We start from the raw sequence: 56590 nt of genomic DNA, 5'->3' as shown, positions 1-56590 counted from the left end.
GCTCCGCGCTGATAGCCAACGCGAAATCCGGATCGACGCCAAGCAGGCTGAGAGTAGCTTATGATTTTTGCAGTGCAACAAAAAATGTGCGGGCGCTTGCTACGCCGCACCAAAATTGTTGCGATGCAGCAAAAGCTGTACTAGCATCCCCGATGGGTGGGCCCAACAGCGGTCGAGTTACATGCTGCATGTCTTGTACCTTGTGCATGACGTATCCGACCCGGCGGTGCGCCGGAGAATACAGATGCTCAAGGCAGGCGGCGCCAGGGTTACCCTGGCGGGCTTCCGCCGCACCACCAGCCCGGTCGCCGAGATCGAAGGCATCGAGCCTGTCGACCTTGGCGCGACGCGCGACGGCCGATTCGCGCAGCGCATCGGCGCTGTCGCCAAGGCAGCCATATCGATCGGCGCGAAGCTGGGCGCCGTGCCCAAGCCTGATCTCATCATCGCGCGCAACCTCGAAATGCTGGCGCTGGCCCGCCGCGCCAACGGCGCGCTCGGGGCGAGCGTGCCGATCGTCTATGAATGCCTCGATATCCATCGCCTGGTGCTGCGCGACGACTTCGTCGGCAGGACGCTGCGTGGCGCCGAACGCCATCTCGCGCGCGACGTGAAGCTTCTGGTGACGAGCTCGCCGGCCTTCATCGCCAATTACTTCGAGCCTTTCGGGCAGATCGTCGCACCTGTCGAGCTGATAGAGAACAAATATTTCGAGGCAGCATCCGTTGTCGCCGCGCATTCTGTCGAGGACGACAGCCCGTTGCCGCCGCCCTGGCGTATCGGCTGGTTCGGCGCGCTGCGCTGCCGCCGCTCGCTGGAGCTGCTGGCCGATTTCACCCGCCGGCAGGCGGGCCGTTTCGAAGTCGTGCTCAGGGGCCGTCCGGCGCTGTCCGAATTTCCGGACTTTCACGGTTTCGTCGAGGCCGAGCCGTGGCTTTCCTTCCGCGGCCCCTACCGCAATCCGGAGGACATGGCAGCCATCTACGGTGAGGTGCATTTCTCCTGGGCGATCGATTTTTTCGAGGCAGGCCAGAATTCCGAATGGCTGCTTCCCAACCGCCTCTACGAGGGCTGCCGCTTCGGCGCCGTGCCGATCTCCATGGCGGACACCGAAACCGGCAGGTTCCTGAAGCAGCGGGATATCGGCGTGCTCCTGCCCGAAGCGACGCCCGAAAGCCTCGAGGCGATGCTGAGCCGGATGGATCAAGATGAATATCGCGGCCTGAGGTCGCGCGTGTCGGCGCGCAATCCGAAGACCTGGAGCTACGACCGCAGCGACTGCGCGGCCTTCGTCGACAAGCTGCGCGGCCTCGCCGCCATGCCTTCGGCTTTTGCGACACAGGCGGCCGCGTGATGGCGCAACAGGGCGAACAAAAACCGATGGCGCAGTCCGCCTCATCGATCCTGATCGTCATTCCCTGCCTCAACGAGGCCGCCCATATCGGCGGCCTGCTCGACCAATTGCGGCCCGCGGCGGCCCGGCTCGGCGGCCGCATCGTCGTCGCCGACGGCGGCAGCACCGACGGCACGCAAGCCATCGTCGAAAAAATCGTGGCGAAGGATCCCCGGGTTATCCTGCTCGCCAATCCGAAGCGCCTCCAGAGCGCCGCCATCAATCTCGCGGTGGCGGCCCTTGGCGAAGGCGTCGACTACCTCATCCGCATCGACGCGCATGGCGGCTATCCGGACGACTACTGCGACCGGCTGGTGGAGGAAGCCCTCGCCACCGGCGCTGATTCGGTCGTCGTTTCGATGCTGACCGCCGGCACCGGGGCCGTGCAGAAGGCGGTCGCGGCGGCGCAGAATTCCAAGCTCGGCACCGGCGGCTCGAAGCACCGGCACATGTCCGAAGGCGAATGGGTCGACCACGGCCACCACGCGCTGATGCGCATCGCCGCCTTCAGGCATGTCGGCGGTTACGACGAGAGCTTCAGCCACAATGAGGACGCCGAGTTCGACTACCGCCTGCGTCAGGCCGGCTACCGCATCTGGATGAGCGGCAGGACGCAGATGGTCTACTATCCGCGCTCGACGCTGAAGAGCCTCTATTTCCAGTATCTCGGCTATGGCCGCGGTCGCGCCAGGAACGTGCTGAAGCACCGCATGGTGCCGAAGGTTCGGCAGATGATTCCGCTGCTGGTTGCGCCCGTGGTGCTGCTCGCCCTGTTTTCCTTCGTCCACTGGCTGGCGGCGCTGCCGTTCCTCTTATGGGCGGCGGTGTGCCTCGGTTACGGCCTGGTGACGGCGATACGCCAGCGCAACGCAGGCATAGCGCTCGCCGGCGTCTCGGCGATGGTCATGCATTTCGGCTGGTCGGCCGGTTTCTGGCAGCAGCTTCTGGCGTCTCGATTGCAGCGCAAGGTGGCGTGATGACCGGGCGCTCGATCGACATCTGCATCTGCACTTTCCGTCGGCCGGAGCTGGCCGACACGCTGCGCTCCGTCGCCGCGCTGGAGAAGCCGGCGGGAGCCGAGATTGGCATCGTCGTTGCCGACAATGACGATGAGCCCGGCGCGCAGAAGCTGGTGAGAGCATTGGCCGAGGAATTGAAGCTGCCGGTCCGCTATCGTCACGCGCCGGCGCGCAACATCTCGATTGCCCGCAACGCCTGTCTCGACGCCAGCGTGTCGGACTTCGTTGCCTTCATCGATGACGACGAGACGGCGTCGCCCCGCTGGCTGGTCGAATTGATGGCGGCGGCCGATGCCACGGGCGCTGCGGCGGTGCTCGGTCCGGTGCGGGCGCATTACCGCCCCGACGCGCCGGACTGGATGCAGAAGGGCGACTTCCATTCCACCTTGCCGGTCTGGGTGCGCGGCGAGATCCGCACCGGCTACACCTGCAACGTGTTGCTCAAAATGGCCGACGCGAGCCTTCGCGGCCGACGCTTCAGCCTAGCGCGCGGCCAGACCGGCGGCGAGGACACCGAGTTCTTCGATGCCATGGTCAAGGCCGGCGGCCGCATCGCCTTTGCTCCGCAAGCCTTCGTCGACGAGGTCGTGCCGCGTGCCAGGGCCGCGTTCGACTGGCTGCGCCGCCGCCGCTTCCGCTTCGGCCAGACGCATGGCCACCTGATAGGACACAGCGCCGGCGGGTTGCGTCGCGCCGGTCAGGTCGGGCTCGCTTCGGCCAAGGCTGCCTACTGCTTCGGCATGGCTATTTTGACCGCCATCAGCCCGGTGCAGCGGAACCGCAGCGTGCTGCGCGGCATTATGCACGTTGGTGTCGTCAGCGGTTTGATCGGCGTCCGTGAAATCCGCCAATACGGCCTCACGTCGCCAGAACAAGGGAACAAGCGTGCAGCCTGACGTCAGCTTCGTCATCGCCGCCTACAACGCCGAGGCGACTCTCGACCGCGCCATCGCCGGGGCGATCGCGCAACTCGGCGTGACCGTCGAGGTCATCGTCGTCGACGACCAGTCGAGCGACGGCACGCTGGATGTGGCGCGTGCTTATCCGCAAGATGTCGTCAAGGTGGTGGCGCTGCCCGCCAATCGCGGTCCGGGCGGCGCCCGCAATGCCGGCCTCGACCTGGCGCGCGGCCGCTGGGTGGCGGTGCTCGATTCCGACGATGCGGTCCTTCCCGGCCGCCTGGCCACGATGATCTCCCGCGCCGAAGCGGCGGGCGCCCAGATTGCGGTCGACAATGTGCAGATCGTGCGCGAGGACGGCACGCCCGACGACACCATGTTCCCGGCCGGCTATCTCGAAGGCTTGCGCGAAATATCGCTGGCCGACTACATCGCCGGCAATCTGGTCTTCGAATCGCGCTTCAATTTCGGCTATCTCAAGCCGATCTTCCAGCGCCGGTTCCTCGACGACAACAAGCTGCGCTACGACGAGAAGCTGCGCATTGGTGAGGACTACATTCTGCTCGCAAGCGCGCTGGCAAGCGGCGGCCGTTGCGTGGTCGAGCCGACCGTCGGTTATGCCTACCACATCCGCACCGGCTCGATCTCGCGCGTGCTCGAACTGCATCACGTCGAGGCGATGACGCGCGCCGATGCCGTGTTCGCGGCGGCATATCCCATGGACAGCGACGCAAAGGCGGCTTTCGCCAGGCGTGGCCGCAGCCTGCGCAAGGCGGCGTCGTTCCTGTCCCTGGTTCGGCACATCAAGGCACGCGCCCCGCTCAAGGCGATCGGCGCGGCGCTCAGGGATCCGGCGGCGATCGGGCATATGTCGATGCCGATCGCCGTCCGGCTCAGAAGGCTTGCGGCGCAAGTTCGCCGTGGGGGCGGGGAGATGAAGCATGCGGGCGATTTGATAGCCGGCGACAGGTAGAAATCTTTTCTCTCAGAAGGAAGAGCAGATGCAGAAAGTCAGGAAGGCAGTCATCCCGGTGGCGGGGCTCGGAACGCGGTTCCTGCCGGCGACCAAGTCGATGCCGAAGGAGATGCTGCCCGTCGTCGACAAGCCTGTCGTGCAATATGCCGTCGACGAGGCGTTCGAAGCCGGCATCGAGCACATCGTCTTCGTCACCGGCCGCAACAAGGCGGTCATCGAGGACTATTTCGACCTGCATCCTGAACTGATCGGCACGCTGGAGCAGACCGGCAAGAAAGCGCAGCTCGAAGCGCTGGAAAGCCTGCTGCCGGAGGCCGGCGCCACCTCCTTCATCCGTCAGCAGTCGCCGCAGGGCCTCGGCCACGCCGTATGGTGCGCGCGCGAGGTGATCGGCAATGAGCCTTTCGCGCTGCTGCTTCCCGACATGGTGTCCTTCGGCGCGCGCGGCTGCCTCGCCGAGACGGTCGATCTCTATCAGCGGACCGGCGGCAATGTGATCGCCGTCGAGCGCTGCGACCCGGCCGAAACCAGCAAATACGGCATTGTCGGCCGCGGCGCCGACGTGGCATCCGGCTTCGAAGTGACGGCGATGGTCGAAAAACCCGCGCCGGCCAATGCGCCGTCGAATTTCTACATCAATGGTCGCTACGTTCTGCAGCCGGAGATCTTTGCCCTGCTCGGCAATCAGCAGCGCGGCGCCGGCAATGAAATCCAGCTCACCGACGCCATGGTCCGGCTGGCCCAAAGCCAGTCTTTCTACGCCCGGCCTTTCGACGGCCGCATGTTCGACTGCGGCTCCAAGGAGGGCTTCATCGAGGCCACCATCGCCTTCGCCCTGGCGCGCGACGACATGAAGGGCCCTGTCTTCGAGATGCTGCAGCAATTTGTCCGGTCGCATGAGCGCCGGGAAGTGGCCGCATAATGCCCATTTTTCGGGTGCATATGCGGTTTCGCGATGGCGCGACAGCCACACCAGCGCCCGGGCCTTTCGGCCCAGCGCATCCTGGCAGCAACGTTGCGCGGTCTTTTCTGGTCACGACGCCGATCTACCAAGGCCGATAGCGCCTGCAACCTGGAATTGGACCGAAGATGAACTATGCCACCTTCCCCCTCGACAAGAGGATGCCGTTGCCCAGCACCGATCCGGAAAAGGGTGAAGACTTCATCGATATCGAGCGTCTGCTTGGCATGGCCGCCCGACAGGCCAAGGTGGTGGCGGTCTGCGCCATTATCGGTCTGTGCCTGGGCGTCATCTATCTGCAGACTACGCCCAAGCAGTATACGGCGGTCGCCAGCGTTTTGATTGATGAAGGGCTGAACAAGGTCGTCGACGACATCTCGGCTGCGAGCGCCACGGTGCAAACGGACGCGACGATTCTCAGCCAGATAGAGGTTCTCAACTCGGCGCGGCTGGCGTCTGTGGTGGTCGACAAGCTGAAGCTCGATCAAAACCCGGACTTCATGAGCCCGCCGCAGTCGGCTTTGGCCAAGGGTGTGGGGTTCCTGCGCAGTATTGTCGGCTATTTCCGCGGCAGCTCGGCAAACGAGCTCCCCGGCATCGAGAATGTCGACGCCGCGACGCGCGAAGCCATGATCAAGACCGCGACCCACGACTACGCGGTTCTCATGCTGCAGACCGGGTTGATGGCGGATCGCGTCGGCCGTGCCAATGTGATCAGCATCGGTTATCAGTCGACAGATCCGGCACTCGCCACGGCCATCACCAAGGCCTATGCCGACGCCTATCTGGCCGACCAGCTCAACGCCAGCTTCGACGCCACCGAGCGCGCGGCCTTGTGGCTGCAGGGCCGGCTCACGGAGTTGCGTGAAAGCTCTCAGCGGGCAGCCTTGGCCGTCGAGAAGTTCAGGGCCGAACATGGATTGTCTGCCAACAGCGACGGCCAGCTCCTGAGCGACAAGCAGCTCGCCGATCTCAACGCACAGCTCATCGTCGCTCAGGCGGATACCGCCAGAGCCAGCGCCCGCTATCAGCAATACAAGGCGATCGTCGAAAGCGGTTCCGAAAGCGCCTTCAACGATTCGGCCATCGGCGCCGACCAGCCGAGCAGCTCGGTCATCATCGCGCTCAAGACCCGCTATCTGGCCATTGCCAAGCGCCTGCAGGACGTCGAGACGAATTTCGGCAAGGATCACCCGCAAGCGGTCGCGCTGGCCAAGGAAAAGGCCGATGTCTCGGCGCAGATCTTCGGCCAGTTGAAACAGCTCACCGAAAGCTACCGCAACGATTTCGAGGTGGCGCAGGCGCGCGAAACGGCTTTGCGCGACAAGATTTCCACCGCCGCCGGCAAGAGCTCGATCGACAACCAGTCGCAGGTCAAGCTCAAGGAACTCGACCAGCAGGCACAGGCGCTCACCACGCTCTATCAGACCTTCCTCAGCCGCTATGAGGAAGCTTCGCAGCAGCAATCCTTCCCCGTCGGCAAGGTCCGCATCATTTCCGACGCGACGATGCCGCTCGCGGCTTCCAGCCCGCGCACCTTGCGCGTGCTGGCGCTCTCGCTGGTACTCGGCCTGATGCTTGGCGCCGGCTTCGGCGGCCTCAATGAGTTCAACGAGCGTTTCTTCAGGACGGGCGAGGACGTTCGCGACCGCGTCGGCCTGAAATTCCTCGGCTATCTGCCGACGATCGGCGGCGGCAAGGCCAAGGATACCAAAGCCGACGACCTGCCGGCCGACGGCAAGGTGGCCAGCCTCTCTGCGGCTGAGAGACGGGCGCGCATGCGCGTCAGCATCGACGCCCCGGCTTCGATGTTCGCCGAGACGCTGCGTAACGCCAAGATCGCCTTCGACGTGGTGATGGAAGACCGCAGCAGCCGGGTCATCGGCGTCATTTCGGTGCTGCCTGGAGAAGGCAAGTCGACGGTGGCCGCGAACCTAGCCGGCCTGCTCGCGGCCAACGGTGCCAAGACCTTGCTCATCGACGGCGACCTGCGCAATCCAGGCCTGAGCCGCAGCCTCGGCATGGAGGCCGAGCAGGGCCTGATGGAAGCGGTGGTCAACGGCCAGAGCTGGCAGTCCGTCGGCAAGGTCGATCGCCAGACCAAGCTGGCGATCATTCCCGCCGTGCTGCGCGGCCAGTTTTCGCACACCAGCGAGCTTCTGGGCTCGGCCGGCATGCGGCGCTTCATCGAAAACGCCAAGGAGACGTTCGAATACATCATCGTCGACCTGCCGCCGCTCGGGCCCGTCGTCGACGCCAAGGCCTTCGCGCCGCTGGTCGACGGCTTCGTGCTGGTCACCGAATGGGGCCGCACGCCCCGCAACATGGTGCGCTCGATGCTGGAATCCGAGCCCTATATCGCCAATAAGGTGATCGGCGCGGTGCTCAACAAGGTCGATCTGAAGAAGCTGGCGAAATACGGCTCGCTCGGCGGCTCGGAAAGGTTCTTCGACCGCTATTCGAGCTACTATCTGGAAAAATCGGAGCAGCGTCCCAAGCAGGCCGCCTGAGGCGTGTTCCGTTCGGAAAGACAGAGATCGGGGGCGGTTCAGCCTAGGAGCGTGAACCGTCCTAATCCCTCGAAGACAGCAGCCGGCCGTGTTTGCCGACGATCCTGAGCGCCGTCAGTCGTCCCGTTTGAAAGGCGCCGGTGTCGATGTCGAGCCGGCGTCCGTCGAGTGACGGAACATCCACGATCGTGTGTCCGTGCACCACCCAGCGGTCGAGACGGTGCGCCGCCTGGAAGAACTCCTCGCGGATGTTGAGCAGATCGCCCTCGTCCTGCGCCTCGAGCGCCACGCCGGGACGGATGCCGGCATGCACGAAGACGAAATGCTCGGAGCAGACCATCGCCGGCAGCGTGCGCAGGAAGTCGACATGGCTGGCTGGAATGGCCTCGCGTATGCGCGCATCCGCCTGCTCGCTCGAACCGTAGAGGCTCATCAGCCGGTCAGGGTCAACGCCGTAGGAGAACAGGGTTTCGCGGCCGCCATAGCCGAGCCAGGTTTCGCGCGAGAGATGACCATCCAGATAGAGGAGCAGCGCGACTTCATGATTTCCCACGAGGCAGATGCGCTGGAAGCCCTTCGGCGGCGGCGCCATCAGATGGTCGATCACGCGCCGCGAATGCGGCCCGCGGTCGATATAGTCGCCCAGCATGATGATGATCTTGCGCCCGCTGAAGCGCTGCGCATCGACTTGGATCTTTTGCTCCAGCGCACGCAATTCGTCGTGGCAGCCATGCACGTCGCCGATTGCGTAGACGACCATGTCGCGCATGTCCATGACGAGGCGCTCGCGTGGCGCGGGTCGAGGGCGTCTCGATCGTTGGAAAAGATTCACGGATTGAGGCTCGGCTACTTGCACTGATCTGCGCCTCGATATCATGCCGAATGCAAACAATTCCACACCGGCGCGCGATCGGCAGTCGCGTCGTCAGGCGGGGTTCAACCGATAGCGAAACAGCGTGTGGTCCAAGAGCAGCCGGATGCGCGGCTCGGCCTCGGTCGCGATCAGCCAGCTTACCGCGATCATGGCCGCGTCGACGACATCCTGGATGAGATAGAGTGGATAGGTCATCAGCCCGATCCGCCGCCAGCCGGGCCAGGAAAGGTCGAGGCGCAGCGACAATGCCATCAGCGCGACAGCCGCCAGATAGTGACAGAACATCACCATGACGGCAGCCGGGAATCGCAGTATGTCGACACCGCCGAATGTCGTCTTGTGCTGGGCCATGCCGTGCCTCCGGTATGGCCCCCCTACGCAAACTTTAAAGTTTATTGCTGCGCTGCACAATAAGCGATTGCAGTGCGGTACAAATTGGTAAATTGATCCTTAACGCGGTCGTCTGCCGGCGACTACACCCCGATGCCGCGTCCTTTCAGCGCCGCCGTGATCTCGTCCAGGATCGCCGGATCGTCGATCGTCGCCGGCATGGTCCATTCCTCCTTGTCGGCGATCTTCTGCATCGTGCCGCGCAGGATCTTGCCGGAGCGGGTCTTGGGCAGCCGCTTGATCGTCACCACGGTCTTGAAGGCCGCAACCGGGCCGATCCGCTCGCGCACCAGCCCGACAACCTCACTTTCGATCGTGCCGCTATCGCGCGACACGCCGGCATTGAGCACGACGAAGCCGAGCGGCACCTGGCCCTTCATGGCATCGGCAATGCCGATGACCGCGCATTCGGCGACATCGGGATGAGCCGCCAGCACCTCTTCCATGGCGCCGGTCGAGAGCCGGTGGCCGGCGACGTTGATAATGTCATCGGTGCGGGCCATCACATAGAGGTAGCCGTCCTCGTCCATCATGCCGGCGTCAGCCGTCTTGTAGTAGCCGGGGAACTCTTCGAGGTAAGCCTGGCGGAAACGGGCGTCGGCGTTCCACAGCGTCGGCAGGCAGCCGGCGGGCAGCGGCAGCTTGACCACGACATTGCCGAGCGTGCCGCGCGCCACCTCGTGGCCGGCATCGTCGAGGATGCGAATGTCGTAGCCTGGCATCGGCACGCCGGGCGAGCCGTATTTCACCGGTAACAGCCCGAGCCCCGCCGGATTGGTCGTCATCGGCGAGCCGGTCTCGGTCTGCCACCAATGGTCGATGACGGGACGGTCGAGCTTCTGCTCCGCCCATTTAATCGTTTCGGGGTCGGCGCGCTCGCCGGCAAGGAACAGCGTGCGGAACTTCGACAGGTCGTATTTCGGCACGAACTCGCCCTTGGGATCCTGCCCCTTGATGGCGCGGAACGCGGTCGGCGCGGTGAACAGCGCCACCACGCCGTGCTGCGAGATCACCCGCCAGTAGGTGCCGGCATCCGGCGTGCCGATCGGCTTTCCCTCGAACAGCACGCTCGTGCAGCCATGCAGAAGCGGTCCGTAGACGATATAGGAATGGCCGACCACCCAGCCGACATCGGAAGCCGCCCAGAACACCTCGCCCGGCTTGACGCCGAACTCGTTGTCCATGGTCCATTTCAGCGCGACCATGTGGCCGCCATTGTCGCGCACGATGCCTTTCGGCTGCCCGGTCGTCCCGGAGGTGTAGATGATATAGAGCGGGTCGGTGGCTAAAACCGGCACGCAATCGACATTGGCGCCGGCGGCGCGTTCGCGCGCAACCGCATCGGCATAGTCGAAGTCGTAATTGTCCTTCATCTCGCAGCGCAGCTGCTCGCGCTGCAGGATGAGGCAGGCGTCCGGCTTGTGCTTCGACATCTCGATCGCCTTGTCGAGCAGCGGCTTGTAGGCGACGACGCGGCCTGGCTCCAGGCCGCAGGAGGCGGTGATGATCAGCTTCGGCTTGGCGTCGTCGATGCGGGTGGCGAGCTCGTGCGAGGCGAAGCCGCCGAACACCACCGAGTGCACGGCGCCTAGCCTCGCGCAGGCAAGCATGGCGATAGCGGCTTCCGCCACCATCGGCATGTAGATGATGACGCGGTCGCCCTTGCCGATGCCGCGATGCCTCAGCACCGACGCCAACGCGACCACCTCGCGCTTTAGCTCCGCATAGGTGAATTTCCGCACCGTGCCGGTGATCGCGCTGTCGTGGATCAGCGCCAGCTGGTCGGCGCGGCCGCCCGCCACATGGCGGTCGATTGCGTTATGGCAGGTGTTGCAGGTGGCGCCGGTGAACCAGCGTCCATAGACGCCGGCTTCCGGATCGAAGACCTTTTCGGCCGGCCTATACCAGTCGATCGCCTTCGCCGCCTCGGCCCAGAACCCTATGGGGTCGCTTTTCCAGCCCTCATAGACTTCGTGATAGCGTGAGGCCATCCGCCTTCCTCCCAAGAAACGTTCTGCCGCCCTGCCATAGACTAAGCCGCGCGTGGCGGCCATGTCTTCCTGCATTTTGGTCGACATCGCCGGCAAACGTCTCTGTTCGGCGCCTTCGGTGGAGGCGTCGCCGTCACGGTCCGAGATATCAGCCGGCTTAAAGCGGCAGCGCCGCCAGCATCAGCCCGACGCCGCCGGCGATCAGGATGGCCGCCGCAAGCGCCTTCCGATGGCGCTCGAACGCCGTCGGAGCCCGTTCCCAATTGTAACGCATACAGATCACTCCCCAAAGCCCGGCGGACTCATAGCTTACTTAGGCGAAGCAAGGCAAGACTTCGCTAATATTCCCCCCGCGCCGGGCAGGCCTGCGGCGCCGGTCGTCCCCCCTTCGCCATCCAGGGCGATGGACAGCCTCGCTACGCCGCGCTAATTGCTCTTTCAGCGAAGGGAGCGGGCGCATGGCTGAAATCGGCTCTGGAACGGTGCTGCGCATGGCGGACGATGCGTCCGTGCAGCATGTCGGCGATGGCGCGGTCGTGCTTTTGGCGCGCAGCGGCCAGCTTTACACCTGCAACGACACGACCGAGGCTTTTCTCGACAAGGTGAACGGCGCGCGCAAGCTCGACCAGATCGTCGATCTGCTGTCGGAGGAATTCGAGGTCGACAAGGCAACGCTCGATCAGGATATGGCCGAATTGGCCGCCGAGCTGGTGGCTGAAGGCATCCTCGCTGACCCGGACGCGTGATGGCCGACGGACCGGTCCTGCGCGCCCTGTTCCGCGTCCATTTGTGGCTCAGCGCCCGGCTGATGCCGGTGCTGGTCGGCCGGCGCGATTTCGAAAGCGTGTTGAAACTGGCGCCGCTGCAGTCGCCCGCACCCTATCGGGACTTGCCCTGGACCTACATCGTCCATCGCGTCAAGCGGACGGTGCGACGCCCCTGGCTGATGCGCGACCGCAGATGCCTTCGCGAAGGTCTGCTCGGCTTCCGCTTTCTGCGCATGGCCGGTCTTAAACCAGAGCTGCGTTTCGGCGTCGACGCCAGGTCGATGCACGAGCCTCGCCTGTCGGCGCATTGCTGGGTCTGCCTCGACGGCAAGCCGGTGGTCAGCGACAGCCAGCCCGGCATGGTGGAGATCTACCGCCACCCCGCCAGCATGAAGGCGCCAGCCGCTTGAGCGAGCAGACTTTCCGCTATGATCTCAACGGCCAGGTCATAGGCATCACCGCCGCGCGTGCCGATCTGTGGCCGAGCTTCGACCTGATGCTCGGCGACCTGCGTGTGAACGAGCCTGTCCAGCCCGGTTTTCGCGTCAACATTGTCGAAACGCTTGAGTTGCACGAGAACCCCGAAGGAAAGCTGGCTTTCGACGGCGACGTGCCGCTGGACGGCCATTGCCGCATGATCGATGCCGGAAGCGTCTTCCATCTCGTCTTTCCGGGCCAGCAGGCGCTATCGATCCACGACGGCGAGGGCCGGGCCGAAATCCGTCTTCATCCCGACAGCAAGATCAAGTGGACTTTGCTGATGATGGTGCTGGATGCAGCACTCGATGCGGACGGCCAGCATATGCTCCACACCGCCGGTCTCACCTTGCCTGAAAAGGACGGCCTCGTTCTCATCCATGCACCAAGCGGTACGGGCAAGTCGACGACGTCGCTGGCGCTTGCTTCGCGGGGCTTCGGCCTCTGCTCGGACGACGTGATGATCCTCAACGCAAGCCCGCAGGGCATCACGGCCTGGGGCATGCCGCGCAAGGTGAAGGTCCACCGCAACACGGCGGCGATGCTGCCCTTCGTCTCGCCTTGCCTGGGCGAGAAGTGGGACGCCGAGGGCGAGCAATCCGTTTCGCTGGACCGCCTCGGCGAAATCATCCGAGTCGAGGATGTGCGCGCCAGGCCCGTCACAGCGCTCCTGCACCTTGCACGCTCGGCAGACGCCGAGACCCGGCTGCTGCCGATGGCCAGGACAGACGCCATGGTGGCTTTGGCAACCGACAATGTAAGGACCGGCATGACCGGCCTGCTGTCGCTGCAGAAAAGGCGCATGGCGACGATCGCGACGCTGGTGAAGGCGGTGCCGACCTTCACGCTGGAAGTCGGGGCAAGGCCGGCCGAGGCGGCGGAGTTGATCCAGGCTGCGCTGCCAAGTTGACGCGTGCTCAGTCCTTCGCGCCGAAACGCCGGATATCGAAGGATGGCTGCTCTCGATCGCGGTGGCGGGGTTTTGACTGCCAACGCAAGAACAGCCGGGACAGTTTGTTGTAGACCAGATGCACGACGCGCGCGTCGGCGCAGTCGAATTCCACAAGTCCCCGTCGGCATTTCGCGGCTTCGCCGCTGGGTGGTCCCAGGCGGCGGATCGGCTGAGCGAGCCGGACCGGTCTGCCATTGATCAGGACACTGACCGGAACACTCGACCCGACGATCCGGCATAGCCGCGCGACATGCTCGCTTGAAAATTGTTTGCCGACGATAAACGGGCCGCGCTCGATGCGCGCCCAGACATAGGCCCCATCCGGCTGGGGCATTCCGGCAAGCCTGCCCCTGCAAAACTCAGGCGCAACATCCGTCGCGAGCACAGCCATTGCGTTGGCCAGGGTCTGGTTCACCGTTGCGGCCGAACGCCAATCCTCTGCTGCAAAGCTAACCTGGGCCAGGATATCGCCCGCATCGAAGCCGGATGTCATCTTGTGCAAGGTCACGCCGCCATGGGCTTCGTGCATCTGGTCGATAATTAGCCGGTGCATTGGATGCGGGCCGCGATAGTGCGGCAGAAGCGCGGGATGCAGGTTGAGGCCGCCCTTCGGAAACAGCTCCAGCACGGTTTGCGGGATCAGTTTGCTGTATCCGAAACAGATCAAAAGATCGGCGCGGGCCGCGCTGAGCCGCGGCCCAAGCGCATCCCAGTCATGGGGCGGGCTGAATTCGATCAATGGGGGCATGGCGTGGCCGAGATGAGACCTCAACGCAAAACGTCGCCGCAGGCGACGGCGCAGGGCACTGAAGCTGAAGCGCTTGCCGGCAAGTGGGCCCGGCACGACCACGGCAGCAACGCGATGGCCGTTATCTGCCCAGCGCGCAAGCATGGGCGCAGTGACGGACGAAATCTCGGTGATGAATACGGCCGAGAGCGGGTTCTCCATACCGAGCTCAGACTGGATACGGTCGCGGCCGCGCCAGCCGCTGCACCCAGCGGAAGGCATCGCGACTGAGGCGCGAGCGCAGTTTCTCGCGGGAATTGACCCGAAGCAGCATGTTGCCGGTGATCAGCCATTTCGCCAACCGTATCGAGAGGTCCGGCTTGATGCGGTCGGCAAGCTCGATCGCGCGCGGCGCGCCGAACAGGCGTCCGGTGACGTTGAGGACCGTGGCCAGCTCGAGCTCGATGCCGGTCATGCGGGCGGCATCGAGCAGCCGCGCTTCCTCTTGAGGCGATTTCAGCGCCCGCACGCCTTGCAGCACGTCGACGCAGAGCTGCAGGCGGTGGAACTTGTGGCCGCCGGCGGCATGCACGATGGCGATGGTGAGCAGCGCGGCCGGCGTGTCGGTTTCGCCGCCGTCGATCGCCTGCAACTCGCGGAAGCCAAACGACAGGCGTCTGCGCATGCCGGTGTCGTGCACCAGATTGCCATGCAATTCGATCAGCAGGCTGGAGTTCTCTTTCTCCAGCCATTTGAATTCCTGCAGTTCATGCGATTTGGCCTCGTCGCTGCCGAGCTCGAAGCCGCATTCGCCGATGGTCTTGTTGGCCGCCTCGATGCTGGCGGGGTCGACGAGAATGTCGATGTCGGTGAAGGGACGGTCTGCAACCTGACTATAGAGCTTGCGCGCGAACACCGGCCCCTTGACGATCCGGGCCGGCACGCCCTTTGCCGCCAGCGCTTTCATGATGCGGTCGCCATGGTATTGCAGCAGCATCGATTGGCCGGTCGCCATCGTCGCCTCGTCGCGCAACTCCGACAGTCTCCGCTGCAGGGTTGCGTCCTGCGGCAGTCGGGCGTCACCGATCTCCCTGAGTTTGCGCAGCATGATCGGCAGCACGCCGTGAAACTCCGCATTGGCGAGCAGCGCCAGCAGGGTTGCTGCCGCAAGGCCATCGCCAATGGCGGCCGATGCCTCTGGGTCGGCGAAGGTCAGCAGCAGTTTTTCATCGGCAGGCGCAAGAGAAGGCAGCATCAACCCGGACGGCGTTCGAATGATAGCAACAAGCCCATGCTTGCAGAAAAGCACACTGGAAACCAGTGCGCGGCGGCAAAGCCGGCTTGTGAGTTTGACTTTCCGCGCGGATCGTCCATTCTGTGGATTGATCCGGAGGGTGTTGGAAATGACGAAGAAGAAATATGAGGCGCCTTTGCTGCGCAAGGCTGGAAAACTCTCCAGCGTGGTGGCCGTGGCGTCAAAGACGCTTTGAGGCGTCGGGCTTCGGTTTTGGCTGAAGCCGGCTACATCCCCCAGCGCAGCGCTGCTGTGAGTACCGGCGCGTCCCAAAGTGCTGACGTTTCGTCGTCCAGCATGGTTAGCGTGATCGAGCATCCCGCCATGTCGAGCGACGTCACATAGGACCCGACGAGCGAGCGGACCACCGTCACGCCCTGCCTCTCGAACACCCTGCGGGCGCTGTTGTACATCAGATAGAGCTCCATGGAGGGCGTGCCGCCGAAGCCGTTGACGAACAGCAGCGCCGGCCCTTTGGCGCGATCGCCGAAGTCGCCGGCAAGCGCGGCGCAAACCTCCTCGGCGATGGCGTCGGCGCTCTTCAGCTTGTCTCGCCGCCGGCCGGGCTCGCCATGGATGCCGACGCCGAATTCCATCTCGCCGTCGCCGATCTCGAAGGTCGGCTTGCCAGCGGCTGGCACCGTGCCGCTGGTCAGCGCCACGCCCATTGAGCGCGTCGCGGCGTTGACGCGGTCGCCCAGCGCCTTGAGGTCGGGCAGCGGCATGCCTTGCTCGGCGGCGGCGCCGACGATCTTTTCCACCACCAGCGTGCCGGCCACCCCGCGCCGTCCGGTCGTGTAGGACGAGTTCTCGACCGCGACGTCGTCATTGGTCACCACCTGCAGCACGCCGTCCGCCATCTCGGCCGCCATGTCGAAATTCATCACATCGCCTTCGTAGTTCTTGACGATGAACAGGCAGCCGGCGCCGGTATCGACAGCCTCGACGGCGGCCAGCATCTGGTCCGGCGTGGGCGAGGTGAAGACCTGGCCGGGGCAGGCGGCGTCCAGCATGCCGTGGCCGACGAAGCCGCCATGCAGCGGCTCGTGGCCGGAGCCGCCGCCCGAGATCAGCGCGACCTTGCCGGGTTTCAACGCCCTGCGGCGGATGAATTTGCGGTCGTCGCCAAGCACGAGGATGTCGGCATGAGCCGTCGCAAAGCCATCGAGGCTTTCGGCCAGGACCGTGTCCACCGAATTGATAAATTTTTTCATGGCAGTCCTCCCGACTGTCTTTAGTTTACGCAATCCCGAACGGAAAACCGCTACAGACTTTCCGGGAATTGCTATGCTTTAGCCGCTGCCCTTGCCGGCGATGCTGGTTATTTTCTGGATGAATTCGTTGATCGCCCGGTCGAGCGCGGCGTTCTGCCTGTCGTCGCCGAAATCCGGCACGATGAGCGAGACATGGCGTGTCCTGCGCAGACCGGGGGCCGCCGGAACCTTTCCGGGATGCGCCTGGTGATAAGCGGCCATGAACTGGTCGCGCTCGGCCTGGCTGAAATGGCAGACCGAAAAGATCGACGGCAGATGCTTTGACGGGATCGGGATCGAATAGGCCGGACTGGAGATCTGGGTGACGAAACTGCGGTGCTTGCCGAGCGCGTCGGCAAGACGCTGGCGCATGCCCGACGGACGCTGGTCGATCACCTGCGACAGGATCGTCTTATAGGCGCGGATCGCCTCCTCCGAGCCTGTTTCCGATATCTTCTCGGTCCTGGCCATGCCGCGTCTACACTGGAACATCCGCGATGGCCGCCTTGGCCATGGCGAGTTGCGCAGGGGCGACCGACAGGTCGCGCAAACCCGCCTCGAGCAGGGCCGGGATGGCTGCCGGATCGCCGCCGGCATCGCCGCATAGGCTGACCGGAATATCTCTCTCCCGTCCGAAGGCCGTGATCGCAGCGATCAGCCGCAGCACCGCCGGGTTGCGGACGGCGTTGAGATGCGCGACCGCCGCATTGTCCCGCGCCGCCGCCATCACATATTGCGTCAGGTCGTTGGAGCCGATCGAGAAGAAGGCGACATCGGCGAAATCCTCCGGCGTAAGCGCGACGGACGGCACCTCGACCATGATGCCGAGTGGCGGAAGCCGGTGCGCGACGCCCTGCGCGGCAAGCGCGGCTTGTTCTTCCGCGAACAGCGCGGCGGCGTGGCTGTACTCCTCGGGCGTGGCGATCATCGGGAACATCACCTTCAGATTGCCGTGGATGGCGGCCCGCAGCAATGCCCGTATCTGCACGCGAAAAATGTCGCGCCGCTTGAGCGAAAGCCTTATGCCGCGCAGGCCGAGAAACGGGTTGGCCTCCTCGACGGTGAAACCCGGCACCGGCTTGTCGCCGCCGGCATCGACGGTGCGGATGGTCACCGGCTTGTCGCCTGCCCATTCCAGCACCTTGCGATACGCACGGTATTGCGTCTCCTCGTCCGGCAACGTCTTGCCGAACAGGAACTCCGTGCGCATCAGGCCGACGCCGTCGCAGCTTTCGATTTCGATGCCATCAACGTCGGAAGGGTAGGCGATGTTGACCTGGACGCGCACGGGGGTGCCGGCCTTGGTCACCGCCGGCTCCGTCAGGAATGTCCGCGCAGCGCCCTGGCGGTCGGCGAAGGTGCAGGCGGACTGCCGGAAGGCTTCGATCTCGGCCGGCGAGGGCGAAAAGACGATTCCGCCGCGTTCGGCATCGAGCAGCGCGACACCGGTGCGCGTTTCAGCCTCGTCGCCGAGACCGACGACCATCGGCACGCCGCGCGAACGCGCCAGCATAGCGACATGGCTGGCGGTGCTGCCGCGCTTGAGCGCGATGCCGCCGCCCTTGCTCCAGTCGGTTTCGAGGAAGCGCGTCGGCGCGATGTCGTCGCCATAAAGGATCGCGCCCGGCGGTGTCGCGGCCTCGCTCTCTTCGCTCAACGCCCGCAGCACCTGGTCGCGGATGTCGCGCAAATCCGCGGCGCGGGCACGGAAATAGTCCTGGTCCGACGCTTCATAGCCGGCGATCTCGCTGTCCAGCGCCGCGCGCCAGGCGGCGTCCGCCGGCTGTCCGGAACCGATCGCCGACAAGGCCGGACCGCTCAGCGCGTCGTCCTCCAGCATGGCGATGTGGAATTCGAGAATGCCGGCGGCGTCACCATTGGCGGTTTCGATCAACGCCGCCAGCCGGCCGACGGCCTTGCCGATTGCGCTCACCAATGCGGCTTGTTCTTCCTCGGCGCTCCCCTTGGCCTTGTAGCTGGCCGGAGGCTGGTCGAGGTCGAACAGCGGGCCTTCGGCGTAGCCGGGTGAGGCGGGGATACCCTCAACCCGCATGGCTCGCATTCCTTGCGGGCCTGGCGACGTTCAGATCGGTCTCAAGCGGACCGGGCATGATCCGCGTCCTCGTCGAAGTCACGCTGCACCAGATCGACCAGCGCCTTCACCGCCTGGGTCGCGCCATCGCCCTTGGCGCGGATATGCAGCATGGTCCCTTTCGGCGCCTTGGCCGCCATCACCTTGACGATGCTCTTGGCGTCGAACCAGGGGCCGTTGGCCGCCACCGCCACTTCCACCTCGGCCGCGAACGACTTGGCAAGCTTGGTGAACTTCACCGAAGGGCGCGCGTGCAGTCCCACCGCGTGGGTTATCAGGACCGTTGCTTCGGCGGATGCGGACATTCAGTCGGTTCCCGTTCGTTCACGACGGCGACAATTCATGCGCCGTCGCCACCACTTCCTTGAGTGAGGCGCCGCCGGAGGATTCGGTCGCCGCCATCACCGCGCCTTCGACGATCGGCGCGTTGCAGACGACTATTCTGTGGGAGCGGGGCTCGCCGATCATTTCGACCGCCATCTCCGAGTTGGTCTCGGCGCCGCCGAGATCGACCAGTATGGCGACGCCCGCGTCCGACCAGGCCTTGTCGATCGCGCCCATGATCGCCTCGACGCTGGTGCCGAGCCCGCCATGGCCGTTTCCGCCGCACCATGCAAGCGGCACTTCGTCGCCCACCATCTGGCGCACCATGTCGGCCGTGCCCTCGGCGACCAGGGGCGAATGCGACACGATGACGATACCGACATTGCTCATCAATTGCCCTCTATCGCTTCCGCGACTGCGCGCACCAGCAGCGCGGTCGAGCGCGCCCCGGCGTCCATATGCCCGATCGAGCGTTCTCCCAGGAAGGAGGCGCGCCCGCGCAGGGCCTTCATTGGCACCGTGGCCTCTGCGGCCTTGTCGGCGGCGTCGGCGATCTCGCTTGCCGTCTTGCCTTGCGCCAATGCCTCATACACCGGCGCCAGCACATCGAGCATGGTTTTTTGGCCAACTTGAGATTTACCCCGCGCGGCAACCGCCTCGATCGCCTTGCCGAGTGCCGCGGATAAGCCACTTCGATCGGGTGCTCCCGGCAATTCCTTGCCGAGCGCCATGAACAGCGTGCCGAAGAGAGGCCCGGAAGCGCCGCCCACGGTCATCACCAGCTTGGTGCCGACAGCCTTCAGCGCCTCGGGCAGCGGTTTTGCCGCGAAGGCGTCGGCTTCGGTGCGCACCGCCTCGAAGCCGCGCTTCATGTTCAGCCCATGATCGCCGTCGCCGATCGCCTGGTCGAGCGCGGTCAACTCTTCGGCATGTGCCGCGATCGTGTCGGCGGCCGCCGCGATCAATCGGGAGAAATCGGCTGGCGCCATTTCCTGTCCTTCATGCCGGGGCGAACAGCGCCGCCACGGCGGCGAAAACCTCGGCGACCGCGAAGGCGCCGGGATCCGCTGTGTCAAGCTGCCTGCCGATATAGGCGGAACGCCCGGCCTTCGCCTTCTGCATCGCCGCGGTTGCCTCGGCGCCTTGCCGCGCCGCTTCTGCTGCCGCTTCCAGCCCGCTTGCATCAAGCGCCCGCAGTGCGGGCTCCAGCGCATCGACCATGGTGCGGTCGCCGGCCTTGGCGCCGCCGTAGAAAGTCATGCGGTCGAGCCCGGCGAGCAGCGCCTTGGGTAGAGTTGCGCCGAAACGCAAAGTCTGTGCGGCGGCCGTGAAGAAGATCGACAACAGCACGCCGCTGGAGCCGCCCATCGAGGTGCCCAGCGTATCGCCGATTGCGGCAAATGTCGCGGCCTTGTCGGCGAGCGGCAGCGTGTCGATGCGCTCGAGAATGCTGCGCGCGCCCATCGCCACGGTCGAGCCGGTGTCGCCGTCGCCTGCCTTCGCGTCGAGCCCGTTGAGCGGCTCTTCGAGCGCGATCAGCTTTTGGCAGGCAGCTTTGATCAGCCGCTCGGCGGCTGCATCGCGGCTGGCGGGCTTTGTGGCTGGGCTGGCGGCAGGCTTGGCCATCGCGATAACGACCGGCTGACGAACCGGCTTTGCCGGCAGCCAGGCAGGCGGCCCGACGGTTGCCAGCAGCGCTGCCTCGCGTTCCGCATCCAGCTTGATCAGCGACAACGAAAAGCCGTTCATGTTGAGCGCGGTCATCAGGTGCCCAGGCCCGATCGTCAGCGCCACCGCCTTTGCCAGCGACGAAGACAGCACGGCATTCGCGATCAGTGACATTTCGAGCGGCGGCACCGATCCCAGATTGTTGACCAGCAGGGCGTAGCGGCTGCCTGCATCGAGCCGCGCGGCGAGGCGCTCGGCCATGATGGCGACGAGCGAGCTGGCGCTCTGCAGCGCGATGCGCTCGACGCCCGGCTCGCCATGAATGCCGAGGCCGAGCTCGCCGTCTTCGGCGCCGAAGCGCTCCTCATGCGCCTGTCCGGGGATCGAGCAGGAGGAAAGCGAGATGCCGAGCGAAACGATATCCTTGGCCGCCGCCCGCGCCGCCGCGGCAACCGACGCCAGGTCGTGACCGGCTTCCGACAGGTGACCGGCGATCTTGTGCACGAACAGCGTGCCGGCGACGCCTCGCGGCTGCGCGATATCGGGCAGGGCGATGTCGTCGCTGACGATCACCATCTCGACCGCAAGCCCCTCGGCGCGCGCCTTCTCCGCGGCCAGTCCGAAATTAAGCCGGTCGCCGGTGTAGTTCTTGACGATCAGCAGGCAGCCGGCGGGACCGGTCGTGGCGCGGATCGCCGCCAGCACCGCCTCGACGCTGGGCGAAGCGAAGATCTCGCCGGAGACGGCCGCCGTCAGCATGCCCGCGCCGACGAAGCCGGCATGCGAGGGTTCATGCCCCGCGCCGCCGCCCGAAACGATCGCCACCTTCGACTTGTCCCAGTCGGCGCGCAGCACGACCTTGATCTCGGGATAGCCGTCGAGGCGGGCCAGCGCGCCCGATCCCGCCGTGGCGAGGAAGCCGTCCAGCGCCTCGGTGACGATCGTGTCCTTGCGGTTGAAAAAGTGCTTCATGAATTTTGTCCAGTCCGTATCTGCGGTCGTCAATCGGTTTGCAAATTTATGCGCGAGCCGGCTACATCAATCTTTGCCCGTCCGAGCCGAAATAGAGCGGCGCCAGGTAGCGGATCGTCACCTTATCCCCTTTGGCTAAAGGCGTTTCCGGATCGGTGAGCGTCACCAGCTTCTTCGGCCCCACCGTCACATGCAGGTGGTTCTGGTCGCCGAGATGCTCGACCCAGTCGACGACCCCGTCGGCATGGCCGTTCATCGCCTTCTCGATCGCGAGATGCTCGGTGCGCGCGCCGATCGTCGTCGTTCCGGTCGGCGCGCCGCCGTCGGGCAGCAGCCCGACCGGCAAGAGGTTGATCGCCGGCTGGCCAAGGCGCGCCGCCACATGAAGATTAGCCGGCTCAGAATAGATCGCGCGCGGCGTGCCGATCTGCACCAGCATGCCGTCGGCGAGAATGCCGATGCGGTCGGCCATGGTCATCGCCTCGATCTGGTCGTGCGTGACATAGAGCATGGTGGCGCCGAGCTCGGACTGGATGCGCTTCAGCTCGAGCCTGAGATCGGCGCGCAGCTTGGCGTCGAGCGAGGACAGCGGCTCGTCCATCAGGTAGATCGCGGGCTTGCGCACCAGGGCACGGCCGATGGCGACTCGCTGCATCTCGCCGCCGGACAGTTTCGTCGAGCGGTTGTCGAGCTTGTGGTCGATGCGCACCATGCGCGCCACGTCCTCGACGCGTCGCCGCACAGCCTCTTCCGGAAACCGCCGCGCCGGCGAGCGCAGCGGGAAGGCGAGATTGTCGAACACCGAAAGATGCGGATAGAGCGAATATTGCTGGAAGACGAAGGCGGTGTCGCGTTCGGCTGGCGACAGCGCCGTCGCGTCATGTCCGCCGATGTGGATCGTGCCGCTGTCCGGCCGTTCCAGCCCGGCGATCAGCCTCAGCGTCGTCGTCTTGCCGGCGCCGGTCGGCCCGAGCAGCACGACGAATTCGCCGTCCTTGATCACGAGGTCGAGATCGTTGATCGCGACGGTGTCGCCAAAACTCTTGGTCACGCCCTGGATGTGAACGTCAGCCATGGCGCGCCTCCGCTGCCTGATCATGCATGGCGGTCCGGACCGCTCGTCCGGAGCCTTTCTCGAATAGCGACAGCCGCGCGCTGCTCAGCGTCAGCCCGACCTGTTCGCCGGGGCTGAGATGGATGCCCGCCGGCACGCGCGCCTTGATGATGCCGTCGGCCGTCTCGACAGCGACGATCTGCGTGGTGCCGAGATATTCGGTGCCGTAGATCGCGCCGCGCAGCTTCGAGCCGTCGTCGAAGCGGATGTGCTCAGGCCGGATGCCGAGCGCCATGTCGGCAGGCGCTATATCCTCGCGCACCTCCGGCACCGCCACCCTGGCGCCCTGCACGACGATCTCCTTCGCGCCCCTGGCGAGCCCGCCGCCGAATTTCAGGAAATTCATCGGCGGCGAGCCGATGAAATCGGCGACGAACATGGTCGCCGGCCGGTCGTAAATCTCGCGCGGCGTGCCGAACTGCTCGATGACGCCATGGTTCATCACCGCTATCTTGTCGGCCATCGACATCGCTTCCATCTGGTCGTGCGTGACATAGACCGTCGTGGCATGGATGCGGTTGTGCAGCTCGCGCAGCTCATGCACCATCAGGTCGCGGAACTCGGTATCGAGGGTGCCGAGTGGCTCGTCCATGAGAAAACATTTCGGCCGCCGCACGATGGCGCGGCCGAGCGCGACGCGCTGCCGGTCGCCGCCGGCAAGGCCGGAAACGGACTTGTCGAGCAGATGGTCGATGCGCAGTAGCTTTGCTGTCTCCTCGACGCGGCTTCGGATTTCGGCCGAGGGCATGCCCTGCGCCAGCAGCGGGAAGCCGATATTTTTGCGCACATTCATGTGCGGGTAGAGCGCGAAGAGCTGGAAGACGAAGGCGATGTCGCGCTCGCGCGCCCGGCGCATGGTGACGTCCTCGCCGCCGAGCAGGATCTTGCCGCCGGTCGGCAATTCAAGGCCGGCGATCATGCGAAGCGTCGTCGTCTTGCCGCAGCCGGATGGCCCGAGCATGACGAAGAACTCGCCGTCCTCGACAACGAAATTGGAATCCTGCACGGCGACGAATGCGCCGAAGGCCTTCCTCAGGTTCTGAACGCGGATCTCGGCCATCTTTATTCCGGGAATTTCGAGACGATGATGAACATCACCGTGCCAGTGAGCATGGTGATGAAGGAATAGGTGTAGAGCGACAGCGCGAAAGGCTGGAACAGCATCAGGAAGCCGATCGCGATGATCGTGGTCGCGATGTTTTCCATCAGGCCGCGCCTTGCCCATCGCGGCCAAGAGGAGTGCTTGGAGGCAACAGAGCGGTTCATGCGTTCCTCCCTTCCTTCTCGTTCAAGGGGAGAGATGGTTGCCAGGTGGTTCCCCCACTCCGTCGCTGCTTCGCAGCGCCACCTCTCCCCCCTCCGGAGGGAGAGGAAGGGAGCCTGGCTGAATGAAGTTCGCGCCCTTCCTCTACCCCGTCGATCGGGGGAGAGGTGTCGAGCGAAGCTCGACGGAGTGGGGGTCGACTTATTCCCACACTAGTCATTTGCGCACCGCGCCGAAGGTGATGCCGCGCAAGAGTTGCTTGCGGAGCAGGATGGTGAAGACGAGGATCGGCACCAGGAAGATGGTCGTGCCGGCGGCAACCGCCGGCCAGTCCTGGCCGCCCTCGCCGATGATGGTCGGGATGAAGGGCGGCGCGGTCTGCGCCGTGCCGGAAGTGAGCAGCGCTGCGAACGCATATTCGTTCCAGGCAAAGATCAGGCAGAAGATGGCGGTCGCGGCAATGCCGGTCGTCGCCTGCGGCAGCACGGTGCGCCAGAAGGCCTGCAGCCTAGTGTAGCCGTCGATCATCGCGGCCTCTTCATATTCGCGCGGGATCTCGTCGATGAAGCCCTTCAAGAGCCACACAGCCAGCGAGACATTGACCGCGGTGTAGAGCAGGATCATGCCGAGCGCGGTGTCGGAGAGGCCGAGCTCGCGGTACATCAGATAGATCGGGATCGCCACCGCGATCGGCGGCATGAAGCGCGTCGACAGGATGAAGAACAGAAGGTCGTCGGCCAGAGGCACCTTGAAGCGCGAGAAACCATAGGCCGAGAGCGTGCCTAGGAACACCGCGCAGAAGGTCGAGCCGAAGGCGATGATCAGCGAGTTGACGAAGCGCGGCAGGAAGTTCGACGGCCCGGCGATCACCATGTTGCGCTTGCGCACCGTCTCGTCGCAGAAGCCGGTCGCCGGTCCGAGCGAATTGATATATTCCGGCGTTTGCCGGGTCCGGGTGGTGAACAGATTGCAATAGCCCTCGATGCTCGGCTGGAAGACGATCTTGGGCGGATAGGCGATCGAATCCGGCGGCGTCTTGAAGCTGGTGGCGAAGATCCACAGCAGCGGCACGATCGAGATCAGCGCATAGGCTATGATGATCGTGCCGGCGATCAGCTTCGCGTTGGACGAGGGCGCGACGACGGAATGGGCGGTGGTCAGGCTCATCTCTGCTTCACCTTGTTGAGCGCCTTGACGTAGATGTTGGCCAGCCCGAACACCGCGACGAACAGAATGATGGCGAAGGCCGAGGAATAGCCGGTGCGCCAGCTCTCGAAAGCCTGCCGCTTCAGCGTGATCGAGGCGACTTCCGTGGTCGAGCCGGGTCCGCCGCCGGTGAGCAGGTTGACCATGTCGAACATCTTGAAGTTCTCGATGCCGCGGAACAGCACCGCCAGCATGATGAAGGGCAGCGCCATCGGCAGCGTGATCGACCAGAACTGCCGCCAGTTCGAGGCGCGGTCGACCTCGGCCGCCTCATAGATGTATTCGGGGATGGAGCGCAGGCCGGCGAGGCAGATCAGCATCACGTAAGGCGTCCACATCCAGGTGTCGACTATGATGATCGCCCACGGCGCCAGCTCGACATTGGACAGCATCTGCACATTCGTCGGCGGAATGCCGGTGACGAATGAGACGACATAGGAAAACAGCCCGATCTGCGGCTCGTAGAGGAAGCGCCAGAAATTGCCGACCACCGCCGGCGACAGCATCATCGGCACCAGGATGATGGTGGTCCAGAAGGCGTGGCCGCGGAATTTTCGGTCGATCAGCCAGGCCAACGTGAAGCCGATGACGGTCTGCAAGAGGATCGTCCAGAACACGAAATGCGCCGTCGTCTGCATGGCGATCCAGATGTCCTGATCGCCGAGGATGCGCCGGTAATTGGCGAGCCCCAGATTCTTCACCACCTCGTTCGGCCGGTTGGCGCGGAAATTGGTGAAGGAGAGATAGATCGCCCAGAACAGCGGGAAGATGTTGATGGCCAACAGCAAAAGGATCGTCGGCGAGATGAACAGCCAGGCGAGGCCCTTGTCGCTGATGCCCCGGATCTTCTTGGCCAACGGCTCCGGTGTGGCCCGGGCAACGTTGTCCGCAGTCCGATCGAGCATGGTAAGTCCTGCTTCGGTCACGGGTAAGTCTCGACTGTGGAATTTATCTGAACTGCGTCCCGTGCCAAGGGCGGCACGGGACGCTGCGGTTGGGCTCGGGAGGAGCCTTACATCTTGCCGTCGTCCTGGAAGACCTGCGTCCAGTCCTTGACCAGGCCGTCCAGCGCGTCCTTGGCCGAGCCCTGGCCGGCCACGACATAGTCGTGGAAGCGCTTCTGCGAGGCCTGCAGCAGCGGCGCGTAGCTAGGTTCCGCCCAGAAGTCCTTCACGATCGCCATGGAGTCGAGGAAGGCCTGCGCGTAAGGCTGGCTGGACGGGAATTTCGGGTCCTTGACCACCGAGTTCAAGCAGGAATAGCCGCCGAGCGACCACCATTTGCCCTGCACGTCCTTGTTGGCGAACCACTTGATGTATTTCAGCGCCGATTCCTGCTTGTCGGAATAGGAGACCACCGAAATGCCCTGGCCGCCGAGCTGCGCGAACTGGTCGCCGTCGGGACCCTTCGGATTGACGAAGTAACCGATCTTGTCGCCGCCGACATTCTCGTCCTTCTGCAGACCGGGCCAGGTGAAGGCGAAGTTCATATGCATCGCCACCTGTCCGGATTTGAAGGCGTCCACACCCTCGCCCATGTAGCTGTTGGAAGCGCCGGGCGGCGTGCAGCAGTCATAGAGCGCCTTGTAGAATTCCAGCCCCTTCACCGATTTCTCGGAGTTGACGAAGCCCTCCATCTCGTAGGGCTTCTTCGGGTTCTCATATTGGAAGCCGTAGCTGTAGAGCACGTCCATGGCGCCCATGGTGATGCCTTCGGAGCCGCGCTCGGTGTAGATCGAGGCGCCATAGACGGTCTTGCCGTCGATCTGCCGCTTCTGGAAGAATTCGGCGATCTGCTTCAACTGGTCGAAGGTGGTCGGCGGGGCGAGGTCCCAGCCATACTTCTCCTTGAATTCCTTCTGCAGCTCGGGCCGCGAGAACCAATCCTTGCGATAGGTCCAGCCGACGACGTCGCCCATGGCCGGCAGCGCCCAGTAGTTCGGCGTGTTCTTCGGCCATTCCGAATAGCCGACCACGGTCGCCGGCACGAAGTCGTCCATGCTGATCTTCTCCTTGTCGAAGAAGTCGTTCAGCTTGACGTAGTGGCCGTTCTCGGCGGCGCCGCCGATCCACTGGCTGTCACCGATGATCAGGTCGCAGAGCTTGCCGTGCGAGTTGAGCTCGTTGAGGAAGCGGTCGGCGTAATTGGTCCATGGCACGAACTCGAATTTCATGCCGATGCCGGTTTCCTTGGTGAAGTCCTTGGACAGTTCCACGAGCGCGTTGGCCGGATCCCAGGCCGCCCAGCACAGCGTCAGGTCTTCCGCATGCGCGACGTTCGAGACGGCTGTCGACGCGAAGATCGCCGAGGCCAGTCCCAACGCCAGTTTCAAGGTCGATTTCATGCCTTACCTCCCATTTGCGAAACGCGTCCGGATGACGGTTTCAAGAGCCCTCAACCCTCGCTCCTCCGAGGGGCCCAAACACGGCGGCGAATGCACTGCCCGATGTTTAGTAATTTGTTTAGTGATGCGCTTTTTACTAAACAACGCAAGCGAATTCGTTGCTGCGCCGCAGCATGGCGAAATGCGTCATTGAAATCATTGGGAAATGATCGCCGGATCTGGGTCCTGCTGACGTCAGCTGGCCGCGTTGGCGGGGCCCGGACCTGTCGTCACACCGGCCGGATCGGCGGAGCCGGCGGCAGGAGCGCACGTATGTCGGCGAAGGGGAAGGTCGGCTCGAAGCGGAAAGCCTCGGCCAGCGCGCCGGGTGCGCCGTTGCACTGTCCGGCGCGAAACTCGTTCTGGAGGCGCGCCCTGTGCACATAGTGCTCCGGACCCTGCGACTGGTGCGCGAGGATCGCTTTCGCCTTGATGTCCCAATGATGCGAAATCTCGACATAATGCGTCGGCGAAAAGCCTGTGCCGCCGAGCGTATCGGCATGCAGCACCGGCACCGCGAAGGATGCGGCGAGCCGCACGCCGTAGGACAAGGCGCGGTGGTCGCCGTGATAATCGGAGGGCGCATGGGTGATAGCGAGGTCGGGCTTCACCTCGCCGATCAGTGCCTTCAGCGCCGCAATGAACGCGGCATCGGCGACGAGCTGCCCGTCGGGAAAGTCGAGGAAGCGCGGCTCGACGCCGAGCAGGCCTGCCGCCGTGGTCGCTTCCTTGCGCCGCAAGCGGGCAAGCGCCTTGGGGTCGCCCGTGCTGCCCCTGGCGCCGTCCGTGGCTATGGCGAAAGTCAGTTCTGCGCCTTGCGCGGCATAGGCGGCCAGCGTACCGAACATGAATATCTCGATATCGTCGGGATGTGCCCCCAGCGCCAGTATCTTCACGTCTCTCTCCCGGAAATGGAATCGTGCCGAACGGAATCCTGCTCGCTCTTCTCGCTTATGCAAACTATTCGTTCAGCGACGCCGTCATCAAGGGTCTGGGCGGGCAGTTCACCGTCTTCGAGATCGGCTTCTTCATGACCTTGTTTGCCGGCTGTTTCCTCTTCTTCACCCGGCCGAAGGAGGAGCGCTGGCGCGATTTCTGGCGCACCGGGCGGCCCTGGGCCGTACAGGCACGCGCCTCGGCCGGCATCGCCTCGGGCGTGCTCAGCGTCTATGCCTTCACCACCATTCCGCTGGCGGAGGTTTACGCGCTGCTCTTCCTCGCCCCGTTGCTCGTCACCGTGCTTTCGACCGTCATCCTGAAGGAGGAGGTCGGCCCCTGGCGGTGGCTTGCCGTGATCGCCGGCTTCGCCGGTGTCATGCTGGTGGTGCGGCCGGGCTTCCGCGAATTGCATCTTGGCCATCTCGCCGCCTTCGCCAATGCCTTCGTCGCGGCAACCATCGTCATCCTGATGCGCTCGCTTGCCCAGCAGGAAAAGCGCACGACCATGTTGGGGTCGCTGATCGGCTATGGCCTGCTCTTCAACGGGGTTGGCGCGGTCGCGACGTCATTTACGTTCCCCAATCTGTGGCAATTGGGCTGGCTGGTCCTGGGTGGCCTGTTCACCGCCGGCGGCCAATTGCTGCATCTCCTGGCGGCCAAATACGCGCCAGCAAACCGCATCGCCCCGACGCATTATTCGCAGATCGTCTGGGCGGTCATCCTCGGCGCGATGTTCTTCAGGGAATATCCCGACGCGATGACGCTGGTCGGCCTTGCAGTCGTCGGCGCCTCGGGCCTCCTCACCATGGTGCGCGAGGAAGTGCGGCTTGGCACCGTGCGCTGGAATCCGTTTACGCGTGCCCGGCTTTAACCGGCATGGGCCCGACACATTGCACGGCGACCGCGACCGCTGATATGCGGGTAAAATGACGACGAACCCGTTGCCGGAGCTTCCGGTCACAGCCGTGCTGCCGGCGCTCGGCGAAGCGCTCTCGCGGCGCAGCAGCGCCGTGCTGGTGGCGCCGCCGGGCGCCGGCAAGACGACGCTGGTGCCGCTGGCGCTGCTCGACGCGCCTTGGCTCGGTGAGGGCCGGATCGTGCTGCTCGAGCCGCGGCGGCTCGCCGCCCGCGCCGCCGCCCGCCGCATGGCCGAATTGCTGGGCGAGGAGCCCGGCGGCACGGTGGGCTACGCCATGCGCATGGAGAACCGCGCCTCGGCGCGGACAAGGATCCTGGTCGTCACCGAAGGCGTGCTCTCGCGCATGATTCTCGACGATCCGGAGCTGCCCGGCGTCTCGGCGGTGATCTTCGACGAATTCCACGAGCGTTCGCTCGACGGTGATTTCGGTCTGGCGCTGGCGCTCGACGTGCAGGGCGCGCTGCGGCCGGACCTGCGTCTGCTGGTCATGTCGGCGACGCTCGACGGCGCGCGCGTGGCGAAGCTTTTGTCGGAGGCGCCGGTGATCGAAAGCGAGGGCCGCGCCTATCCGGTCGAGATCCGCTACGACGAGCGGCCGGCAGGCACGGCGATCGAGGACGCCATGGCCAGGGCAGTGCGCGCGGCTTTGGCCGGCGAGCCGGGCAGCGTGCTTGCCTTCCTGCCCGGACAGCGCGAGATCGAGCGCACCGCCGAGCGGCTCGCGGGCAATGTCGCGGCCGACACCGACATCGTTCCGCTCTATGGCCAGCTCGACAACAGGGCGCAGGACGCGGCGATCAGGCCGGCGCCGGCCGGCCGCCGCAAGGTGGTGCTGGCGACCTCGATCGCCGAGACCTCGATCACCATCGACGGCGTGCGCGTCGTCATCGATTCCGGCCTGTCGCGGCTGCCGCGCTATGAGCCGGCGAACGGCCTGACCAGGCTTGAGACGGTGCGCGTCAGCAAGGCCTCGGCCGACCAGCGCGCCGGCCGCGCCGGCCGCACTCAAGCCGGCGTGGCGGTGCGCCTGTGGCGGGCCGAGCAGAACGCGTCGCTTCCCGCCTTCACGCCGCCCGAAATCCTCGAGGCCGACCTGTCCGGATTGCTGCTGGACTGCGCCGCCTTCGGTGTCGCCGATCCGTTGAGCCTTTCGTTCCTCGATCCGCCGCCGGCGCCCGCTCTCAACGAGGCGAGGGTGCTGCTCAAGGCGCTGCATGCCATCGACGATGCCGGCAGGTTGACTGAGGCGGGCGCCGCCATGCGCAAGCTGGCGCTGCCGGTGCGCCTGGCGCATATGGTGGCCGAAGCGGCGAAGAGCGGCCACGCGCTCGAAGCGGCGACACTTGCCGTGCTTTTGACCGAGCGTGGGCTGGGCGGCGACAGCGCCGATCTGGAGCGGCGTCTGCTCCGGTTTCGTGGCGAGAAATCCCCTCGCGCCAATGCCGCCAGGCAGCTCGCCGAGCGTTTGGCCAGGCAGGCCGGTGGCGAGCAGAGCGGCGAGGCGGCCTCTGGAGGCGCCCTTCTGATCCACGCGTGGCCGGATCGCGTGGCAAGGGCGCGCGGCGAGCGCGGCCGCTTCGTGCTCGCCAATGGTTCGGGCGCCATGGTCGATGCCGCCGATCCGCTCGCCAATGAAACCTGGCTTGTGGTCGCCGACCTGCAGGGCAAGGCGCAGAACGCCCGCATCACCGCCGCCGCGCCGGTCGGCGAATCCGATATCCGCACCGCCCTGGCCGACCGCATCGAGACAAAGCGTGAGACGAGTTTCGACCGCGAGCGCCGCACGGTGCGTGCGCGCGAGACCGCGCGTCTCGGCGCCATCACGCTTTCCGAACGCATGCTGCCCGCGCCGTCCGGCGCCGATGCAGACCGCGCCATTATCGACGCCTTGCGCGAGCACGGCCTGGCTCTGCTCGACTGGGGCAAGGAAGCGGAGGCGCTGCGCCAGCGGCTCGGCTGGCTGCATCGCGGCCTGGGGGCGCCTTGGCCCGACGTTTCCGATGAAGCGCTCATCGAGGGCCTCGACGATTGGCTCCTGCCGTTTCTCTCCGGCGATGCATCTTTCGCAGCCATCAAGCCCGCGACTTTGTCGTCGGCGCTGATGGCGCTGGTCCCGCATGACCTGCAGCGCAAGGTCGACGCGCTGGCGCCGACCCATTTCGACGCGCCGTCCGGCAGCCACGTGCCGATCCGCTATGACGGCGAGTGGCCGGTGCTTTCGATCCGCGTGCAGGAACTGTTCGGCCTCGACCGTCATCCGGCGATCGCAAACGGAACCGTTCCGCTGACGCTCGAATTGCTGTCGCCGGCACACCGCCCGATCCAGACGACGCGCGATCTCCCCGGCTTCTGGCGCGGCTCCTGGGCGGATGTGCGCGCCGATATGCGCGGTCGCTATCCAAAGCATGTCTGGCCGGAAAATCCGCTGCTGGCCGCCGCCACCAGCCGCGCCAAACCGCGCGGAACGTAATGCATGTCGCCCAAAAGTGCGCAGCGGTTTTGGGACAACGACATGCATCAGGCAAAGACGATGCTCTATCGTTTCCGCTCCTGCGGCTGTAATCCTTGGCAATGACCAACATCCTGCGCGCGCCCGATTCCCAGCAAAGCCAGCGGCTGCGGCTCAACACGCTGATCCGTCTGCGCTGGCTGGCGATTGTCGGGCAGAGCCTGACCGTGCTTGTCGTCGCCTATGGCCTGAAATTCCCGCTTCCGGTGTCGATGTGCTTTGCGCTGATCGCCTGCTCGGCCTGGATGAATCTGTGGCTCACCTTCCGCTATCCGGCGGCGCATCGGCTCACCCCGCTTTCGGCCTTCGTGATCCTCACCTTCGACGGCGTCCAGCTCACCGGCCTGCTCTACATGACGGGCGGCCTGACCAATCCGTTTTGCGTGCTGCTGTCGGTGCCGGTCGTCATCTCCGCCGCTTCGCTGCCGCTGCGGTTCACGGCCATCCTTGGCGCGTTGGTCATACTGGCGGCCACGCTTCTGGTGTTCTTCCATTTGCCGCTGCCCTGGTATGAGGGCTCGCCGCTGCCGATGCCCTTCATCTATGTCGCCGGCATGTGGATGGCTGTGTTTGCCTCGATCGCCTTCACCGCCATCTATGCCTTCCGCGTCGCTGCGGAAGCGCGCCTGCTCGCCAATGCGCTGGCCGCCACCGAACTGGTGCTGCAGCGCGAGCAGCACCTTTCGGCGCTGGACGGGCTGGCGGCGGCGGCCGCGCACGAGCTGGGCACGCCCTTGGCCACCATCACCGTCGTCGCCAAGGAGATGGAAAAGGCGCTCGGCAAGGATCCGAAATATGGCGAGGACGTGAAGCTCTTGCGCTCACAAAGCGAGCGTTGCCGCGAGATACTGAAGCGGCTGACCAGCCTTTCCTCGGAAGGCGAAGCGCATCTGTCGCGCATGCCGCTCACCTCGCTGGTCGAGGAGGTGACGGCGCCGCATCGCGATTTCGGCATCTCGATCCGGCTGCGGCCCGGCGAGCGCATCGGTCCCGAGCCGGTCGGCCAGCGCAATCCCGGCGTCATCTACGGGCTCGGCAATCTGGTCGAGAATGCCGTCGATTTCGCCCGCAACGCCGTCACCGTCAGCTGGAGCTGGGACGACGAGAAGGTCATCTTCTCCATCACCGACGACGGGCCGGGATTCCCCGCCGAGATCATCGACCGCATCGGCGAGCCCTATATGTCGACGCGCCAGGGCACTGAGGCCGGCGGCGGCCTGGGGCTCGGGCTGTTCATCGCCAAGACCTTGCTGGAGCGTTCCGGCGCCACCGTCGATTTCCGCAATTCGAGCGGGCTCGGCGAAGGCGCAGTGGTGCAGATCTCCTGGCCGCGCGGCCTCTTCCTCAACCAGGAACAGGCCTCGGCCACCATGTTCGACAATGCCTAGCGCAATTCCAGAAAAAGTGCGCAGCGGTTGGGCTCGGCAACTTCGCCGCAGCTTTCCTTCCGGAATTGCGAAACGGTGAGAAAGCCTTGCAATTACCGCATGGCAGCTCTGTTGCCGGCTCTAAAAATTGGACATTGCCTTTGCAGGACTGTATCTGCGTAAAAGTGAGGCATGTCGCCTAAAACTGTGCAGCGGCTTGGGGAAGACGATATGCCCGGAAACAGGGATCGGACGGGCCTTCGCCAGGGTAGGTTTCGGCGCGGCGCGCCTCAGGTCAGTGGGATGCCGATAAGATGAGCGGAGACGAAACGACTGGCGCTATGGTCGAGGGCGAGGACACCTCGCTGCTCATCGTCGAGGACGACAAGCCGTTCCTCACCCGGCTTGCCCGCGCCATGGAGACACGGGGGTTCGTGGTCGAGACGGCGGAGAGCGTGGAAGAGGCGGTCGCCAAGGCGCGCGCCCATCCGCCGGCCTATGCGGTTGTCGACATGCGGCTCGGCGACGGCAACGGCCTCGATGTCGTCGCTGCCATCCGCGAGAAGCGCGACGACGCCCGCGCCATCATCCTGACCGGCTACGGCAACATCGCCACCGCGGTGACCGCCGTGAAGCTCGGCGCCGTCGACTATCTTTCCAAGCCCGCAGACGCCGACGACGTCTTCGCCGCGCTCACCCGCACCTCCGGCGAACGTGCGGCGCCCCCGGAAAACCCGATGTCGGCCGACCGCGTGCGCTGGGAGCACATCCAGCGCGTCTACGAAATGTGCGACCGCAACGTCTCCGAGACGGCGCGACGGTTGAACATGCACCGCCGCACCTTGCAGCGGATACTGGCAAAGCGCGCGCCGCGTTAAACGAGTGTCGTCATCCTAGGGCGAAGCAGGAGCGAAGCTCCGTCGCGAAGACCCTAGGATCCATTCCGTGATCCCGGTCGCAGAACGCAGCGGAGCGGAATTCTGCACCGTTGGCACCGCTCCGATGTAACGGAATGGATCCTCGGGTCTGCGCCGCGTCGCTTCGCTCCTTGCTTCGCCCGTGGATGACGAAGAGACGGGCGTTTCGGCCAACTTCCGAAGCAGGCGATCTGTCAATGTGAACTCGAACGCTTGCTTCGCCAGCCGGGCTGCGCATCATACCTTTTAGGTTCCGGCCGTCAGGTCGGGGTGACGGGCGGAGGGACCATGCAAGATAAGCGGCCGAAATCGATCCTGCGTGAATTCCTCGACGGCGAGGCCGCCGGCGGCATCATCCTGATGGTGGCCGCAGCCCTTGCGCTGATCGTCGCCAACTCGCCTTTGGCCGAAACTTATTTCGCCGTCCTGCACGCCTATCTCGGGCCGCTCAGCGTATCGCATTGGATCAATGACGGGCTGATGGCGGTGTTCTTTCTGCTGGTTGGGCTCGAGATCAAGCGCGAGATGCTGGACGGACAGCTCTCGACCTGGCCGCGCCGAGTGCTGCCGGGCATCGCCGCCGCCGGCGGCATGGCGGTGCCGGCGCTGGTCTATGTCTTGATCAACCGCGACAATGCGGCAGCGCTCTCCGGCTGGGCGATCCCTACCGCCACCGACATCGCCTTCGCGCTCGGCGTGCTCTCGCTGCTCGGCAGCCGCGTGCCCGCGTCGCTGAAGGTCTTCCTCACCGCTCTTGCCATCATCGACGATCTCGGCGCCGTCATCATCATCGCGCTGTTCTACACCAGCGGCCTGTCGCTCGCTTATCTGGCCGCCGCCTTCGTCGTCATCGCGCTGCTCGTCGTGCTCAACCGCATACGGGTCATGAAGCTCTGGCCGTATCTCTTGCTTGGCGCATTGCTGTGGGTGCTGGTGCTCAAGTCGGGCGTGCATGCGACGCTCGCCGGCGTGGCGCTGGCGCTCACCATCCCGCTGGTGCGGTCTCCCGGCATCAGCCGCGATCTCGAGCATTCGCCGCTGCATAGGCTGGAACACGGCTTGCACAGGCTGGTGCCCTTCCTCGTCATCCCGATCTTCGGCTTCGCCAATGCCGGCGTCTCGCTCGGCGGCCTGAGCCTTGCAGCACTGGTTGAGCCGCTGACGCTTGGCGTCGCCGCCGGCCTTGTGCTCGGCAAGCTGGTCGGCGTCTTCGGCTCGTCGGCGCTCGCGATCCGGTTTGGCCTCGCCGACCTGCCGGCCAATGCCGGCTGGCTGCACATGCTGGGCATTTCGCTGCTTTGCGGCATCGGCTTCACCATGAGCCTGTTTATCGGCCTGCTTGCCTTCGCCGGCGACCCGGCGCTGCAGGACGCGGTGAAGGTCGGCATCCTCGCCGGCTCGCTGATTGCCGCCCTCTTGGGCGCCGCCATCCTGCTCATGGCGCCGGCGGGCGGCGGAGCGGAAGAAGATTTGAACTAGCCCCGAGGTTCCGGCGGCAGGCCGAAGGCTGAAAACAAAGCGGGGCCGAGCGGCGGGACATAGATCGTCAGCGAGGCGATCTTGTCGCCGGCGGCTTCGAGGACATGCAGCGAATGCGGCTGCCACACGGAATCCTGGCGGCCGAGCGCGTAGACGCCCACGGCCGGTTGGGTGTTGGCGCCGATGGCCACCGCGCGATAGCCGGCAAAATTGCCCCAGACGCTGCCCAGGAAAGCGCCGATCGCCGGGCGTCCATGATACCATTCCCGCCATGGCGGCATGTGGTAGATGGCGTCCTCGCGCAGCAGCTCGACGAGTCCGTCGAGATTGTCGGCCTGCCAAGCCTGCATGTAGCGTTCGAGCAGCACGCCTTCGTTCGCGTTGGGCCGCGACCGCTGCGGCGGGCGCCCCTGCGGGTAGCGTTCGCCCAGCGTCGCGCGGGCCCGCTGCAAGGCGCTGTTGATCGAGTCGGTCGACCCGCCCAACAATTGCGCGGTCTCGATGGCGGACCATCCGAGCACATCGCAAAGCAGCAAGGCCGCGCGCTGCCTCGGCGGCAACAGCTGGATTGCCGCCACGAAAGCGAGCCGCACCGCCTCGCGGGCCTCATAGCGCGCTTCCGGGCCGGGCCTGTCATCGGCGATGTCGGGCAGCTCGGCGTCCGGATACGGCTCCAGCCAGGCGAGCTCCGTGGCCGGGCCGCCGGTCGCTCTGCCCTCAGAGGCCGGCCGCTCGGGTTGCTCAAGAATGCGTCGCGCCAGCGAGCGTGCCTTGATCGCATTGAGGCAGCTGTTGGTGGCGATCGCGTAGAGCCAGCCGCGCGCCGAGCCGCGTCCGTCGAATTGCGCCCGCGCGCGCCACGCCTTTAGGAACGTCTCCTGGACGAGATCGTCCGCCTCGTTGAGCGAGCCCATCATCCGATAGCAATGAAGCTTCAGCGCGCGGCGATGGGCGACGGTCAGGCGCTCGAAGGCCCGCCGGTCGAGGGCCGGCTGGCCTGGCCGGCCCAAAGGCTCGATAGGGCCGGAAGCGTCAGTCATGGGAGCCCGGGGAGCTGAATTCGGCCGCCATCCTGCGCGTCTCATGGCGCCGCCGCAAGGCCGCTGCCGCTTACGGTGAAGGAGCTGCCCTGCGGCTTGCCCGTCGAGAGCTGGATCACAGCCTGTCCGACATCGGCCGGCGTCTGCATGTCGCTCATGCTGGCCAGGAAGTCGGCCGGGCGGATGCCCATATAGGCCGCGATGCCTTCAATGCCGCGATCGCCGACCCCGGTGCCCGGCATGATGCGGGCCGGCGAAAGCGCCATGAAGCGCACGCCGAGGCCGAGGCGGTCCGATTCCTTCTGGCAATGGCCGGCCAGAAATATCTGCATGCGCTTGGCGCCGGCATAGCCGCCGGAATTCGGCGGACCGCCGCTGAAGGCGGCGCCGCTGGCGATCAGCAGCACACGGGTTCCAGGCTTGAGCCGGCCCTTGAGGGCTTCCCGACAGAACAGGAACGATGCCTTGACGTCCATCTCCCAGTTCGCCGAGAAGGCCTCCCAGCTTTGCTCCTGGATCGGCGCCGAAGGGGCGAGCGCGCCCGCGCAGACCACCAGCACGTCGGGTGCCAGCGCATCGAAAACCGCTTGCGGTGCGCCTTCCGCCGTCGCGTCCGTGCTAAGCGTCCTCAAGCCCGGGCGTTCCCAGGCGAGCTGCTTCAGGTCGGCGGCGCCACGGGCGACCGCGAGCACGGTCGCTCCCGCGCCAAGCGCTGCTTCCACGATCGAGCGGCCGACACCCCGGCTGCCTCCGACGACGACGACATTCTGATTTTGCAACGGTTTCATTGATCACCTTTTTCCAGGCCGCCGGCCATCCGGACGCGCCTATAGGTGAAGACAATCGGGATCGGCGAAAATCATCGGAGCGAGACGAAAATTCTCGCTGGCCTTGCGCTTGGGGGCCGGCCTGAGCTCGGCCTGAGGTCGGAAGCCAGCGGTCACGCACCAGCATCCACACACCGCGACGACTACTCGCTCTCGCCATCCAGCGCCGGTACGGCGACGCCGGCAAGCTCGGCCGCCAAGAGCCGCGCGGCGCCCGCGCGGGCAATCCGCAACATCAGCGCCTTGCGTGTCGCTGCCGCCATGCGGTGCTCGGGCGCATCGCGCAGGATCTCCGCGCCATAGCCGTCGGAAAGGATGAAGCCGCATTCCTCGGGAAAGATGTCAGCCGGAACGCCGGGATGGGTGGCGAAGAAGAAGCGGTCGGAATGCAGCCGGTAGTCCGGCCATTTGCGGTCGACCCTGAAATCCTCGATCGAAGATTTGATCTCGATGATCCAGATGTCGCCCTGCCTGGTCAGCGCGACGAGATCGGCGCGGCGCCCTGTGGCCAAAGACAGCTCCGGCAGCACATGCGCGCCCATTTCGGTGAGCAGCCGCTGCACGCCGCGCCGCACCAGCATGGCGCGCTCCGACTGGCGGCCGTCGATCAACGGGTTAAGGGGAATCGGGGAAATGAGTGGCATGGGAGGCACCATGCCAGATTTTGTTCACGGTTTGAACCCCCTGTCAGGTCGGCGATTGTATATTTGACAAACCCATTGCCCGAAACCGGGGTGCGCTGATATGAAAGCTCGACGGCTAATATGCGCTGCGGGTGGGGTGATGGAACAGCTTTTCTATGGACTGGCGGCAACGTGGGTGGGCACAACGGGTTGGCTTGCCTACAAGCATCACAAGCAATTCCCGCCTATCGCAATACTGCTGATAGTCGTGTCCCTTCTCGCAGGGACCGCACTTCTCGCTTATACCACTGGCATTCAAACCGGCGCCTACGCCGTGGCCTTGGCTGACATAAAGGCAGCCCAGGTTCCCTTTAATGTGGATACCCGCGCCATAGTGGATGGCCTGAACGGGAATCTATCAACCATTGCAGGATGTCTGTTCTTCTACGCTGGTTTCATCTTGATATTGCTGGGACTCCCCCAGCTTCTCGATCTTCGTGAGACGGACACCAAGAACGCCAAGGAATAACGATTGCCGACTTAATTCGCCGGCCCTGTCCCGTTTCACTGAATGAAGGCGCACCTTGCCCGGTGACCCCAGACCGGCGCGGCCTTTCGCGGCTAACAACCGGGGGATAGCTAGATTTAGTGTTTGCTGGCCGCCGCAACCGGCGTACTTTGTGCCTGATGTGATTCGCCCCGCCTTTGGGGCGGGGCGATGTGTGGCCGGGAGGCAGAATGGTTATGCAGCAACCCGGAAATTTGCGTTAAGTCGGTTCGATTCCGACCCCGGCCTCACCACGATGGGCGTCCTTCGGGACGCCCATCTCCTTTCTAGCGCTGAAAATCCAGCGATGCGAATCACTTCTCTAGGGCCACGATGCCAGAGCGGATTCGACAGCGCAATGTTTTTGTCCTCTTAATAGATGGTATTAAGGGGATAGAAACTCGATCAATGCCCGATGATTGGACGTCCAAAGAAAGCGATTGAGACGAAAAAGGTCGAGCCGACCTTGCCGCTTGAAACCTTTGCCAGCCTAGAGGCCCTCGTCCTTAAGGGCTACGGATCGAGCCCTACGGATGTTGCGAGGTACCTAATCTTGCGTGAAATCGACGACCTAAAGCGCACGGGCGTCTTGGATTAGATCGGGTCACCCTTCTTTTGCTTTTCGTCCTTAGGCGGCGGTGATTTCGCGACCTTTTTCAACACGCGGTCAAAGCGCTCTTCGCTGTCGTCCGTTCCGAGTTCGCGAGCGGCATCCTCGAATTTTTCCCGCTGGGTCTTAACGGACTTCGCTGAGTTCTTCGCCATCGTCGTCATCAAACTCGTCATCATCAATTTCTTCGTCGTCAATGCTATCATCCGCATGGGCGATCTGCCTTTGCAGAAACTCGTTAATCTTCGTCACGTTTCGCCCGACCGTGTAACAATACAGGGCAGTCGGCGAGACCTTAACCCTCAGTTCATCGATTAATCTGGTTCCGGAAACGGTCTTCGTGGTAAGGAAGCAGTCCTTGATATGAGGGTGCTTCTTAGCGAAATGTTTTATCGATTTGGTTTGCTCGCCGAAATTCTTGATCGGTTTGTCTGACCATTTTATTTCTCCAATCCATACAGGCTTATCTTTAGCGCCTCCCAGCAATACAACATCAACCTCCCCGCCCTTCCATCTAGCGTATCGTAGCCGTCTGAATGCCGATGAATGTTGCCACTGCGAGAACACCGCACATTCAGAGAGATAGCCGATGCTTTCGCTATCTTCCGGCGCAACCGGGGAGAAGAGAGCGGATCGCATCGACGGGTTATTGAGGTATATCTTAAAATTTCGCTCTCGCAGTCCTATATTACAATTATCGTCAACTGTGCCAACTTTGATTATGAGAAAGGCGCTTTCCAAATACTCTATGTATTTCTTGATGGTTGGCTTGTTTATGCCAGAGGTCTGGGAAATGTTTTCAAGGCTCGCCTCTTTTCCAGCGTTGTACGCCAAAAAAGAAAAAAGACGATTTAGTTGCTGGGTGTCCTGAATCCCATAAAGGTTCGGCAAATCTTTCAAGAGGACCTTGTCGATGATGTCATTGCCAATAAACTGATCTTGGTTATCGCGGATTGATGAATTCAAAACCGCTTCAGGGTAGCCACCATAATTTAGGTAGTCCAAGAATAACTCATTAAGAGCTACAATGTTCGTGGTACTATAGGTGCTTCTCCCATTGGAGTCAGCGACCCTTATTAGCTCCTCGTCTTTTCCAAGGAACGTCAGAAACTCATAAAAGGTCAGGGGCGGTAGCATGAAATCTGAGAAACGACCCGCCCCAGATTCATTGCTCTTTAGACGCAGCGCCGCTGCGGCCGATCCGGTGGCGACGAACTTTACGCCGACGTAGTTATCGACGAGATCCTTTAGATGAACTTCCCAGTCTTTAAGATACTGAATCTCATCGAAAATAACGATCCTTGGGCCACCCTCTGCGCTTGGCATGAAGTCAATAAACTGTTCGAGAGACATGCCGGAATAGACCGGGGCGTCGATGCTCGCGTACAATATGTTGTGTGCGTGGTAGCCGTGTGAGAGGGCGTCTGCCACCAACTGCTTAATCATGACGGTTTTGCCGACACGCCTCGGTCCAAGAAGGACTGCCGCTCTCTTGACTGCCGTATCTAAGGCGAGACGTTTGAACGAATGAAAATAGACCCGTTTGGGTAGCGATGCTTCTGGTATCTCGATGTTCCCATCGACCCACCATGGGTTGTCGCGCGCAATCCGGCGCTTGATGTCATTCGTCGCAATCTGGTCCATATGTAGTTAGAGAAACAGCAATTTCACTAAGTGTCAATCCGCGTTTAAACGCTTGAATTTCAACGCGTAAAAACGTGCCGATAAGAAATCGTTCCTGAAACGTTTTCCACCTCCATCCATAATCTGGTGAAATCCGATAGGGAAATCATACTCGACCCTTACGCCGATGGGCAGTTCGCCAGAGCGGCAACTGTAGTTGAACGGGTTTTCGGTAATGTCCTCGCTAGCTTCAATAAGCTGTTCGATAGGTGAGGCGCTTACCCTTGGCACCCTTCAAGGCGACGAGCGACCGCACGGCGTCATCAACGCCCATGGCAACGCGGTTGCTATAGCGGGAAGTCGAATTCTGCCAGATAGCGGTGCAGATGGTGTTCGGCGCAATGCTGGTAAACGCCCGTCATGCCGCGCTTGAAGATCGAGAAATAGCCTTCAATCGTGTTGGTGTGGACGTTGGGCGAACGTATTCGTCCTTGGAATGCGTGACGAATTCGTGCGAGGCCAAATCCTGGCTGGCGCGGCGATAGATGCCGCTCTCGTCCGTCATCAAGGCGCTTTCCTTGGCAATGTTGGGCCGAACGATAGGCATGACGTTGCCCATGCGAGCCGTATCGACGTGGAATGAACGGGCCTGCCACCGCGCTCCACCATGCCGACGCCACCCATAGGAGTGAGGTCATCCGAGCGCATGGCTTCGCGGATACGATGGCAGAGGAACCACGCGGTCTTGTAGGTGCACTCCAGAACGCGGTGCATCTGGTGAGCGCTGATACCTTTCTTGGACGAGCACATAAGGTGGATGGCCTGCAACCACTTGTGCAGTGGGAGGTGGGTTTCCTCGAAGATGGTGCCCATGCGGACCGTGAACTGAGAACGGCAGGCACCGCACTTATACAGGCCGTGACGTTCGACACCATGCGGGCTTTTCTTCGACGGCTTTGAGCGAACGCCTACCAGCTTGTAGTGCTTGTCCATCGAACCGCACTTCGGGCAGACCGGACCCTGCGGCCATAACATGCCTTCGACGTGCTCAAATGCGGCGGCTTCGTCGTGGAAGTAAGGGCGGGACAGGATGGACATAGCGATAACTCCTTGGATTCGTTATCGCATATGCGTTTTGGTTTGTCAAATATATAATCGCCGTCAGGTCGGCGATTGTCGGTTCCTTCGATGGTCGGTGACGCAAAAGTCACCGGGTTAAAGCAGATGTCTACGGCGAGGCCCGCTACTGCTAGTCCCCCGCTCGAAATTCATCCGCCAGAAGCCTGGCCAAGTGGTCGCGGCTCAGGCTCAATGTCTCTTTCAGGAACCACAGGAAATTGCTCGGACCGTCGGTCGGCAGGCCGTTTTCTTCGGCCTGGGTGATGACCGCGCGCTGGCGCTCGATCCGCTGTTCGATCTCGCGGATATGCTGCTCGACCCGTTCGATGTCCTCGTGGATGGCCATCCCGGCAATCTCATTGTAGGTGATCGTCAAAATAGCATCAAACCAGGAACGGGTGGAGCGCAAAGCCAAGTAGATGCTTGAGCCGTGGTTCAGAGAAGATTAGCCTTGCTGGTCATGCCTCATGGCAGCAATCTCGCCATGAAAGGAATTTCCCATGACCCGCGACCAGATGCTCGCCCACCTCCGGTCCGCCGATGCCGTCGCGCGCGAGGCGGCGGCGCATGGGCATCATCCGTTCGGCTGCGTGCTGGTCGGGCCGGACGATCGCATTTTGATGCGGCAGGGCAATCTCGATACGGTGCGCCATGCCGAGACCGAGCTCGCCCGCCGCGCCGCGGCGGCCTATGAGCCGGAGTTCCTCTGGCAATGCACGCTGGTCTCGACCTTCGAACCATGCGCCATGTGCGCCGGCACGATGTATTGGGCGAATATCGGAAGCCTGGTCTACGGGGTCGAGGAAACCAGCCTCCTGGCGCTCACCGACGATCACGCGGAGAACCCGACCATGAATCTCGCCTCGCGCACCGCCTTCGCCTCCGGCCAGAAGAAGATCGAGGTGTTCGGCCCCTTTCCCGAAATCGCGGACGAGATGCTCGCCCCGCACCGCGATTTCTGGAAGCGCTGACAGGCCTCGGACCTCAGGCCGCGCCCGCCATGTCGTCCAGGATCGGACAGTCCGGCCGGTCGTCGCCGTGGCAGGCGTGGATCAGTGTCTGCAGCGTCGAGCGCATCGACTGCAATTCGCGTACCTTCTCCTCGATCGCCCTGACATGGGCGGCGGCGATCTCGCGCACGTCATGGCTGGCGCGGTCGCGGTCCTGATAGAGCGCCATCAGCTGCCTGCAATCGTCGATTGAGAAGCCGAGATTGCGCGCACGGCGCAGGAAGGCGAGCCGGTGGATATCGTCGCCGGAGTAATCGCGATAGCCGTTCTCGGCCCGCGCCGGGCGGATCAGTCCGATCTCCTCATAGTAGCGGATGGTCTTGGCCGGCAGGCCGGAACGCTCCGCGGCATCACCGACATTCATGGCGCTCTCCTCGCATCGCAGGCGGCTTCCCAAGTCGCCCCATTGATTTTGCTTGATAATCCTGTAAGGCCTGTTGCGAAAATGCCGCAGTCGGGCACTTACCGGCGCGTAAGGCCTTGCATATAGGCAGTGCGCGCTTGGCAAGCAAAAGAAATGCCAGCATGAATGGTGGCAACAAAGCGGCCGACTCGTGCCGCTGGTATCGAGGCGGGGCGTCGGACCTTTTCATGCGCTTGAAGTCATTTGCAATCCTCGCCGCTCTTGCGCTGTCGACCGCGATCAGCGGGTGCAGCACCATCGGTGGGCAAATGTTCACCAACAACTATGGCGCGATGACCGATGCCGGCTATCAGCTGCCGCGCATCCCGATCGAGAAGGTCCCCGCCCGGTACCACCGCCAGGAAGTGCGGTACGACTCGTCGGAGAAGCCGGGCACCATCATCGTCGATACGCAGAACAAGTTCCTCTATTTCATCGAGGGCGACGGCATGGCGATGCGCTACGGCATCGGCGTCGGCCGCGAGGGTTTTGAATGGCACGGCACGGCCCATATCGCGCTGAAGCGCGAATGGCCGACCTGGACGCCGCCCTCGCAGATGATCAAGCGCCAGCCCGAGCTCGCCAAGTTCGCCGGCGGCATGGAGCCGGGCCTGAAGAACCCGCTCGGCGCGCGCGCCATGTATCTCTTCAACAAGGGCGGCGACATGGGTTACCGCCTGCATGGCAGCCCGGAATGGTTCTCGATCGGCAAGGCGATGTCGTCGGGCTGCATCCGGTTGATGAACCAGGACATTATCGATCTTTACGACCGCACGTCGGTCGGCGCCAAGGTCATCGTGATGTGATCACGAAGGCCGAGGCCAAAAGCTTTCGCAAGCGGACCGTCTAGGCAACAACAAGACGTCCAAAAACAGAAAACCGGGCTGTTGGGGCCCGGTTTTTTGTTTTTGCGATCTTGGATCGGAATTCGCTTCGCCGCACGATGCGGCCGGCCAGTGGGTTCTCAGGCGACCTGCTCGACCTGCTGCACTTCCGGAACAAAGTGGCGAAGCAGGTTCTGGATGCCGTGCTTCAGCGTTGCCGTCGATGACGGGCAGCCGGCGCAGGCGCCCTTCATGTGCAGGAACACGGTGCCGTTCTCGAAGCCGCGGAAGGTGATGTCGCCGCCGTCCTGGGCGACGGCCGGGCGCACGCGCGTGTCGAGCAGTTCCTTGATGGTCAGCACCAGCTCTTCGTCAGCCTTGTCGTAGAACTCGCCGGTCTCGCCGGCTTCGCTCGCCGGAGCGGTCGCGGCCATGACCGGCGCACCGGACATGAAATGCTCCATGATGGCACCGAGGATCGCCGGCTTCAGGTGCTGCCAGTCCGGACCATCCTTGGTCACGGTGATGAAATCATAGCCGAAGAAGACGCCGGTGACGCCCGGGATCTCGAACAGGCGACCGGCCAGCGGCGAGGCCTCCGCCGCGGCTTCGGCGTTGCGGAAATCGGCTGTGCCTTCGCGCAGCACTTCCTTGCCCGGCAGGAATTTCAGCGTCGCCGGGTTCGGCGTCGATTCGGTCTGGATGAACATGGGTATCTCCAGGCCCTTCCCGGGCCGATAGTTTGGAATAATTCTAAATAGGCTCTATCGGCTGGACATTCAAGCGAAACGCGTCGCTGGAACGGCTGGCTGGCGGAATGTTTTTCGGCTTCTATCACGAATGTCGAGGTGGATCGAGATTCAGGTCAGGCCGCCATTTGCACGCCGGCCTCACCTGAATATCGAAGCACCTCAAGCCAGGCTGTCGATCTCTTCGTCGGACAGGTTCTGCGGCACCACCGTGACCGGAATGGGAAAAGCCGCGCCGCGCCCGGCGACCGCGCTGACCAGCGGCCCTGGGCCTTCCTTGCCGGCGCCGGCGGCCAGCACAAGGATGGCGATGTCCTGGTCTTCCTCGATCAGTTTGTGGATTTCTTCCGTCGGCTTGCCTTCGCGCACCACCAGCTCCGGCTCGATCCCCGCATGCTGGCGCACCTTGTTGGCGTAGCCGTCGAGCGCCGCGCGGGCTGTCGCCGTGGCTTCCTCGCGCATGATCTTCTCAACACCCAGCCAGTGCTGGAAGTCGTCCGGCTCGATGACGTAGAGCAGCACCAGCACGCCGCTGGTGCTTTGCGCCCGCTTCGAGGCATAGGCGACGGCGCGCTCGCATTCGGGCGTGTCGTCGATGATCGCCAGGAACTTGCGGCGATGGCCGGCTTCGCGGCTGAGGCGTTTGGAGACCATGTCTATCTGCTCGGTATGGTTCGGTCGCAATCTGCCACTGCCGCGAACCGGCGGCAAGCCGCCGGTCGGCGCGGCAATGGTCCGAGGAGGTCGCTGGATCAGTCCTGCAGAAGGCCGATAATGTCGCGCACCGTCTTCATCGTGCCCTCGGCGATTGCGCGGGCCCGGTCGCCGCCATCCTTGAGCACGGCGTCGACATAGGCGCGGTCGCCCTCGATGCGGCGCATCTCGGAAGCGATCGGCGCCAGCTTCTCCACGGCAAGATCGGCAAGCGCCGGCTTGAACACGGAAAACTGTTGCCCGCCATACTCCTTCAGCACCTCTTCCTTCGAGATTTCCGCGAGGCCGGCATAGATGCCGACGAGATTTTCCGCCTCGGGCCGGCTTTCCAGCCCGTCGATCTCGCTCGGCAAGGCTTCGGGGTCAGTCTTGGCCTTGCGGATCTTCTTCGAGATCGTGTCGGCATCATCGGTCAGGTTGATGCGTGACAGGTCCGACGGGTCCGACTTCGACATTTTCTTCGAGCCGTCGCGCAGGCTCATGATGCGCGCCGCCGGGCCGCCGATCACCGGTTCAGTAATCGGGAAATAGCCGTTCACCGTCTCTTCGCCGACCTGCATTTGGACGCCGACGCCAAGGGCTGCGATCTTCTCGGAGAAGTCGTTGTTGAATTTCTGGGCGATGTCGCGGGTCAGCTCCAGATGCTGCTTCTGGTCCTCGCCCACCGGCACATGCGTTGCGCGGTAAAGCAGGATGTCGGCGGCCATCAGGCTCGGATAGGCAAGCAGGCCGAGCGAGGCGTTCTCGCGGTCCTTGCCGGCTTTGTCCTTGAACTGCGTCATCCGGTACATCCACCCGATGCGTGCCACACAGTTGAGGATCCAGGCGAGCTCGGCGTGCTGCATGACCCGCGACTGGTTGAAGACGATGTGCTTCTTGGGGTCGATGCCGGAGGCCAGGAACGCCGCGGTAATCGAGCGCGTCTGGTCGCCCAGGTCCTGATACACGAGCTGCGCCGTCAGCGAGTGCAGGTCGACGACGCAATAGATGCAGTCGGACTGATCCTGGAGGGCGACGAATTTCTTGATGGCGCCGAGATAGTTGCCGAGATGCAGGTTGCCGGTCGGCTGGACGCCCGAAAAGACGAGTGGCTTGAAGGCGGACATGAATTCCTCATGGCTTGTGGAGGGCCGTCTAAGCATGATTCCAAAAAGTTGCAGACTTTTTGGAGCCAATCATGCGGCTGGAAACCGCGCGCGGCGAAAGTCTTGCGACGGCGCGCTTATGGACGAAGCACGTTGCGGGATCAAGAGGCGCGGACGAGCTGGCATGGGGCATCGGTACGTTGACATTTGCCGGGCATAGGCTACATATTTCTAACTACATGAAGGAATGTAGCCATGACCATCAACATCAACAATAAGGAAGCCGACAGGTTGACGCGCGCTTTCGCCAAAGCTGAAGGGGTCGGCATCACCGAGGCAATCGTGATCGCCATGCGCGAAGCCTTGGAGCGGCGCCGCAATCGCGAGACGCCGCTGGAAACGGCGGCACGACTGCGAGCCGAGTTTGGAATCAAGCTTAGCGAACAAGCGCGCAAACCGCTGCCGCAGTCCGTTTATGATGAACTTTCCGGCGACGACTGATGTTTGTCGACGCCGCAGCCATCGTCGCGATCCTAAGCAACGAGACGGAAGCCGAGCGATGCGCGCAGGCCGTCATGAAGGCATCGGCACCGTTCACGTCGGCGATAGCCGTTTGGGAGGCAGCGATGGCGCTCGCGCGACCAGAAAAGCTGGCGATTCCGGTCGCCAGAAGCGCGGAGATTGTAGACCGCTTTCTGGAAGAGCGGGCAATTGCCTTGCACGAGCTTCCGCCTGCATCCGAGGCAACATCCCTATCCGTCGAGGCCGCTGCGCGGTTTCGCAACAATGCTATCCGCCTAAATATGGCGGACTGCTTCCACTACGCTTGCGCCCGATACTACGCCGTTCCGATACTTTCTACGGCCAACGAATTCCGACTCACGGATCTGGAGACTGTTCCCTGACGGGCGGTAGCGCCTTGGGTGAACGACGCTTCACATTCCGCCGGAGCATCCCGAAATCGGCGCCGCCGGTGCCGAAGGCGGCGATGAAATAGAGCGCGGCGCCCCCGGCGACCAGCCCAAGCACCGTCGTCACCTTCACCACGAGCGGCGAGCCAGGTCCAATCTGCGCGGCAAAGTGGCGCTCCGCGAAGTAAAGCGCCACGGCCATGATTACGGCGGAAAGCACCAGCCGGGGAATGCGTCGCAAGAGCGGCACGTCGCGGCCCCAATGGCCACGCCTGATCAGCATGGCGAGCAGCATCAGCGCGTTGACCCAGCCGGCGACTGCCGAAGCCACCGCGATGCCAGGCGCGCCCATCGACGGGAACAGGCTCAGCGCCGTGGCGACATTCACGACGACCGAGATGGCGGCAAAGATCATCGGCGTGCGCGTGTCCTCGCGGGCGAAATAGCCTGGCGTGAATGCCTTGATCAGCACGAAGGCCGGCAGGCCGAGGCCGAAGATCGCCAGAATCGAGGCGACGATCGGCGTCGAGTGGTTGGCGGCGAAGGCGCCGCGCTCATAGACCAGCCGCACGATTGGCTCGGACATCACCCAGAGTGCCGCGGCGGCGGGCAGCGTCATGAACAAGGTGAACTCGACCGAGCGGTTCTGCAAATTGGCTGCCTCGACCAAATTGCCCGATTTCAGCGCCCGCGACAGTTCCGGCAACAGCACAATGGCGACGGCCACACCGACGACGCCGAGCGGCAGCTGGTAGATGCGGTCGGCATAGGCGAGCGACGACACGGCGCTGTTCTGCGCCGAGGCGATCGCCGTGCCGATCAGCTGGTTGATCTGCGTGATGCCGCCGGTGATCGCCGCCGGCAGTGCCAGGATCAGCAGCCGCTTGACGTTGGGCGTCATCTTCGGCCGGCGGAAGCCGATCGAGATGCCGGCATTACGCACCGCGATCCAGACGATGGCGAGTTGCACGATGCCTGCAGCCAGCACGCCCCAGGACAGGCCGAAACCGACATCATGCGCGTCCAGCCCGTGATACCAGGCATAGGCGAGCACGCCGATCAGGATGATATTGAGGAAGGCGGGCGCGATCGCCGCCGCGAAATAGCGGCGCAGCGAGTTCAGCATCCCGGCCATCATGGCGCCGAGCGACATGCATATGAGATACGGGAACATGATTGTCGCAAGCCGGACGGTCGTCTCGAACTTGCCTGGAATGTCGGCAAAGCCCGGCGCCACCAGGTAACGCACGATCAGCGGCATCGCCAGTTCCATCGCGATGGTCAGCGCCAGAAGCGCGGAGAACAGCACGCCGAACACTTCCTCCGAGAAGCGCTTGGCGCCGTCGGTGCCATGCTGCTCGATCTCCTTGGCGAACAGCGGCACGAAAGCGGCGTTGAAGGCGCCCTCGGCGAACAGCCGGCGGAAGGTGTTGGGAAACTGGAAAGCGGCGTTGAAGGCGTCGGCGACCGGTCCGGTGCCGAGTGCTGCCGCCATCAGCATCTCGCGGCCGAAGCCCAGCGCACGGCTCATCAGCGTGCCGGAGGCGACGGTGGCGAATTTCTTGACTAGGCTCATGCTGGGAACGACTGCCAGAAAAATTGCGTCAAATGGATGTCACTCGGCCGCCGCCTTGGCCTTGCCGTTACGTTCGGACGAATTGCCTTCAAGCGTATCGATCAGCCGCTTGTGGATGGTGGCGGTGCGCGTCGGGCTGTCGATCTTCTGCCCGGTCAGGTCGGTGACGTAGAACGTGTCGATGACCTTCTCGCCGAAGGTCGTGATATGCGCCGAGGCGATGTCGAGCGAAAGGTCGGAGAGCGTCCCGGTGATCTCGGACAGCAAGCCCGGCCGGTCCAGCCCCTCGACCTCGATCACCGAAAAACGGTTCGACAGCGTGTTGCGGATCTCGGCGCGCGGCGGAATCCGGAACGCCTTGGCGCCGCGCTTCGGCTTGGTGCGCTTCTCGATCATCTCGGGCAACCAGCTCTTGCCCGAAAGCACGTCCTCGATCAGCCGGCCGACGCGCTCGGCGCGGCGGCGCTCATCCTCGTCCCGGTCGAACTCCCTGGAGATCAGGATGGAGTCCAGCGCGCGGCCGTCCGAGGTGGTGAAGATCTGCGCGTCGACGATGTTGCCGCCCGCGGCGGCGCAAGCTCCCGCAATGATCGAAAGCAGGCGCGGATGGTCCGGCGCCAGCACGGTGATCTCCGTCACCGCCTCGAACTCATGCGTCTTGACCATGGTGGCAAGCTTCTTGCCGGCCGCATCCGCCTCGCGGATGAATTCGGCATGGCGAAGCTGGTCGGCCAGATCAACCGCCAGAAGGTAATTCTCGTAGTGCTGCGCGACATAGCGCTTGCGCTCCTTCGCCGGCCAGGCAGACAGCGCCTCGGCCAGCCGCTCGCGCGCCGCGGCCGTGCGCTCGGCGCGCGAGACTTCCGAGAAGCCACCCGTCAGGAGCAATTCGGTCTCGTAATAGAGCGTGCGCAGCAACTGCCCCTTCCAGCCGTTCCACACGCCCGGCCCGACGCCCCTGATGTCGCAGACGGTGAGGATCAAAAGCAGCTTCAGCCGCTCGGCCGATTGCACGATCGAAGCAAAATCCTCGATCGTCTTGCGGTCGTTGAGGTCGCGCGTCTGCGCCGTCATCGACATCACAAGATGGTTCTCGACAAGCCAGGCGACGGTCTCGGTGTCGGCGGCCGACAGCCCCATATGCGGGCAGATGCGCCGCGCGATCCTGGCGCCGGCTTCCGAATGGTCTTCCGGCCGGCCCTTGGCGATGTCGTGCAGCAGCACCGCGACATAGAGCGCCTCGCGGCTCTTTCTCAGGCCAGGCATCAGCGTGTGGGACAGCGGATGCACCTTCGCGCCGTCGCCACGCTCGATCTCGGCCAGCACGCCGATGCAGCGGATCAGATGCTCGTCCACCGTATAGTGGTGGTACATCGAGAACTGCATCATGGCGACGATCTTGCCGAAGTCGGGGATCAGCCTTCCGAGCAGCCCCGCCTCGTTCATGCGCCTGAGATTGAGCTCGGCATTGCGGTCCGATGTCAGGATGTCGAGGAACAGCCGGTTGGCCTCCTCGTCGCGCCGGAGCGACTTGTTGACGAGCCCGAGCGAGCGGGTGAGTAGCTTCAGCGCGTCGGGGTGGAATTCCAGTCCGTGCTTGTCGGCGAACCAGAACAGCCTCAGCAGGTTGACCGGGTCGCGCTCGAACACGCTGTCGTCGGCGATGTTGATGCGGTGGTTGTCGACGATGAAGTCGGAGGTGCCGGCAAGCTTGCGCTTGCGCCGCTGGAAGGTGAGGAAGATGCGGTTGAAGCCCGGCACGTGCTTGGCCTGCTCTTCCTCCAGCGCCGCGCAGAAGATGCGGGTGAGGTCGCCGACATCCTTGGCGACGAGGAAATAGTGCTTCATGAAGCGCTCGACCGCCGACAGGCCGGGATGCGTCGTATAGCCCAGCCGCTCGGCGATCTCGCGCTGGATGTCGAAATGCAGCCGCTCTTCCGCCTTGCCGGTAAGGAAATGCATGTGGCAGCGCACCGCCCAGAGAAAATCCTCGGCCTTCTGGAATTCGCGATATTCGGCCTCGGTGAAGACGCCCTTCTCGACCAGTTCCTCGCCGGTGCGCACGCGGTAGAAATATTTGCCGATCCAGAACAGCGTCTGCAGGTCGCGTAGGCCGCCCTTGCCGTCCTTGACATTGGGCTCGACCAGATAGCGGCTTTCGCCGGCCTTGGCGTGGCGTTCGTCGCGCTCGGCGAGCTTGGCCTGCACATATTCCGGCCCGGTCGTGCGCACCACTTCGTGATCGAAACGGGTGAGCAGTTCTTCATAGAGCTTCTGCTCGCCCCACAGGAAGCGTGCCTCGAGGATCGACGTGCGGATGGTGATGTCGCCGCGCGACAGCCTGAGGCACTCGTCGATGTTGCGGGTGGCGTGGCCGACCTTCAGCCCCATGTCCCACAGCATGTAGAGCATGTATTCGACAATCTGCTCGCCCCATGGGGTCTGCTTGTAGGGCAGCAGGAAAAGCAGGTCGATGTCGGAACCCGGCGCCAGCGTGCCGCGGCCGTAGCCGCCGACGGCAACGATCGCCATGCGCTCGGCCGCGGACCGGTTCTTGACCCGGTAGACATGGGTGGCGGCGAAATCATAGAGCGCCCGGATCAGTTCATCCATCAGATGCGACAGCCGCTCGGCGCAGGCATTGCCGCCGCCGTCCTGCTTGAGCATGGTCTCGGCGATCTTTCGCCCTTCGGCCATCCTGGCCTTGAGCAGTTGGAGGACGGCCGTGCGGACGGCCGGTCCTGAACCGTCGCCGGCGCTCGCCGCCGTCAACGCGGTCAAGTCGCGGCGCAGCGCATCGCCATCGATGATTTCGTCGAGTTTCAGGGAGATCTTTGCCATTCGGCGGCGTCTATAGCCTGTTTTCGCGGCGCTGTGTATGGGGCAGGCGGCCGCGATTGCCATCGCGCAGAAGCGTAATCGGTAATCGCCCGGCCGATTTTCGCAAAAGTCGAAACCGGCTCTTGACCTTCCAGTTACTGGAAGGACTACCTCCGCCTCAATTCGAGAATTCCGAGGTATTGCTGATGACCCATTCCGACCACCACCACCATCATGCGCATGGCGGCGGCTGCTGCTCTGCGAAGAATGTCGCGCCCGACACCGAAGCGGTGATTCGCGATCCTGTCTGCGGCATGACGGTCGATCCGGCGGCCGGCAAGCCGACGGCCGAGCATGGCGGCCGCACCTTTCATTTCTGCAGCGAGCGCTGCCGCACGAAATTCCAGGCCGAGCCCGAGGGCTATTTGACGGCCACGGACCCCGTCTGCGGCATGAGCGTCGACCGCGCGAGCGCGAAGCACTTCGTTCGCCATGAAGGGCAGGGCTTCTATTTCTGCTCCCCCGGTTGCAAGGCCAAATTCGAGGCGGAGCCGGCAAAATACCTCGCTGGCCGGCCCGAGCCGCAGCCGATGCCCAAGGGCACGCAATACACCTGCCCGATGCATCCCGAGATCATCCGCGACAAGCCCGGCTCCTGTCCGATCTGCGGCATGGCGCTGGAACCGATGGGTGTGCCGACAGGCGAGGAAGGCCCGAATCCCGAGCTCGTCGATTTCACCCGCCGGTTCTGGGTCAGCGCGGTGCTCTCCGTGCCGCTCCTGATCATTGCCATGGCGCCGATGCTGGGCTTCAGCTTCGAAACCCTCATCGACGGCCGCACCAAGACCTGGATAGAGCTGGCGCTGGCGAGCCCGGTGGTTCTGTGGGCGGCGTTTCCGTTCTTCCATCGCGGCTGGGAATCGATCCTCAACCGTAGCCCGAATATGTGGACGCTGATCTCGCTGGGCGTCGGGGCCGCCTACCTCTACAGCGTGATCGCCGCCCTGTTCCCGGGCGTCTTTCCGCATCAGTTCCGCGGTCATGACGGCGCCGTCCCGGTCTATTTCGAGGCCGCCGCCGTCATCGTCGCGCTGGTCTTTCTCGGACAGGTGCTGGAACTCAAGGCCCGCGAGCGCACCGGCTCGGCCATCCGCGCCCTGCTCGACCTTGCCCCGAAGACAGCGCGGCTGATCGGCGCCGACGGCTCCGAGAAGGACGTGCCGCTCGACAGCGTCAAGTCGGGCGACCGCTTGCGCATCCGCCCCGGCGATGCCCTCCCGGTCGACGGCATCGTTCTCGAGGGTCGGTCGGCGATCGATGAATCGATGATCACCGGCGAACCGCTGCCGGTCGAGAAGACGCAAGGCGACACGCTCACCGGCGGCACGCTGAACAAGAACGGCTCGCTGGTCATGCGCGCCGAAAAGGTCGGCGCCGAGACCACGCTGTCGCGCATTGTCGAGCTGGTCGCCAAGGCGCAGCGCTCGCGGGCGCCGATCCAGGGTCTGGCCGACCGCGTGTCCTTCTATTTCGTCCCGGCCGTCGTGCTGGTCGCGGTCCTGGCCTTCATCGCCTGGTCGATCCTCGGCCCCGAACCGAGCCTGATCTTCGCCATCGTCTCGGCGGTGTCGGTGCTGATCATCGCCTGTCCCTGCGCGCTCGGTCTTGCGACGCCGATGTCGATCATGACCGCGACCGGGCGCGGCGCGCATGCCGGCGTGCTGATCAAGGAAGCGGCGGCGCTGGAGCGCTTTGCTGCCGTCGACACGCTGATCGTCGATAAGACCGGTACGCTGACCGAGGGCAAGCCGCGGCTTACCGATGTCGTTCCGGCCGCGGGCATCGGCGAGAACGAGCTGCTGGGCCTCGCGGCCGCGCTGGAAAAGGGCTCCGAGCATCCGCTGGCCGAGGCGATCGTCGGGGGCGCTGCCGCGCGCGGCCTGAAGCTGGCCGACGCGGTCGATTTCGAAGCCATTACCGGCAAGGGCGTTTCGGGCACGGTTTCGGGCAGGAAGGTCGCGCTCGGCAATGCGGCCATGATGACTGATCTCGGCGTCGAAACGCCGGCGGCCGATGCCGAGGCGCTGCAGGCCGAAGGCAAGACGGCCATGTTCGTGGCCGTCGGCGGCAGGTTCGCCGGCATCGTCGCTGTCGCCGATCCGGTAAAGACTACGACGGCCGAGGCGATCAAGGCGCTGCACGACAAGGGGCTGCGCATCATCATGGCGACAGGCGACAACGAGCGCACGGCACGAGCGATCGCCGGCAGGCTCGGCATCGACGAGGTCCGCGCCGGGTTGCTGCCGGATGAGAAGGGCGCGCTGGTCGAGGAACTGCGTGCCAAGGGCGCCGGCGTCGCCATGGCCGGCGACGGTGTCAACGACGCGCCGGCGCTGGCCGGCGCCGATGTCGGCATCGCCATGGGCACCGGCGCCGATGTCGCGGTCGAAAGCGCCGGCATTACGCTGGTCAAAGGCGACCTCAACGGCATCGTCAGGGCACGCACGCTCGCCCAGGCGACGATCCGCAACATTCGCCAGAACCTGTTCTTTGCCTTCCTCTACAACGTGCTCGGCGTGCCGGTCGCGGCCGGCGTGCTTTATCCGCTCACCGGCACGCTTCTGTCGCCGATGCTGGCGGCGGCGGCGATGAGCCTGTCCTCGGTCTCCGTGATCGGCAACGCGCTGCGGCTGAGAACGTTGAAACTCTGAGCAAATCCCCCAGATACGAAATCCAACAGAAGGAGACTTGAATGACCCTGGCCAAGAAAATCGTGCTGCTTTTGATGGCGGCCGGAATGCTGCTCGCCGTGTTCCTCGAAAGCGTGCCGGCCTCGTCGGAGGAGATGAAGCACGACATGTCCAAGATGGCGATGGGCGCCCAGAGCCCGGCCACCGTCGGCTACGAGAAGGCGATGAAGAAGATGCATAAGGACATGACGATCAAATACACCGGCAATGCCGATGTCGATTTCGTCCGCAGCATGATCCCGCATCATCAGGGCGCCATCGACATGGCCAATGTGGTGATCGCCAACGGCAAGGACCCGGAGATACGCAAGCTCGCTCAAGGCGTCGTCACGGCACAGGAGGCCGAGATCAAGCAGATGCAGGACTGGCTCGCCAAGCATCCGGCGAAATAGTCACTGCGGGAAATCCGGGCGGCCAGCCGGCGTCGGTCTGGATTTCCAGCTGTGGCTGTGCTGCGATCCAGCCTTACGCGGAGAAGCCCATGCCCTCGTTGATCAGAACCTTGAAGCTGCCGTCGGGCGAAACCGTCCCGGTGCTGGGCCAAGGCACCTGGAAGATGGGTGAGGATCGACGGCGCCACGCCGATGAGGTCGCGGCGCTGAAGCTTGGGCTGGACCTCGGCATGACGCTGATCGACACGGCCGAAATGTATGCCGATGGCGGCGCCGAGGAGGTGGTGGCGCAAGCCATCGCCGGGCGCCGGGACGAGACCTTCCTGGTCTCCAAGGTGCTGCCCTCCAACGCCTCGCGCGCCGGCGTGAAACGGGCCTGCGAGAGCAGCCTGCAGCGCCTCGCCACCGACCGCATCGATCTCTATCTGCTGCATTGGCCGGGCAGTGTGCCGCTTTCCGAAACCGTGGAAGCGTTCGAGGCGCTAAAAACGGAAGGCAAGATCCGCCACTGGGGCGTCAGCAATTTCGACACGGACGAGATGGAGAATCTAGTCAGTCTGCCGTCCGGCGGCAATGTCCAGACTAACCAGGTGCTTTACAACCTGTCGCGGCGCGGGCTCGAATTCGACCTTGCGCCGTGGAGCCGGCAGCGCCGCATACCGCTGATGGCCTATTCGCCGGTGGAGCAGGGCGCGCTGGCCCGCAATGCGCGGCTCGAGGCGGTCGCCGCCCGCCACAACGCCACGGCGGCGCAGATCGCGCTTGCCTGGATAATGATGCAGGACGGCGTCATCGCAATCCCGAAGGCCGGCCGCCAGGAGCATGTCCGCCAGAACGCCGCCGCGCTCGACATCGCTCTGACGGCGGAAGACCTTGCCGAGCTCGATCGCGCCTTCCCGCCGCCGACGCGCAAGCGCGGCCTGGAGATGATTTAGTGGCACTGCCACAGGGATGTTGATCTGCCGGCTCTGTTGTATGGCAGGCGGCATGCGCTGAAGATTGGCCGAAACGCCCATCGCGATCGTCATTCCAGGGCGGAGCAGCCGCGAAGCGGCGTCGCGGAGACCCTGGAATCCATTCCGTGACCTGGGGCGTGGGATGCGGCGAAGCAGAATTCTGCACCCTTGCTACGCCTCGATGTCACGGAATGGCAACTGTGTTCACGCGAATGCGGTTTTGTCGCGAATGATAGCGTTGAGGACGACCAGGAGCTTCCTTGCGACGGCGATGATAGCGAGCTTCTTGGAGCCCGACCGGGCAGCAAGTGCGGTGTAGAAGGTCTTGAAGCGCTCACAGGTTCGAATGGCAGTGAGGGCTGCCATGTAGAGGGC

Annotated in this window: 53 protein-coding genes, 1 tRNA gene and 1 pseudogene; 23 read left to right on the top strand and 32 right to left on the bottom strand. The window is 64.0% G+C overall.

The window, feature by feature from the left end; translation table 11 throughout:
• Positions 1-181 precede the first annotated feature (181 nt).
• The 6 genes from LB523_RS15370 (at position 182) to LB523_RS15345 (ending at position 7758) form a co-directional block, all read left to right on the top strand.
• Positions 182-1354, top strand: a complete 1173-nt coding sequence (locus LB523_RS15370; RefSeq protein ID WP_224545090.1) for a glycosyl transferase family 1 — start codon at positions 182-184, stop codon at positions 1352-1354.
• 26 nt (positions 1355-1380) lie between these two features.
• Positions 1381-2370 carry a glycosyltransferase family 2 protein gene (locus LB523_RS15365; RefSeq protein ID WP_224604573.1) on the top strand — a complete coding sequence of 330 codons (990 nt, stop codon included), beginning with the start codon at positions 1381-1383 and terminating at the stop codon, positions 2368-2370.
• The gene (locus tag LB523_RS15360) at positions 2370-3308 is read left to right on the top strand and encodes a glycosyltransferase (protein WP_224603954.1); all 939 of its coding nucleotides are present in this window, start codon (positions 2370-2372) and stop codon (positions 3306-3308) included. The genes LB523_RS15365 and LB523_RS15360 overlap by 1 nt, the downstream gene beginning before the upstream one ends.
• On the top strand, positions 3298-4284 hold the full coding sequence (locus LB523_RS15355; protein ID WP_224603942.1) for a glycosyltransferase family 2 protein: 987 nt from the start codon (positions 3298-3300) through the stop codon (positions 4282-4284). The genes LB523_RS15360 and LB523_RS15355 overlap by 11 nt, the downstream gene beginning before the upstream one ends.
• Before the next feature lie 28 nt (positions 4285-4312).
• Positions 4313-5209: a UTP--glucose-1-phosphate uridylyltransferase GalU gene (gene galU / locus LB523_RS15350; RefSeq protein ID WP_095766145.1), complete on the top strand. Its 897-nt coding sequence runs from the start codon at positions 4313-4315 to the stop codon at positions 5207-5209.
• A 167-nt stretch (positions 5210-5376) separates the two neighbouring features.
• Entirely contained in the window at positions 5377-7758 is a 2382-nt protein-coding gene (locus LB523_RS15345; protein ID WP_224603940.1) for a polysaccharide biosynthesis tyrosine autokinase, read from the top strand.
• A gap of 61 nt (positions 7759-7819) precedes the next feature.
• Here LB523_RS15345 and LB523_RS15340 read toward each other — a convergent pair whose 3' ends face one another.
• From LB523_RS15340 to LB523_RS15330, 3 genes are all read right to left on the bottom strand, one after another.
• The gene (locus LB523_RS15340) at positions 7820-8533 is read right to left on the bottom strand and encodes a metallophosphoesterase (protein WP_224603914.1); all 714 of its coding nucleotides are present in this window, start codon (positions 8531-8533) and stop codon (positions 7820-7822) included.
• A gap of 150 nt (positions 8534-8683) precedes the next feature.
• Positions 8684-8983 (bottom strand): hypothetical protein, encoded by a 300-nt coding sequence (locus tag LB523_RS15335; protein ID WP_224603911.1) that lies wholly within the window; start codon positions 8981-8983, stop codon positions 8684-8686.
• 122 nt (positions 8984-9105) lie between these two features.
• Positions 9106-11013: a propionyl-CoA synthetase gene (locus tag LB523_RS15330; RefSeq protein ID WP_224603899.1), complete on the bottom strand. Its 1908-nt coding sequence runs from the start codon at positions 11011-11013 to the stop codon at positions 9106-9108.
• Positions 11014-11471: 458 nt separating this feature from the next.
• Between LB523_RS15330 and LB523_RS15325 the strand changes: the two genes are divergently transcribed.
• Genes LB523_RS15325 through LB523_RS15315 form a run of 3 tightly spaced genes read left to right on the top strand, consistent with a single transcriptional unit; the run spans position 11472 to position 13167 of the window.
• Positions 11472-11759, top strand: a complete 288-nt coding sequence (locus tag LB523_RS15325) for a PqqD family protein (RefSeq protein ID WP_224603896.1) — start codon at positions 11472-11474, stop codon at positions 11757-11759.
• A complete protein-coding gene (locus tag LB523_RS15320; protein ID WP_140845630.1) occupies positions 11759-12190 on the top strand; it encodes a lasso peptide biosynthesis B2 protein in 432 nt (143 codons plus the stop codon). Before LB523_RS15325 ends, LB523_RS15320 begins: the two co-directional genes overlap by 1 nt.
• Positions 12187-13167, top strand: coding sequence for a serine kinase (locus LB523_RS15315; protein ID WP_224603893.1), 981 nt, complete (start codon positions 12187-12189; stop codon positions 13165-13167). Before LB523_RS15320 ends, LB523_RS15315 begins: the two co-directional genes overlap by 4 nt.
• Before the next feature lie 7 nt (positions 13168-13174).
• On the opposite strand, the gene LB523_RS15310 is transcribed toward LB523_RS15315, so the two are convergent.
• From LB523_RS15310 to LB523_RS15235, 16 genes are all read right to left on the bottom strand, one after another.
• A complete protein-coding gene (locus tag LB523_RS15310; RefSeq protein WP_224603890.1) occupies positions 13175-14158 on the bottom strand; it encodes a formyltransferase family protein in 984 nt (327 codons plus the stop codon).
• Between the two features lie 7 nt (positions 14159-14165).
• Positions 14166-15191 (bottom strand): nucleotidyltransferase family protein, encoded by a 1026-nt coding sequence (locus LB523_RS15305; RefSeq protein WP_224603887.1) that lies wholly within the window; start codon positions 15189-15191, stop codon positions 14166-14168.
• 266 nt (positions 15192-15457) lie between these two features.
• Positions 15458-16444, bottom strand: coding sequence for a dihydroxyacetone kinase subunit DhaK (dhaK, locus tag LB523_RS15300; RefSeq protein WP_224603884.1), 987 nt, complete (start codon positions 16442-16444; stop codon positions 15458-15460).
• Between the two features lie 78 nt (positions 16445-16522).
• Positions 16523-16975 (bottom strand): hypothetical protein, encoded by a 453-nt coding sequence (locus LB523_RS15295; RefSeq protein ID WP_224603871.1) that lies wholly within the window; start codon positions 16973-16975, stop codon positions 16523-16525.
• Positions 16962-18536 carry a phosphoenolpyruvate--protein phosphotransferase gene (gene ptsP / locus LB523_RS15290; protein WP_224603867.1) on the bottom strand — a complete coding sequence of 525 codons (1575 nt, stop codon included), beginning with the start codon at positions 18534-18536 and terminating at the stop codon, positions 16962-16964. Before ptsP ends, LB523_RS15295 begins: the two co-directional genes overlap by 14 nt.
• A gap of 41 nt (positions 18537-18577) precedes the next feature.
• On the bottom strand, positions 18578-18880 hold the full coding sequence (locus LB523_RS15285; RefSeq protein ID WP_095766133.1) for an HPr family phosphocarrier protein: 303 nt from the start codon (positions 18878-18880) through the stop codon (positions 18578-18580).
• A 19-nt stretch (positions 18881-18899) separates the two neighbouring features.
• Complete coding sequence (gene dhaM / locus LB523_RS15280) at positions 18900-19289, bottom strand: dihydroxyacetone kinase phosphoryl donor subunit DhaM (protein WP_040988688.1); 390 nt, start codon at positions 19287-19289, stop codon at positions 18900-18902.
• Entirely contained in the window at positions 19289-19888 is a 600-nt protein-coding gene (dhaL, locus tag LB523_RS15275) for a dihydroxyacetone kinase subunit DhaL (protein ID WP_224603864.1), read from the bottom strand. The genes dhaM and dhaL overlap by 1 nt, the downstream gene beginning before the upstream one ends.
• 10 nt (positions 19889-19898) lie before the next feature.
• A complete protein-coding gene (locus LB523_RS15270) occupies positions 19899-21539 on the bottom strand; it encodes a dihydroxyacetone kinase subunit DhaK (protein ID WP_224603861.1) in 1641 nt (546 codons plus the stop codon).
• A 61-nt stretch (positions 21540-21600) separates the two neighbouring features.
• Positions 21601-22614 (bottom strand): ABC transporter ATP-binding protein, encoded by a 1014-nt coding sequence (locus LB523_RS15265; protein WP_224603858.1) that lies wholly within the window; start codon positions 22612-22614, stop codon positions 21601-21603.
• Positions 22607-23713, bottom strand: coding sequence for an ABC transporter ATP-binding protein (locus LB523_RS15260; protein ID WP_224603855.1), 1107 nt, complete (start codon positions 23711-23713; stop codon positions 22607-22609). Before LB523_RS15260 ends, LB523_RS15265 begins: the two co-directional genes overlap by 8 nt.
• A 2-nt stretch (positions 23714-23715) precedes the next feature.
• Entirely contained in the window at positions 23716-23919 is a 204-nt protein-coding gene (locus LB523_RS15255; protein ID WP_224603852.1) for a hypothetical protein, read from the bottom strand.
• Between the two features lie 214 nt (positions 23920-24133).
• A complete protein-coding gene (locus tag LB523_RS15250; RefSeq protein WP_041001244.1) occupies positions 24134-25084 on the bottom strand; it encodes a carbohydrate ABC transporter permease in 951 nt (316 codons plus the stop codon).
• Positions 25081-26028 carry a carbohydrate ABC transporter permease gene (locus LB523_RS15245; protein WP_140846721.1) on the bottom strand — a complete coding sequence of 316 codons (948 nt, stop codon included), beginning with the start codon at positions 26026-26028 and terminating at the stop codon, positions 25081-25083. The genes LB523_RS15250 and LB523_RS15245 overlap by 4 nt, the downstream gene beginning before the upstream one ends.
• A gap of 107 nt (positions 26029-26135) precedes the next feature.
• Positions 26136-27467, bottom strand: a complete 1332-nt coding sequence (locus tag LB523_RS15240) for an ABC transporter substrate-binding protein (RefSeq protein ID WP_224603848.1) — start codon at positions 27465-27467, stop codon at positions 26136-26138.
• A 269-nt stretch (positions 27468-27736) separates the two neighbouring features.
• Positions 27737-28402: a PIG-L deacetylase family protein gene (locus LB523_RS15235; protein ID WP_224603845.1), complete on the bottom strand. Its 666-nt coding sequence runs from the start codon at positions 28400-28402 to the stop codon at positions 27737-27739.
• 23 nt (positions 28403-28425) lie between these two features.
• On the opposite strand from LB523_RS15235, the gene LB523_RS15230 reads away from it, so the two are divergent.
• From LB523_RS15230 to nhaA, 5 genes are all read left to right on the top strand, one after another.
• Positions 28426-29316, top strand: a complete 891-nt coding sequence (locus tag LB523_RS15230) for a DMT family transporter (RefSeq protein WP_224603841.1) — start codon at positions 28426-28428, stop codon at positions 29314-29316.
• Positions 29317-29371: 55 nt separating this feature from the next.
• Positions 29372-31834: an ATP-dependent helicase HrpB gene (gene hrpB, locus LB523_RS15225; protein WP_224603839.1), complete on the top strand. Its 2463-nt coding sequence runs from the start codon at positions 29372-29374 to the stop codon at positions 31832-31834.
• A gap of 101 nt (positions 31835-31935) precedes the next feature.
• On the top strand, positions 31936-33261 hold the full coding sequence (locus LB523_RS15220) for an ActS/PrrB/RegB family redox-sensitive histidine kinase (RefSeq protein WP_224604571.1): 1326 nt from the start codon (positions 31936-31938) through the stop codon (positions 33259-33261).
• A 293-nt stretch (positions 33262-33554) separates the two neighbouring features.
• On the top strand, positions 33555-34118 hold the full coding sequence (locus tag LB523_RS15215; RefSeq protein WP_040993706.1) for an ActR/PrrA/RegA family redox response regulator transcription factor: 564 nt from the start codon (positions 33555-33557) through the stop codon (positions 34116-34118).
• Between the two features lie 327 nt (positions 34119-34445).
• The gene (gene nhaA / locus LB523_RS15210; RefSeq protein WP_224603837.1) at positions 34446-35636 is read left to right on the top strand and encodes a Na+/H+ antiporter NhaA; all 1191 of its coding nucleotides are present in this window, start codon (positions 34446-34448) and stop codon (positions 35634-35636) included.
• Here the strand turns inward: nhaA and LB523_RS15205 are convergent.
• The 3 genes from LB523_RS15205 to LB523_RS15195 form a co-directional block, all read right to left on the bottom strand.
• Positions 35633-36676, bottom strand: coding sequence for an RNA polymerase subunit sigma-70 (locus LB523_RS15205; protein WP_224603835.1), 1044 nt, complete (start codon positions 36674-36676; stop codon positions 35633-35635). The genes nhaA and LB523_RS15205 overlap by 4 nt on opposite strands.
• Before the next feature lie 41 nt (positions 36677-36717).
• Entirely contained in the window at positions 36718-37464 is a 747-nt protein-coding gene (locus LB523_RS15200) for an SDR family NAD(P)-dependent oxidoreductase (RefSeq protein WP_224603833.1), read from the bottom strand.
• A 182-nt stretch (positions 37465-37646) separates the two neighbouring features.
• Positions 37647-38147, bottom strand: a complete 501-nt coding sequence (locus LB523_RS15195) for an MmcB family DNA repair protein (RefSeq protein WP_224603832.1) — start codon at positions 38145-38147, stop codon at positions 37647-37649.
• A 139-nt stretch (positions 38148-38286) separates the two neighbouring features.
• Between LB523_RS15195 and LB523_RS15190 the strand changes: the two genes are divergently transcribed.
• Positions 38287-38655, top strand: coding sequence for a hypothetical protein (locus LB523_RS15190; protein WP_224603830.1), 369 nt, complete (start codon positions 38287-38289; stop codon positions 38653-38655).
• Between the two features lie 195 nt (positions 38656-38850).
• Positions 38851-38922: transfer RNA gene (locus LB523_RS15185), tRNA-Ser, on the top strand.
• 345 nt (positions 38923-39267) lie between these two features.
• Here LB523_RS15185 and LB523_RS15180 read toward each other — a convergent pair.
• The 4 genes and pseudogenes from LB523_RS15180 to LB523_RS15165 all read right to left on the bottom strand — a co-directional run bounded on the left by LB523_RS15180 (position 39268) and on the right by LB523_RS15165 (position 42401).
• Positions 39268-39447: a hypothetical protein gene (locus LB523_RS15180; protein ID WP_224603828.1), complete on the bottom strand. Its 180-nt coding sequence runs from the start codon at positions 39445-39447 to the stop codon at positions 39268-39270.
• A complete protein-coding gene (locus tag LB523_RS15175) occupies positions 39410-40927 on the bottom strand; it encodes an ATP-binding protein (RefSeq protein ID WP_224603826.1) in 1518 nt (505 codons plus the stop codon). Before LB523_RS15175 ends, LB523_RS15180 begins: the two co-directional genes overlap by 38 nt.
• Before the next feature lie 229 nt (positions 40928-41156).
• Positions 41157-42004 (bottom strand): annotated as a pseudogene (locus LB523_RS15170) (IS1595 family transposase).
• A 151-nt stretch (positions 42005-42155) separates the two neighbouring features.
• Entirely contained in the window at positions 42156-42401 is a 246-nt protein-coding gene (locus LB523_RS15165) for a hypothetical protein (protein WP_224527017.1), read from the bottom strand.
• 124 nt (positions 42402-42525) lie between these two features.
• Between LB523_RS15165 and LB523_RS15160 the strand changes: the two genes are divergently transcribed.
• A complete protein-coding gene (locus LB523_RS15160; RefSeq protein ID WP_224603824.1) occupies positions 42526-42996 on the top strand; it encodes a nucleoside deaminase in 471 nt (156 codons plus the stop codon).
• 13 nt (positions 42997-43009) lie between these two features.
• Here the strand turns inward: LB523_RS15160 and cueR are convergent, their stop codons facing one another.
• Complete coding sequence (gene cueR, locus LB523_RS15155; RefSeq protein WP_224603820.1) at positions 43010-43399, bottom strand: Cu(I)-responsive transcriptional regulator; 390 nt, start codon at positions 43397-43399, stop codon at positions 43010-43012.
• A 227-nt stretch (positions 43400-43626) separates the two neighbouring features.
• Between cueR and LB523_RS15150 the strand changes: the two genes are divergently transcribed.
• Entirely contained in the window at positions 43627-44244 is a 618-nt protein-coding gene (locus LB523_RS15150; protein ID WP_140802045.1) for a L,D-transpeptidase, read from the top strand.
• A gap of 158 nt (positions 44245-44402) precedes the next feature.
• Here LB523_RS15150 and LB523_RS15145 read toward each other — a convergent pair whose 3' ends face one another.
• The 3 genes from LB523_RS15145 to trpS form a co-directional block, all read right to left on the bottom strand.
• Positions 44403-44972, bottom strand: a complete 570-nt coding sequence (locus LB523_RS15145) for a NifU family protein (RefSeq protein WP_095766114.1) — start codon at positions 44970-44972, stop codon at positions 44403-44405.
• A 201-nt stretch (positions 44973-45173) separates the two neighbouring features.
• Positions 45174-45665 (bottom strand): universal stress protein, encoded by a 492-nt coding sequence (locus LB523_RS15140; protein ID WP_095766113.1) that lies wholly within the window; start codon positions 45663-45665, stop codon positions 45174-45176.
• Positions 45666-45763: 98 nt separating this feature from the next.
• A complete protein-coding gene (gene trpS / locus LB523_RS15135) occupies positions 45764-46831 on the bottom strand; it encodes a tryptophan--tRNA ligase (protein ID WP_224603806.1) in 1068 nt (355 codons plus the stop codon).
• Positions 46832-47065: 234 nt separating this feature from the next.
• Here trpS and LB523_RS15130 point away from each other — a divergent pair, with 234 nt between their 5' ends.
• Together LB523_RS15130 and LB523_RS15125 are read left to right on the top strand one after the other, a co-directional pair.
• Entirely contained in the window at positions 47066-47311 is a 246-nt protein-coding gene (locus LB523_RS15130; RefSeq protein ID WP_095766111.1) for a type II toxin-antitoxin system VapB family antitoxin, read from the top strand.
• Positions 47311-47715, top strand: a complete 405-nt coding sequence (locus LB523_RS15125; protein ID WP_095766110.1) for a type II toxin-antitoxin system VapC family toxin — start codon at positions 47311-47313, stop codon at positions 47713-47715. The genes LB523_RS15130 and LB523_RS15125 overlap by 1 nt, the downstream gene beginning before the upstream one ends.
• On the opposite strand, the gene murJ is transcribed toward LB523_RS15125, so the two are convergent.
• Both murJ and LB523_RS15115 read right to left on the bottom strand, forming a co-directional pair.
• Positions 47690-49297: a murein biosynthesis integral membrane protein MurJ gene (murJ, locus tag LB523_RS15120; protein WP_224603802.1), complete on the bottom strand. Its 1608-nt coding sequence runs from the start codon at positions 49295-49297 to the stop codon at positions 47690-47692. The two genes, LB523_RS15125 and murJ, sit on opposite strands and share 26 nt — an antisense overlap.
• A 39-nt stretch (positions 49298-49336) precedes the next feature.
• Positions 49337-52138 carry a [protein-PII] uridylyltransferase gene (locus LB523_RS15115; RefSeq protein ID WP_224603800.1) on the bottom strand — a complete coding sequence of 934 codons (2802 nt, stop codon included), beginning with the start codon at positions 52136-52138 and terminating at the stop codon, positions 49337-49339.
• Between the two features lie 185 nt (positions 52139-52323).
• Here LB523_RS15115 and LB523_RS15110 point away from each other — a divergent pair, with 185 nt between their 5' ends.
• From LB523_RS15110 to LB523_RS15100, 3 genes are all read left to right on the top strand, one after another.
• Complete coding sequence (locus tag LB523_RS15110; protein WP_224603797.1) at positions 52324-54828, top strand: heavy metal translocating P-type ATPase; 2505 nt, start codon at positions 52324-52326, stop codon at positions 54826-54828.
• Between the two features lie 41 nt (positions 54829-54869).
• Positions 54870-55259 carry a DUF305 domain-containing protein gene (locus LB523_RS15105; RefSeq protein WP_224603795.1) on the top strand — a complete coding sequence of 130 codons (390 nt, stop codon included), beginning with the start codon at positions 54870-54872 and terminating at the stop codon, positions 55257-55259.
• 89 nt (positions 55260-55348) lie between these two features.
• The gene (locus LB523_RS15100) at positions 55349-56194 is read left to right on the top strand and encodes an aldo/keto reductase (RefSeq protein WP_224603793.1); all 846 of its coding nucleotides are present in this window, start codon (positions 55349-55351) and stop codon (positions 56192-56194) included.
• The last annotated feature ends 396 nt before the right edge of the window (positions 56195-56590 follow it).

Source organism: Mesorhizobium sp. ESP-6-4, from assembly GCF_020164735.1.
Lineage (GTDB): Bacteria > Pseudomonadota > Alphaproteobacteria > Rhizobiales > Rhizobiaceae > Mesorhizobium.
The sequence above is the reverse complement of the archived record's forward strand: the minus strand, read 5'-3'. Positions and strand labels throughout refer to the sequence as shown.

Coding starts and splice junctions, on each gene's coding strand:
- LB523_RS15370 (WP_224545090.1), top strand. CDS start 182: ATGCTGCATGTCTTGTACCTTGTGCATGACGTATCCGACCCGGCGGTG.
- LB523_RS15365 (WP_224604573.1), top strand. CDS start 1,381: ATGGCGCAGTCCGCCTCATCGATCCTGATCGTCATTCCCTGCCTCAAC.
- LB523_RS15360 (WP_224603954.1), top strand. CDS start 2,370: ATGACCGGGCGCTCGATCGACATCTGCATCTGCACTTTCCGTCGGCCG.
- galU (WP_095766145.1), top strand. CDS start 4,313: ATGCAGAAAGTCAGGAAGGCAGTCATCCCGGTGGCGGGGCTCGGAACG.
- LB523_RS15345 (WP_224603940.1), top strand. CDS start 5,377: ATGAACTATGCCACCTTCCCCCTCGACAAGAGGATGCCGTTGCCCAGC.
- LB523_RS15340 (WP_224603914.1), bottom strand. CDS start 8,533: ATGGACATGCGCGACATGGTCGTCTACGCAATCGGCGACGTGCATGGC.
- LB523_RS15335 (WP_224603911.1), bottom strand. CDS start 8,983: ATGGCCCAGCACAAGACGACATTCGGCGGTGTCGACATACTGCGATTC.
- LB523_RS15330 (WP_224603899.1), bottom strand. CDS start 11,013: ATGGCCTCACGCTATCACGAAGTCTATGAGGGCTGGAAAAGCGACCCC.
- LB523_RS15325 (WP_224603896.1), top strand. CDS start 11,472: ATGGCTGAAATCGGCTCTGGAACGGTGCTGCGCATGGCGGACGATGCG.
- LB523_RS15320 (WP_140845630.1), top strand. CDS start 11,759: ATGGCCGACGGACCGGTCCTGCGCGCCCTGTTCCGCGTCCATTTGTGG.
- LB523_RS15310 (WP_224603890.1), bottom strand. CDS start 14,158: ATGGAGAACCCGCTCTCGGCCGTATTCATCACCGAGATTTCGTCCGTC.
- LB523_RS15305 (WP_224603887.1), bottom strand. CDS start 15,191: ATGCTGCCTTCTCTTGCGCCTGCCGATGAAAAACTGCTGCTGACCTTC.
- dhaK (WP_224603884.1), bottom strand. CDS start 16,444: ATGAAAAAATTTATCAATTCGGTGGACACGGTCCTGGCCGAAAGCCTC.
- LB523_RS15295 (WP_224603871.1), bottom strand. CDS start 16,975: ATGTTCCAGTGTAGACGCGGCATGGCCAGGACCGAGAAGATATCGGAA.
- ptsP (WP_224603867.1), bottom strand. CDS start 18,536: ATGCGGGTTGAGGGTATCCCCGCCTCACCCGGCTACGCCGAAGGCCCG.
- LB523_RS15285 (WP_095766133.1), bottom strand. CDS start 18,880: ATGTCCGCATCCGCCGAAGCAACGGTCCTGATAACCCACGCGGTGGGA.
- dhaM (WP_040988688.1), bottom strand. CDS start 19,289: ATGAGCAATGTCGGTATCGTCATCGTGTCGCATTCGCCCCTGGTCGCC.
- dhaL (WP_224603864.1), bottom strand. CDS start 19,888: ATGGCGCCAGCCGATTTCTCCCGATTGATCGCGGCGGCCGCCGACACG.
- LB523_RS15270 (WP_224603861.1), bottom strand. CDS start 21,539: ATGAAGCACTTTTTCAACCGCAAGGACACGATCGTCACCGAGGCGCTG.
- LB523_RS15265 (WP_224603858.1), bottom strand. CDS start 22,614: ATGGCTGACGTTCACATCCAGGGCGTGACCAAGAGTTTTGGCGACACC.
- LB523_RS15260 (WP_224603855.1), bottom strand. CDS start 23,713: ATGGCCGAGATCCGCGTTCAGAACCTGAGGAAGGCCTTCGGCGCATTC.
- LB523_RS15255 (WP_224603852.1), bottom strand. CDS start 23,919: ATGAACCGCTCTGTTGCCTCCAAGCACTCCTCTTGGCCGCGATGGGCA.
- LB523_RS15250 (WP_041001244.1), bottom strand. CDS start 25,084: ATGAGCCTGACCACCGCCCATTCCGTCGTCGCGCCCTCGTCCAACGCG.
- LB523_RS15245 (WP_140846721.1), bottom strand. CDS start 26,028: ATGCTCGATCGGACTGCGGACAACGTTGCCCGGGCCACACCGGAGCCG.
- LB523_RS15240 (WP_224603848.1), bottom strand. CDS start 27,467: ATGAAATCGACCTTGAAACTGGCGTTGGGACTGGCCTCGGCGATCTTC.
- hrpB (WP_224603839.1), top strand. CDS start 29,372: ATGACGACGAACCCGTTGCCGGAGCTTCCGGTCACAGCCGTGCTGCCG.
- LB523_RS15220 (WP_224604571.1), top strand. CDS start 31,936: ATGACCAACATCCTGCGCGCGCCCGATTCCCAGCAAAGCCAGCGGCTG.
- LB523_RS15215 (WP_040993706.1), top strand. CDS start 33,555: ATGAGCGGAGACGAAACGACTGGCGCTATGGTCGAGGGCGAGGACACC.
- nhaA (WP_224603837.1), top strand. CDS start 34,446: ATGCAAGATAAGCGGCCGAAATCGATCCTGCGTGAATTCCTCGACGGC.
- LB523_RS15205 (WP_224603835.1), bottom strand. CDS start 36,676: ATGACTGACGCTTCCGGCCCTATCGAGCCTTTGGGCCGGCCAGGCCAG.
- LB523_RS15200 (WP_224603833.1), bottom strand. CDS start 37,464: ATGAAACCGTTGCAAAATCAGAATGTCGTCGTCGTCGGAGGCAGCCGG.
- LB523_RS15195 (WP_224603832.1), bottom strand. CDS start 38,147: ATGCCACTCATTTCCCCGATTCCCCTTAACCCGTTGATCGACGGCCGC.
- LB523_RS15190 (WP_224603830.1), top strand. CDS start 38,287: ATGGAACAGCTTTTCTATGGACTGGCGGCAACGTGGGTGGGCACAACG.
- LB523_RS15180 (WP_224603828.1), bottom strand. CDS start 39,447: ATGACGACGATGGCGAAGAACTCAGCGAAGTCCGTTAAGACCCAGCGG.
- LB523_RS15175 (WP_224603826.1), bottom strand. CDS start 40,927: ATGGACCAGATTGCGACGAATGACATCAAGCGCCGGATTGCGCGCGAC.
- LB523_RS15160 (WP_224603824.1), top strand. CDS start 42,526: ATGACCCGCGACCAGATGCTCGCCCACCTCCGGTCCGCCGATGCCGTC.
- cueR (WP_224603820.1), bottom strand. CDS start 43,399: ATGAATGTCGGTGATGCCGCGGAGCGTTCCGGCCTGCCGGCCAAGACC.
- LB523_RS15150 (WP_140802045.1), top strand. CDS start 43,627: ATGCGCTTGAAGTCATTTGCAATCCTCGCCGCTCTTGCGCTGTCGACC.
- LB523_RS15145 (WP_095766114.1), bottom strand. CDS start 44,972: ATGTTCATCCAGACCGAATCGACGCCGAACCCGGCGACGCTGAAATTC.
- LB523_RS15140 (WP_095766113.1), bottom strand. CDS start 45,665: ATGGTCTCCAAACGCCTCAGCCGCGAAGCCGGCCATCGCCGCAAGTTC.
- trpS (WP_224603806.1), bottom strand. CDS start 46,831: ATGTCCGCCTTCAAGCCACTCGTCTTTTCGGGCGTCCAGCCGACCGGC.
- LB523_RS15130 (WP_095766111.1), top strand. CDS start 47,066: ATGACCATCAACATCAACAATAAGGAAGCCGACAGGTTGACGCGCGCT.
- LB523_RS15125 (WP_095766110.1), top strand. CDS start 47,311: ATGTTTGTCGACGCCGCAGCCATCGTCGCGATCCTAAGCAACGAGACG.
- murJ (WP_224603802.1), bottom strand. CDS start 49,297: ATGAGCCTAGTCAAGAAATTCGCCACCGTCGCCTCCGGCACGCTGATG.
- LB523_RS15115 (WP_224603800.1), bottom strand. CDS start 52,138: ATGGCAAAGATCTCCCTGAAACTCGACGAAATCATCGATGGCGATGCG.
- LB523_RS15110 (WP_224603797.1), top strand. CDS start 52,324: ATGACCCATTCCGACCACCACCACCATCATGCGCATGGCGGCGGCTGC.
- LB523_RS15105 (WP_224603795.1), top strand. CDS start 54,870: ATGACCCTGGCCAAGAAAATCGTGCTGCTTTTGATGGCGGCCGGAATG.
- LB523_RS15100 (WP_224603793.1), top strand. CDS start 55,349: ATGCCCTCGTTGATCAGAACCTTGAAGCTGCCGTCGGGCGAAACCGTC.